The 57,671-nt window shown below is 65.2% G+C and carries 47 protein-coding genes and 3 tRNA genes (1 of these 50 only partly in view); 29 read left to right on the top strand and 21 right to left on the bottom strand.

What is annotated here, in order from left to right; translation table 11 throughout:
- A protein-coding gene (locus tag VRZ08_RS02420; RefSeq protein WP_408018821.1) for a response regulator transcription factor crosses the window boundary here: on the top strand, positions 1-223 show its end. 470 nt of this gene lie to the left of the window's left edge; 223 of the gene's 693 nt are visible here — the last part of the coding sequence; the start codon falls outside the window, past its left edge; it ends in the stop codon at positions 221-223.
- A gap of 10 nt (positions 224-233) precedes the next feature.
- Here VRZ08_RS02420 and VRZ08_RS02415 read toward each other — a convergent pair whose 3' ends face one another.
- Entirely contained in the window at positions 234-2,663 is a 2,430-nt protein-coding gene (locus VRZ08_RS02415) for a YbcC family protein (protein WP_414531462.1), read from the bottom strand.
- Positions 2,664-2,684: 21 nt separating this feature from the next.
- The gene (locus tag VRZ08_RS02410) at positions 2,685-4,256 is read right to left on the bottom strand and encodes a proton-conducting transporter membrane subunit (RefSeq protein WP_414531461.1); all 1,572 of its coding nucleotides are present in this window, start codon (positions 4,254-4,256) and stop codon (positions 2,685-2,687) included.
- A 110-nt stretch (positions 4,257-4,366) separates the two neighbouring features.
- Between VRZ08_RS02410 and VRZ08_RS02405 the strand changes: the two genes are divergently transcribed.
- The 3 genes from VRZ08_RS02405 (at position 4,367) to VRZ08_RS02395 (ending at position 6,698) form a co-directional block, all read left to right on the top strand.
- The gene (locus VRZ08_RS02405) at positions 4,367-5,245 is read left to right on the top strand and encodes a LysR family transcriptional regulator (protein ID WP_264073697.1); all 879 of its coding nucleotides are present in this window, start codon (positions 4,367-4,369) and stop codon (positions 5,243-5,245) included.
- 87 nt (positions 5,246-5,332) lie between these two features.
- Positions 5,333-6,004: a trimeric intracellular cation channel family protein gene (locus VRZ08_RS02400; protein ID WP_414531460.1), complete on the top strand. Its 672-nt coding sequence runs from the start codon at positions 5,333-5,335 to the stop codon at positions 6,002-6,004.
- Between the two features lie 130 nt (positions 6,005-6,134).
- Complete coding sequence (locus VRZ08_RS02395; protein ID WP_414531459.1) at positions 6,135-6,698, top strand: DUF4142 domain-containing protein; 564 nt, start codon at positions 6,135-6,137, stop codon at positions 6,696-6,698.
- Positions 6,699-6,965: 267 nt separating this feature from the next.
- On the opposite strand, the gene VRZ08_RS02390 is transcribed toward VRZ08_RS02395, so the two are convergent.
- Together VRZ08_RS02390 and VRZ08_RS02385 are read right to left on the bottom strand one after the other, a co-directional pair.
- Positions 6,966-7,946: an NADPH:quinone oxidoreductase family protein gene (locus VRZ08_RS02390; protein ID WP_414531458.1), complete on the bottom strand. Its 981-nt coding sequence runs from the start codon at positions 7,944-7,946 to the stop codon at positions 6,966-6,968.
- A 63-nt stretch (positions 7,947-8,009) separates the two neighbouring features.
- Entirely contained in the window at positions 8,010-8,555 is a 546-nt protein-coding gene (locus tag VRZ08_RS02385; protein WP_414531457.1) for a GNAT family N-acetyltransferase, read from the bottom strand.
- Positions 8,556-8,777: 222 nt separating this feature from the next.
- On the opposite strand from VRZ08_RS02385, the gene VRZ08_RS02380 reads away from it, so the two are divergent.
- Positions 8,778-9,125 (top strand): 5-carboxymethyl-2-hydroxymuconate Delta-isomerase, encoded by a 348-nt coding sequence (locus tag VRZ08_RS02380; RefSeq protein ID WP_414531518.1) that lies wholly within the window; start codon positions 8,778-8,780, stop codon positions 9,123-9,125.
- A gap of 18 nt (positions 9,126-9,143) precedes the next feature.
- On the opposite strand, the gene VRZ08_RS02375 is transcribed toward VRZ08_RS02380, so the two are convergent.
- Positions 9,144-9,830 (bottom strand): oxidoreductase, encoded by a 687-nt coding sequence (locus VRZ08_RS02375; protein WP_414531456.1) that lies wholly within the window; start codon positions 9,828-9,830, stop codon positions 9,144-9,146.
- 241 nt (positions 9,831-10,071) lie between these two features.
- Between VRZ08_RS02375 and VRZ08_RS02370 the strand changes: the two genes are divergently transcribed.
- The 4 genes from VRZ08_RS02370 to VRZ08_RS02355 all read left to right on the top strand — a co-directional run bounded on the left by VRZ08_RS02370 (position 10,072) and on the right by VRZ08_RS02355 (position 13,014).
- Positions 10,072-11,223, top strand: coding sequence for a diguanylate cyclase (locus VRZ08_RS02370; RefSeq protein WP_414531455.1), 1,152 nt, complete (start codon positions 10,072-10,074; stop codon positions 11,221-11,223).
- Between the two features lie 327 nt (positions 11,224-11,550).
- The gene (gene catB / locus VRZ08_RS02365) at positions 11,551-12,192 is read left to right on the top strand and encodes a type B chloramphenicol O-acetyltransferase (protein WP_414531454.1); all 642 of its coding nucleotides are present in this window, start codon (positions 11,551-11,553) and stop codon (positions 12,190-12,192) included.
- A 210-nt stretch (positions 12,193-12,402) separates the two neighbouring features.
- Positions 12,403-12,672, top strand: coding sequence for a hypothetical protein (locus tag VRZ08_RS02360; RefSeq protein WP_414531453.1), 270 nt, complete (start codon positions 12,403-12,405; stop codon positions 12,670-12,672).
- A 45-nt stretch (positions 12,673-12,717) separates the two neighbouring features.
- Positions 12,718-13,014: a type II toxin-antitoxin system HicB family antitoxin gene (locus VRZ08_RS02355; protein WP_264073689.1), complete on the top strand. Its 297-nt coding sequence runs from the start codon at positions 12,718-12,720 to the stop codon at positions 13,012-13,014.
- Between the two features lie 106 nt (positions 13,015-13,120).
- Here the strand turns inward: VRZ08_RS02355 and VRZ08_RS02350 are convergent, their stop codons facing one another.
- The 4 genes from VRZ08_RS02350 to VRZ08_RS02335 all read right to left on the bottom strand — a co-directional run bounded on the left by VRZ08_RS02350 (position 13,121) and on the right by VRZ08_RS02335 (position 20,595).
- Entirely contained in the window at positions 13,121-13,600 is a 480-nt protein-coding gene (locus VRZ08_RS02350; protein ID WP_414531452.1) for a hypothetical protein, read from the bottom strand.
- A 665-nt stretch (positions 13,601-14,265) separates the two neighbouring features.
- Complete coding sequence (locus VRZ08_RS02345) at positions 14,266-14,514, bottom strand: DUF2442 domain-containing protein (protein ID WP_414531451.1); 249 nt, start codon at positions 14,512-14,514, stop codon at positions 14,266-14,268.
- Between the two features lie 223 nt (positions 14,515-14,737).
- Positions 14,738-15,982: a reverse transcriptase domain-containing protein gene (locus VRZ08_RS02340; RefSeq protein ID WP_414531450.1), complete on the bottom strand. Its 1,245-nt coding sequence runs from the start codon at positions 15,980-15,982 to the stop codon at positions 14,738-14,740.
- An 839-nt stretch (positions 15,983-16,821) separates the two neighbouring features.
- The gene (locus tag VRZ08_RS02335; protein ID WP_414531449.1) at positions 16,822-20,595 is read right to left on the bottom strand and encodes a vitamin B12-dependent ribonucleotide reductase; all 3,774 of its coding nucleotides are present in this window, start codon (positions 20,593-20,595) and stop codon (positions 16,822-16,824) included.
- A gap of 665 nt (positions 20,596-21,260) precedes the next feature.
- Between VRZ08_RS02335 and VRZ08_RS02330 the strand changes: the two genes are divergently transcribed.
- From VRZ08_RS02330 to VRZ08_RS02300, 7 genes are all read left to right on the top strand, one after another.
- Complete coding sequence (locus tag VRZ08_RS02330) at positions 21,261-22,160, top strand: DMT family transporter (RefSeq protein ID WP_414531448.1); 900 nt, start codon at positions 21,261-21,263, stop codon at positions 22,158-22,160.
- 107 nt (positions 22,161-22,267) lie between these two features.
- On the top strand, positions 22,268-23,257 hold the full coding sequence (locus tag VRZ08_RS02325) for a hydroxyacid dehydrogenase (RefSeq protein ID WP_414531447.1): 990 nt from the start codon (positions 22,268-22,270) through the stop codon (positions 23,255-23,257).
- A 199-nt stretch (positions 23,258-23,456) separates the two neighbouring features.
- On the top strand, positions 23,457-24,887 hold the full coding sequence (locus VRZ08_RS02320; protein WP_414531446.1) for an amidase: 1,431 nt from the start codon (positions 23,457-23,459) through the stop codon (positions 24,885-24,887).
- Positions 24,888-24,974: 87 nt separating this feature from the next.
- On the top strand, positions 24,975-25,532 hold the full coding sequence (locus VRZ08_RS02315; RefSeq protein ID WP_414531445.1) for a hypothetical protein: 558 nt from the start codon (positions 24,975-24,977) through the stop codon (positions 25,530-25,532).
- A 135-nt stretch (positions 25,533-25,667) separates the two neighbouring features.
- Complete coding sequence (locus tag VRZ08_RS02310; RefSeq protein WP_414531444.1) at positions 25,668-26,798, top strand: 8-amino-7-oxononanoate synthase; 1,131 nt, start codon at positions 25,668-25,670, stop codon at positions 26,796-26,798.
- A complete protein-coding gene (gene bioD, locus VRZ08_RS02305; RefSeq protein ID WP_414531443.1) occupies positions 26,795-27,433 on the top strand; it encodes a dethiobiotin synthase in 639 nt (212 codons plus the stop codon). Before VRZ08_RS02310 ends, bioD begins: the two co-directional genes overlap by 4 nt.
- A complete protein-coding gene (locus tag VRZ08_RS02300) occupies positions 27,430-28,692 on the top strand; it encodes an adenosylmethionine--8-amino-7-oxononanoate transaminase (protein ID WP_414531442.1) in 1,263 nt (420 codons plus the stop codon). Before bioD ends, VRZ08_RS02300 begins: the two co-directional genes overlap by 4 nt.
- A 212-nt stretch (positions 28,693-28,904) precedes the next feature.
- On the opposite strand, the gene VRZ08_RS02295 is transcribed toward VRZ08_RS02300, so the two are convergent.
- The 4 genes from VRZ08_RS02295 to VRZ08_RS02280 form a co-directional block, all read right to left on the bottom strand.
- Positions 28,905-29,516, bottom strand: a complete 612-nt coding sequence (locus VRZ08_RS02295) for a hypothetical protein (RefSeq protein WP_414531441.1) — start codon at positions 29,514-29,516, stop codon at positions 28,905-28,907.
- An 18-nt stretch (positions 29,517-29,534) separates the two neighbouring features.
- The gene (locus VRZ08_RS02290) at positions 29,535-30,272 is read right to left on the bottom strand and encodes a CerR family C-terminal domain-containing protein (protein WP_414531440.1); all 738 of its coding nucleotides are present in this window, start codon (positions 30,270-30,272) and stop codon (positions 29,535-29,537) included.
- 308 nt (positions 30,273-30,580) lie between these two features.
- Entirely contained in the window at positions 30,581-31,990 is a 1,410-nt protein-coding gene (glnA, locus tag VRZ08_RS02285; protein ID WP_107344859.1) for a type I glutamate--ammonia ligase, read from the bottom strand.
- An 89-nt stretch (positions 31,991-32,079) separates the two neighbouring features.
- Positions 32,080-32,418 (bottom strand): P-II family nitrogen regulator, encoded by a 339-nt coding sequence (locus tag VRZ08_RS02280; protein WP_011158515.1) that lies wholly within the window; start codon positions 32,416-32,418, stop codon positions 32,080-32,082.
- A 412-nt stretch (positions 32,419-32,830) separates the two neighbouring features.
- Here VRZ08_RS02280 and VRZ08_RS02275 point away from each other — a divergent pair, with 412 nt between their 5' ends.
- Positions 32,831-34,330 (top strand): NAD(P)H-hydrate dehydratase, encoded by a 1,500-nt coding sequence (locus VRZ08_RS02275; protein WP_414531439.1) that lies wholly within the window; start codon positions 32,831-32,833, stop codon positions 34,328-34,330.
- A 48-nt stretch (positions 34,331-34,378) separates the two neighbouring features.
- Here VRZ08_RS02275 and VRZ08_RS02270 read toward each other — a convergent pair whose 3' ends face one another.
- A complete protein-coding gene (locus VRZ08_RS02270; protein ID WP_414531438.1) occupies positions 34,379-35,698 on the bottom strand; it encodes a multicopper oxidase family protein in 1,320 nt (439 codons plus the stop codon).
- A gap of 5 nt (positions 35,699-35,703) precedes the next feature.
- On the opposite strand from VRZ08_RS02270, the gene VRZ08_RS02265 reads away from it, so the two are divergent.
- From VRZ08_RS02265 to lon, 6 genes are all read left to right on the top strand, one after another.
- Positions 35,704-36,177, top strand: coding sequence for a MarR family transcriptional regulator (locus tag VRZ08_RS02265; RefSeq protein ID WP_414531437.1), 474 nt, complete (start codon positions 35,704-35,706; stop codon positions 36,175-36,177).
- A gap of 168 nt (positions 36,178-36,345) precedes the next feature.
- Positions 36,346-36,430 (top strand) — tRNA-Leu (locus VRZ08_RS02260).
- A gap of 148 nt (positions 36,431-36,578) precedes the next feature.
- The gene (gene tig / locus VRZ08_RS02255) at positions 36,579-37,937 is read left to right on the top strand and encodes a trigger factor (RefSeq protein WP_414531436.1); all 1,359 of its coding nucleotides are present in this window, start codon (positions 36,579-36,581) and stop codon (positions 37,935-37,937) included.
- A 314-nt stretch (positions 37,938-38,251) separates the two neighbouring features.
- A complete protein-coding gene (locus VRZ08_RS02250; protein WP_107344854.1) occupies positions 38,252-38,890 on the top strand; it encodes an ATP-dependent Clp protease proteolytic subunit in 639 nt (212 codons plus the stop codon).
- Between the two features lie 392 nt (positions 38,891-39,282).
- The gene (clpX, locus tag VRZ08_RS02245; RefSeq protein WP_011158509.1) at positions 39,283-40,557 is read left to right on the top strand and encodes an ATP-dependent Clp protease ATP-binding subunit ClpX; all 1,275 of its coding nucleotides are present in this window, start codon (positions 39,283-39,285) and stop codon (positions 40,555-40,557) included.
- A gap of 320 nt (positions 40,558-40,877) precedes the next feature.
- Positions 40,878-43,313, top strand: coding sequence for an endopeptidase La (gene lon / locus VRZ08_RS02240; protein WP_107355927.1), 2,436 nt, complete (start codon positions 40,878-40,880; stop codon positions 43,311-43,313).
- A 13-nt stretch (positions 43,314-43,326) separates the two neighbouring features.
- Here lon and VRZ08_RS02235 read toward each other — a convergent pair whose 3' ends face one another.
- The 6 genes from VRZ08_RS02235 to VRZ08_RS02210 form a co-directional block, all read right to left on the bottom strand.
- Positions 43,327-45,921, bottom strand: coding sequence for an EAL domain-containing protein (locus VRZ08_RS02235; RefSeq protein ID WP_414531435.1), 2,595 nt, complete (start codon positions 45,919-45,921; stop codon positions 43,327-43,329).
- A gap of 395 nt (positions 45,922-46,316) precedes the next feature.
- Positions 46,317-46,393 (bottom strand) — tRNA-Val (locus VRZ08_RS02230).
- A 91-nt stretch (positions 46,394-46,484) separates the two neighbouring features.
- Complete coding sequence (locus tag VRZ08_RS02225; protein ID WP_414531434.1) at positions 46,485-49,625, bottom strand: efflux RND transporter permease subunit; 3,141 nt, start codon at positions 49,623-49,625, stop codon at positions 46,485-46,487.
- Positions 49,626-49,653: 28 nt separating this feature from the next.
- Positions 49,654-50,898, bottom strand: a complete 1,245-nt coding sequence (locus tag VRZ08_RS02220; protein WP_414531433.1) for an efflux RND transporter periplasmic adaptor subunit — start codon at positions 50,896-50,898, stop codon at positions 49,654-49,656.
- Between the two features lie 142 nt (positions 50,899-51,040).
- A complete protein-coding gene (pepT, locus tag VRZ08_RS02215; protein WP_414531432.1) occupies positions 51,041-52,339 on the bottom strand; it encodes a peptidase T in 1,299 nt (432 codons plus the stop codon).
- Between the two features lie 253 nt (positions 52,340-52,592).
- Positions 52,593-52,904 (bottom strand): HU family DNA-binding protein, encoded by a 312-nt coding sequence (locus tag VRZ08_RS02210; protein WP_011158502.1) that lies wholly within the window; start codon positions 52,902-52,904, stop codon positions 52,593-52,595.
- A 252-nt stretch (positions 52,905-53,156) separates the two neighbouring features.
- On the opposite strand from VRZ08_RS02210, the gene VRZ08_RS02205 reads away from it, so the two are divergent.
- Positions 53,157-53,233, top strand: a tRNA-Asp gene (locus tag VRZ08_RS02205).
- Between the two features lie 479 nt (positions 53,234-53,712).
- On the opposite strand, the gene VRZ08_RS02200 is transcribed toward VRZ08_RS02205, so the two are convergent.
- A complete protein-coding gene (locus VRZ08_RS02200; RefSeq protein ID WP_107355922.1) occupies positions 53,713-53,907 on the bottom strand; it encodes a hypothetical protein in 195 nt (64 codons plus the stop codon).
- Between the two features lie 311 nt (positions 53,908-54,218).
- On the opposite strand from VRZ08_RS02200, the gene VRZ08_RS02195 reads away from it, so the two are divergent.
- From VRZ08_RS02195 to VRZ08_RS02175, 5 genes are all read left to right on the top strand, one after another.
- On the top strand, positions 54,219-54,584 hold the full coding sequence (locus tag VRZ08_RS02195) for an NADH-quinone oxidoreductase subunit A (protein WP_011158501.1): 366 nt from the start codon (positions 54,219-54,221) through the stop codon (positions 54,582-54,584).
- Complete coding sequence (locus tag VRZ08_RS02190) at positions 54,575-55,192, top strand: NuoB/complex I 20 kDa subunit family protein (RefSeq protein ID WP_408018706.1); 618 nt, start codon at positions 54,575-54,577, stop codon at positions 55,190-55,192. Before VRZ08_RS02195 ends, VRZ08_RS02190 begins: the two co-directional genes overlap by 10 nt.
- A 13-nt stretch (positions 55,193-55,205) precedes the next feature.
- Positions 55,206-55,820: an NADH-quinone oxidoreductase subunit C gene (locus VRZ08_RS02185; RefSeq protein ID WP_107344846.1), complete on the top strand. Its 615-nt coding sequence runs from the start codon at positions 55,206-55,208 to the stop codon at positions 55,818-55,820.
- A 51-nt stretch (positions 55,821-55,871) separates the two neighbouring features.
- A complete protein-coding gene (locus tag VRZ08_RS02180; RefSeq protein WP_107344845.1) occupies positions 55,872-57,080 on the top strand; it encodes an NADH-quinone oxidoreductase subunit D in 1,209 nt (402 codons plus the stop codon).
- A partial coding sequence (locus VRZ08_RS02175) for an FkbM family methyltransferase (RefSeq protein WP_414531431.1) occupies positions 57,077-57,671 on the top strand: 595 nt, incomplete at its 3' end. The genes VRZ08_RS02180 and VRZ08_RS02175, both read left to right, overlap by 4 nt.

Genomic DNA, 57,671 nt, shown 5'->3' with positions numbered 1-57,671 from the left:
GTCGCCGAAGGAATACGATCTGCTGCGCGTTCTGGTGCAACACGCCGGCAAGGTGTTGACGCATAAGTTTCTCCTGCACGAATTGTGGGACGAACTCACCGACGCGCAGTATCTGCGAGTCTATGTTCGCCAGCTTCGGCAGAAGATTGAGCCGGATCCCGAGCGTCCGCAGTACCTGCTGACGGAGACTGGGATCGGCTACCGCCTGAAGGCACCGAACTAAGCTCGCCGGTTCACGCGAGCTCTGCGATCGACTGTTCCTGTGCCCCAGGCGTCACGACCACGTTCCAGCGGCCATCGCCGACGTAGCGCCAGTGCATCCGACCACTATCGTCGAGCGCGAGCAGATGCATCCAGCCGTTGTCGAATAGCGCACGCATCTCCGGGTAGCGATCGAGGATGGTGCTGATCGCCTCATGCGGGGCCTCGATCAACACCGACAGGCGCAGCGGCTGGTGGACCAAGCGTTCGCCATCGTGCACCGACTGCCACGGCAAGCCGGCCCGTAGCAGGCCGCCATTGCCTTCAACCACCCCGATCCCGCCGGTGACGTTGTGCAGCAGCTTGTTTCCGGCGCCGAATGTTTCCGGCGCGACGGTGGAGCCGTAGTACTGCAGGCTGATCCAGCTCGCGACCACCACTGGTGCGGTGAGGATCAGCTCGAGCACCGAGAAATCGGTATCCTTGCGCCAGTCATAGTCGTGCAGGAAGGCTTGCCCCTGAAGGTCACGACCGCTGGTGTGGGACCGCGGCGCGGCGATGAAGGCCCGGCAGCCGGCGAGCGCCCATTCGGGGCGGACCTCGGCCCAATCGCGCGCCCGCCGCGCAATCGCGCCGCCCGTCGCCGCCCGCGGCAGCCGCAATGCTCGCTCACTCCGCGTCAACGCGCCGGCGGTGGCGAGCCACGCCCGCGTCTGCGCGAGGTCCGCAGCGTGGGCCGGCGAGGGATGGTCGGCATCATACAGTGTCACTGCGTCCGTGGTGGTGTCATGCAGCGCGCCGACGAATAGCGTATCGGCTGGGATCGCGATGTCGCGACCGGCCAGTGCCGTACGGACCTCCGGATCGTTGAGCAGTCCGGCGAGCAGCCGCGCATTGACGTCCCCGGGGAAGCCGCCGCAGGCGCCACAATGCAGCGCACTGGCGTGCGGATTGTTGACGACGCTGGCACCATGCCCGGCGATCAGAACCAGCGGCGCGAACGGACCCGTCAGCGACATGGCTCTCAGAACGGCCTCGGCCGTATCGACCCGAGCGCCGAGAGCGAGAGGCGGATCAAACTGCGGCGCCGGATCAGCGTTGGTCTTGCGCGTACCGGACCTCAGGCCGTCGCTGAGCAGCTTGGCGACATAGACCGGCCCCATCGACTCGACAAAGGCAAAGGACGAGATCGCTGCCAGCTTGAAGCGGCCCCAGGCGCGCTTGGCGCGCGCGGCGACACGCTTCGCGCGGTCGTTCGCCTCGTGCGCGTGCGTTTGTCCGCTGCAGCTGGTGGTGACACGCGGCGGCAACAGCACCGGCAGGCGGGCTTCGACGACGTCGGATGCGAACCGCCGATGCGCAATCGGAAGGCCGAAGAAGCCGCCGAATCCGAGCGTGTGGATCCGCGGATCGAGGCTTTCCAGTGCGCGCCGGAACGGCTCGGAGCGAACGTCGATGCAGAACGCCATTTGCAGCGTCGGACGATCATCCGGCCTCGGCTGTATTGAGGTCGACAACACGGTTTGAAGCTTCCGCTGCGCGGCGTGTTCGACCGCATCCTGCAGGATGGCGTTGATGTGATCGTCTTCGGTCGGCTGCAGCGGCTCTGCGTAGGCGTCGATCGCGTTGGCCCAATCTGCCGCGATCTGGGGTTGATACTTGCGCAGCAGGGCCGACTGCCAAACTGCGCAGATGGCGATGAGATCGGTCACCGCGGTATCGGTGCTTCCCGATAGCTCTGCCTGCCATAGCCGGTAGCGCGCGAGCTGAGCCCAGCCGCCCAGGCCGACCAGCAGGCGATGGAAGTAGCTTTCCGACGCAGCCTCGCTCAGGCCAAGCTGCTCAACGGCGCGGATCAGCGCCGCATCCGCCGATTCCGGAGCAGCGGCAACATTCGCCGCAAAGCCGGTGAGGCCGAAGATCTCCGGCGTCAGATCGTGGATCGCGGTCAGCCGCCAGGCCGCATAGGCGTTCGGTCCCTTCGGAGCGGCCCACAGCGCTTGGCCGCGATCGAAGTAACCGCTCGCCCAGGCGCTGAAGCGCTCGGCGACGAAGCCGGTCCAATCGAAGCCCGAGACAGCGCTCGCAAGCTCGGCGACGGTCGGCAGCGCCTGCGGCGGCGCGATGTCCGTCTGCGCGGCCCGCTTCAGATCGGCGATCGTCGGCGGACGTGAGGTCGGCGGTGCGGCGTCAAGCGCAGCGGCAAGGTCGACGTCGCTGATCTCGCCGGAGGCGATCCGCTCGGCGTACCAGGGGCGCGGCATCGTCACGGCGGCACCGGCGACGCGGTGGAGCCGGGCGGCCGCCATGGCCAGCGGCTCACCGGTCTGGCCGAGGAATGGGTTGACCGCGACGCTCGACACCAGTGGCCACAGCGGCGGGATGGCTCGGGCGGCGCGTCCGGCCGCCTCGTGCACGGCGGTGAGGTTGAGCTGCGGGACGGGGGGCTTGGTCATCAGCATGGTTGGGCTCCCTTGGCCGGATCACGAGGTGGTGCGGGCGGACCAGCCGCTCAGCAGGCGATCGAGGGCGGCGTTGATGTAGAGGCCGTTCGACAGATGGACGCGCAGACCCGCGGTTGCCGGGTGCGAGGTCCACAGCGGGAACAGCGCCTGGGCGACGGCGATGCCGCCGAAGCTCAGCACCGCCAGCGATATCAGCGTCCATTCCAGCCGGCCGGGCGCGAGCGGCGGCGGCAGCGTGCCGCTGGTCAGCCATTCGGCGGCCGTCTGGAGTGCGAAGTAACCGGCGGCGGTTGCGGCGGAGTAGATTGCGGTGCGGCGGGTCAGCAACCGCGGCGCGGCGTCAGCCAGGCCCTGGGCGAGCAGATAGGCGACGCCGAACACCAGGATGGCGCCGAGCGCGAGCGACTGTGGCGGCTTGTGATCGAACCCGAAGACCAAGCCGAAGCCGGCGCCGATCGACACGTAGATCGCCAGCGCCGCCAGGAAGGCCCGCGCCACGGCCGCGCCGCTCGGCACCGCGATCGGGCCGGGTCGCCGGATCGCGACGATCTGTTCGACCGCGCCGCCGGAGGCGAGGAAGGCGTGCGCCTTGTACAGCGAGTGGGCGACGATGTGCAGCAGTGCCAGCGGAAACAGCGCCAGTCCGCATTCCAGCATCATGAAGCCCATCTGCGCCACGGTGGACCACGCCAGCGATGTCTTCACCGCCGGCTGGGTCAGCATCACCAGTGCGCCGAACAGCGCGGTGAAGCCGCCGACCATCGCCAGCACCGCAAGCACGCCGGGCACTGTCATCATCAGATCGCCGAAGCGGATCAGCAGGAAGCCGCCGGCATTGATCACCCCGGCATGCAGCAGTGCCGACACCGGCGTCGGCGCTTCCATCACTTCGGTGAGCCAGCCATGGGTGGGGAATTGCGCCGACTTCAGCAGTGCTGCGACAGCCAGTAAGCCGGCTGCGATCATCGCGGCGGCGGGCGCATCGCCGGTGCGTGCGGCGGCGTTGATGGTGGCAATGTCCGTGGAGTGATATGCGGTCGCCAGCAGCGCCACGCCACCGAGCATCGCGGCTGCACCGACGCTGGCAAACATCCGCTTCTTGCGCGCGGCCCGCTGCGCGGTGGCGCGGTTTGGATAGAACAGCAGCAGCCGGTGCAGACACTCGCTGGTGGCGATCCAGCATGCCGCGAGCTGCACCAAGTTGCCTGATTGCACCAGCAGCAGCACCGCGGCGATCGCCGTGCACAGCCAGAAGAGAAACGTACCCTGCCGTGCCTCGCCGTCGAGATAGGTCCGCGCGTAGCGCACCACGATCCAGCCGACGAACCCGACCAGGAGCAGCATGGTGGCACTGACCGCATCAAGCCGTGCCGACAGGCCGACGCCGGCCAAGCCGATTAGCGGGCTCGTCGCGGGGCCGACCATGATCAGCACCGCGAGCGCACCGGCGGTGATGACGAAAGCCAGCAGTGCCGCGGCCTCGGCCATCGCCGGCACCAGCGGCGGACGCCGCCCTGGACGCGCGAAGGCGAACGCGGCGGCGATCAGCAGGGGCAGCGGTGCGGCGAGTGGCAGCAGATCGAGGGGCACGGGGCTGTTCTCCGGATGCGGGCGATGAAGAGTTTCGCCGCCGGGATAGACCCGCGACTGGATCAAAGAAAATTCATTGTTTTCGGGCTGACGTTCGCTAAAATCGAACGATGAATGGGCTCAACTACAACCATCTGCGCTATTTCTGGGCGGTCGCGCATGACGGCAATCTGACCCGCACGGCGCAGCGGCTGAACCTGACGCAATCGGCGCTATCGGTGCAGATCCGCAAGCTCGAGGAGCGGATCGGCCACGCGCTGTTCGAGCGCCGCGGCCGGCAATTGCATCTCACCGAAGCCGGCCGCATCACCCTTGATCATGCCGATGCGATTTTCGCGACCGGCGAGGAACTGATCGATACGCTGCGCAACACCGGGGTGGCGCGACAGGCGCTGCGGGTGGGCGCACTGGCGACACTGTCGCGCAATTTCCAGATGGCGTTTCTGCGCCCGGTGCTCGGCCGGCCCGACGTCGAATTAATCCTGCGCTCGGGTAGTGCGGCGGAGCTGTTGCAGCTGCTCGGGGCGCTGAGCCTCGACGTGGTGCTGATCAACCACGCCCCGGCGCGCGACAGCGTCAACCGGCTGGTGGTGCACCGGCTTGCCGAGCGCTCGGTCAGCCTGATCGGCACCCGCGCCCGGCTGCGGCGGAAGGGCAGTCTCGAAGACCGGCTGCGCAGCCATCCGGTGATCGTGCCGACCGCGGGCAGCAGCATCCGGATGGGCTTCGACGCGCTGGTGGCGCGGCTCGGCATCCGGCCGCAGATCGCCGCCGAGGTCGAGGACATGGCGATGATGCGGCTGTTGGCGCGGGAAGATCTCGGCCTCGCGGTGCTGCCGCCGATCGTGGTCAAGGACGAACTCGACGACGGCCGGCTGATCGAAGCCGAGCAGCTGTCCGGCATCGTCGAGACTTTCTACGCGGTGACGATCGAGCGGCGCTTTCCCAATCCGGTGCTGACCAAGCTGCTGCGGGCGAAGAAGATCTAACGGTGGGAAGCGGGGCGGACCAATGCACTCGGCGCGTGCGGCGGAGTAGCTTGGGCGGAATCGGCGCGGCTTAGCGTGCGCGGTCTGATGAAGGCGGCAGGTCTCGACATCATGGACAAGTTTCCGGTTCTGCTCGATCTGGCTGGGACCTTCGTGTTCGCGCTCAGCGGCGCGGTGGCCGGGGCGCGGCGGCGGCTCGATCTGTTCGGTGTGCTGGTGCTGGCGTTCGCGGCCGGCAATGCCGGCGGCATCACCCGCGACGTGCTGATCGGCGCGGTGCCGCCGGTCGCGGTGCAGGACTGGCGCTATCTCGGGGTGTCGCTGCTCGCCGGCCTCGTCACCTTCTATCTGGTGCCGGTGATCGTGCGGATCAGCAGCGCGATCCTGATGTTCGACGCCGCAGGGCTGGCGCTGTTCGCCGTCACCGGCGCCACCAAGGCGCTGGCGCACGGGCTCAGCCCGGTGACGGCGATCGCGCTCGGCGTGGTCACCGGGATCGGCGGCGGCATGGTGCGCGACATGCTGCTGGCCGAAATCCCCACCGTTCTGCGCGCCGAGCTGTATGCGGTGGCGGCGGCGATCGCCGCGGCGATCATCGTGCTCGGCCAGATGCTGCACTGGCCCGACGGGCCGGTCACCACCGCGGCGCTGCTGGCGTGCTTTGCGCTACGCGTCGCCGCGATCCGCCGCGGCTGGCGGTTGCCGGTGGCGAAGATCGAGGAGCCGGCGCCAAGCGACAAACCGGGGCAGGGCGATTAGCGGGCGGTGATCCCGCGCCGGTGTCGCAGCCAGGAACGGAGCCTTCGCGGTCGAGTTGCATCGATCAACAGGCCCGCGCCGGTGAGTTCCGGGCGCGGCTTCCGACACGCGGACATCAGGAGACACCGATATGAAGGGCGCCATCGTTCTGTTGAGCGGCATGCTGCTCGCCACCCCCGCCGCCGCGCAATCGGCCGCGCAGGCGCCCGGCGCGCCGCCGTCTGCGATCAGCTCGACCACGGCGGGCTTCATCCAGCAGGTTGCGATCTCGGATCTGTTCGAGACCGCCTCGGCGCGGCTTGCGCTCGCCCGCGGCACCGACGCGCAGAAGCAGTTCGCCAATCAGATGCTGCAGGACCACGGCAAGACCTCGGCCGACGTCCGCCGCCTGATCGCCCAGCGCGGGCTCAAGGTCGACGTCCCGAGCCAGCTCGATCCGCCGCATCAGGCGCTGCTCGACAAGCTCAACGCCACCGAGGGCGCCGCCTTCGCCGCGACCTATGCCGAGCAGCAGGTGCAGGCGCATCAGCAGGCGGTGACGCTGTTCCGCGGCTATGCCGGCAATGGCGATTTCCCCGAGCTGAAGCAATGGGCCGCGCAGACGCTGCCGGTGCTCGAACATCATCTGCAGATGGCGCAGCAGCTCGGCAGCGGCAACGCCGGGACAGTCGGCACCTCGCAGGCGGCGAAGTAAGCGCTGCGACGTGCGATCATGCGTGGTACCACGTCATTGCCGGGCTCGACCCGGCAATCCATCTTCTTACTCGATGCGTGCTGACGCACGGGATGGATGCGCGGGTCGAGCCCGCGCATGACGTTGGTCCGCGTGGAGAGGCTTTACGACGGCGCATGCTCGAAAGTTCGTCATTGCGAGGAGCGCGGCGACGAAGCAATCCATCTTCTGCAAGAAGCTGGATTGCTTCGTTTCGCTCGCAATGACGGTGCGGCGATTCCTCCCGCGCTACGGCGCGATCCGGATGACCACTTTGCCGAGCGCGTCGCGGCCGGCGAGGGTGGTGAAGGCGGCGCGGAAGTCCTCGAGTGCGAAGGCCGAGACGATCGCGGGCTTCAGCGCGCCGCTGGCGAGCAGCCGCGACAGCTCCGTGGTGCAGCGCGCCAGCACCTCCGGCTCGCGCCGCGGCAATTGAGCGAGGTCGACGCCGAGCAGGCTGCCGCCTTTCAGCAGCGGCAGGTTGAACGGCAGCGCCGGGATGCTCCCGGCCGCGAACCCGACGACGATGTGCCGGCCGTTCCAGGCGATCGAGCGAAACGCCTCGACCGCGACCGGCCCGCCGATCGGATCGAAGATCACGTCGGCGCCGTGGTCGCCGGTCAGCGTCTTGAAGGTGTCGCGCCAGTCCGGCTGGGTGTAGTCGATCACGGCGTCGGCGCCGAGTTTCAGCGCGAAGTCGCGCTTCTGCGCGGTGGACGCTCCGGCGATGACACGGGCGCCGAGCAGCTTGCCGATCTGGATCGCGGCGGTGCCGACGCCGCCGGCGGCGCCGAGCACCAGCAGGATCTCGTCCCGCTGCAGCCGGGCGCGCTCGGCCAGCGCGTAGTAGGCGGTGAGGTAGTTGGCCCGGAACGAGGCGCCTTCTTCCGGCGAGACGCCGTCCGGCAGCGGCGCGACCGCCTCGGCCGGCACCACGATGTATTCGGCGAGCGCACCGGAGCGCGCCATCCCCATCACCATCTGGCCGGGCGCGAGGTTGGCGACGCCGTCGCCGACCGCGTCGATCACGCCGGCGAATTCCGTGCCGGGAATGAACGGCAGCGGATCCTTGGTCTGATAGCGGCCCTGCACTTTGAGGCCGTCGACGAAGCCGATGCCGACCGCCTGCACCCGGACCCGCACCGATCCCGGTGTCACCGCCGGCCGCGCGATCTGTTTCAACGCGACCTGGTCGATCGCGGCATAGTCTTCGACGACGACGGCTTTCATCAGGGGCTCGGGCGTTGGCAAGGGCGATGGTCCTTTTTCGTGTGAGGAAAAACAGGCGGGCTTTCAGCAGATCTTTTCGAACCGGAAGAAGCCGCCGTCCGGCGGCAGGCCGTCCGGTTCGGCTTGATGTTCGAGCTCGTGCTCGTGCGGATCGGGGTGACGGTCGTTGTAGTATTCGACGATCTTGAAGCCGCATTTGTTGACGTAGAAGTGGATATTGCGGCGTTCGAAATACGGCGTGTGGGTCTGCCACACCTTGGTCTGCGGATAGCGCTGTTCGATCGCCCGCCACGCGGCGGTGCCGAGGCCGCGGCCGTGCGCCGATGTGGCGATGAAGAACAGGTCGAGCGAATTGTGCTGGGTCGCGGCGTCGATCCGCACCACCACGCCGCCAACGCGTTCGCCGTCCGCGATGATGTGCAGCACCTCGGCGCCCGGCGCATCGAACGATCGCTGGATGTCGCTGTCGGCTGGAATGCGCTCGCCCGGAATCGAGCCGAACTCTTCGACCACGGCCACCGCGAACGCGTCCTGCAGCTCGCGCATGAAGACGGGGAGATCCTGTTTCGCCGCGGGGTGAAGCGTGACGTGCTGGTCGGGGCGGTTCAAGCTCGAGAGCTCCAGTTGGGCTCGGTCGGCAGAGAGGCCGAGCTGGCTGCGTTGACTCGCAGCCTTCGTCCGCGATGGTGGCGCCGAGATGGCGCGGGCTCGATGGCATTTGCGCATACAGCGATCGGCGGCGCGGCGCTTGCGTTGATCCGCCGTGGGCTTGACCGCGCCGGCGCCAGCGCCAATGAAGGCGCGGTGGTCACGGCGCATGAGGGAAGGGCGATGCCGCATCTGGTGATGGACTATTCCGGCGACGATCTCGGCCGCGACCGGATCGCGCCGCTGCTGGCGCAGCTCGCGGTCGCCGCGGCGGCAACCGGCGTGATGCAGGCGGCCGACATCAAGGTGCGGGCGCGCGGCTTCGACGACTATCTGGTGGCCGGCACGCGCGACAGCTTCGTGCATCTTGCCGTGTTCATGCTGGCGGGCCGTACGCCGGAGCAGAAGGTGGCGCTCAGCGTCGCGCTGCGTCAGACCCTGGTCGAGCACTGCCCCGACATTCATAGCCTCAGCGTCGACATCCGCGACATGGACCCCGAGGCCTACAAGAAGCGGCTGAAGCAGGCGTAGGGCGCTCGTTCGCGCCCTCTAGCGGCGAAGCAGCGCCATCATCTCGCGCCAATGATAGATCTGCAGCTTCGGCGCATCGGACCGCGCCGCCGCGATCATCGACAGCGCGACGTCGCCGGCGTCGATGCCGCGAAACCGATCGGCCCTGCCGCGCAGCAACGGGTTGACGATGTGCGCAAGCGCAATGAACAGCCGCTCCACCGGGCGGTGCTCGCTGCGCTCGCCCATCAGCATCGACGGGCGGAAGATCGCGGTGCGCGGAAAGCCGAGCGCGATGATGTCGCGTTCGGTCTCGCCCTTGGTGCGCAGATAGAACGAGCGTGAGGCGGCGTCGGCACCGACCGCGGTGACCAGAAACACCGCCTGCGCGCCGGCCTCGCGCGCGATCCGCGCGGCCGCCACCGGATAGTCGTGGTCGATCTTGTAGTACGCGGTCTCGTCGGGCGTCTGCTTGCGCGTGGTGCCGAGCGCGATGAACACCTCGTCGGCTTTCAGTTGTGCGGCCAGCGCCGGCAGGCGGTCGAGGTCGCCGATCAGCGCCGTCAGCTTCGGATTGTTGAAGGTCAGCGGTCGCCGCACCACCGCGATCACCCGCGCATAGTCGGCGCTGTCCAGCAGCCCGCGCAAAAGCTGCGAACCGATCAACCCGGTCGCGCCGAACACGAGCGCGGTTTTCGAAGCGGAGCTGTCGCCGGATGTGGTCATGTGCGGCAGGATGGCACAGGCGCGTGGCGGACCGCAACGCCAAGCCGCACAGCATCGGCGGCGACCGAAGGTGTCTCAGAAACCTCCACCAGCAGCTTGCCGGACGCGTGGCGAAGCACGCTGCGCTGATCGGCCGGAAGCGATGTCACTTGGCTAAAATTGAATCGAGTGCGTGGTGGATTTAGACAGCCGATGGAGGCACAACACGCGGGCTTGAGCTGGTGAGGTCGCGACGTTCGAAATGCCGGGTTCCGTTGTCAGAGTCACGCTGTCCCTGATCGGGCCAGGCATCATCGGCGTATTCGGCCTCGCGTTTCTCGCGGCCTGGAGCTACGACCGGCGGCGGCCTTATCTCGCTCTTCTGGCGGCTGCGTGTGCGCTGTTCGCTCTCGGGGCGACGAGCCAGATTCTGTATTGGCCACGTGATACGGGCCTCAACGCGATGGTGTCGGGCGCGCTCTACACCTGCGCCGTGATCGCGGCGGTCGAAGGGGTGCTGATCCGCTCGGGCAGGGCGTTGGGCTGGTGGATCGATGTCGTGATCTTCGCCGCGTTTTCGCTGGCGCTGTACTACTTCTTCTACGTCGATCGCAATCTCTTGGCGCGCATCTACGTGCAGAATTTCGGCTACGGACTGCTGCTCTGTGTCGCCGCGCTGCGGCTTGCGCAGCTCAGACACGGCCGCGTGGTCGACCGCATCCTGTTCTGGACGCTGCTCCTGTTCGGGCTGCACTTCTTTCCCCGCACCGTGTTCACGGTCGGCGCCTCGCCGCCGTCGGGTGGACCACTCGCCTTCGCCGACTCGGTGTTCTGGCAGACGCTGCAATTGTCGCTCGCGGTGCTGGGCGCAGCGCTAGCGATGGCCATCCTGGCTGCGGCGGTGTCCGACCTGATCGATGATCTGCGCCGCGAGCGCGATCTCGACCATCTCACCGGGCTGCTCAACCGCCGCGGCTTCGAGGCGGAGATCGCGGCGCCGATGCGCCGCGCGCCCGAAGGAGCGTCGCTGATTTTGTGCGACGTCGACCATTTCAAATCGATCAACGACACCTTCGGTCATGACGTCGGCGACGTCGTGCTGCAGGAGATTGGGACGATCCTGCGCAGAACCGCGCGCAAGGGCGATCTGGTCGGCCGCTGGGGCGGCGAGGAGTTCGCGGTGTTCCTGCCGGACGCTTCGCTCGCCGACGCCGCCGAATGCGCCGAACGGCTTCGCCAGACCATCGCCAACAGCCGCATTCCCGGTCTGGACACGCGGCCGGTGACGGCGAGCTTTGGGGTGGCGACGATCCGCGAAGCCGGCGACTGGGCGGCGCTGTACAAACTGGCGGACAGTCGGCTGTATTTGGCGAAGGCAGCGGGCCGGGATCGCACCGTCGATTGCGGGATGTAGTCGTCGCGTAGCCCGGATGAGCGAAGCGACATCCGGGATCAGCGTCTCTGCGGAACGAAGAGTCCCGGGTCTCGCTGCGCTCACCCGGGCTGCGCTTTCGCGATCCACAGTATGGCGACGGGCAGGGGGACAGCCTTGGCATCGGCTGACGCATGCGCCATCATGCGAGAATGAAGGCCACACACAGTACCACCGGCATCGCGCTTCCGCGGATCTGACGCTGGAAGCTGCAGCAGGCGATCGCCCTGATCGCTCGCTGTCGGTCACCCGAGAAGGTTCGGGTGAGCTATCGCCGCATGCGCGGCTTGCGAACCATTGGTCCTCACCATGCATAACGTTTTCGAAAGCCCGTTCAAGGGCATCACGCTCGATCGCCTGGTCACCAACCCGAATATCCGGGTCGGCCGCTACAGCTACTATTCGGGCTATTATCACGGTCACGGCTTCGACGACTGCGCCCGCTTCCTGCTGCCGGACGACGGTGTCGACAAGCTCGTGATCGGTTCGTTCTGCTCGATCGGCTCGGGTGCGGCTTTCATCATGGCCGGAAACCAGGGGCATCGCAGCGACTGGATCAGCACCTTCCCGTTCTTCTGGATGCCCGAAATGCCAGCCTTCGCCGGCGCGGCAAACGGATTCCAACCCGCCGGCGACACGGTCATCGGCAACGATGTTTGGATCGGCACCGAAGCCATCATCATGCCCGGCGTCACAATCGGGGACGGCGCGGTGATCGGCGCGCGGGCTGTGGTGACGAATGACGTCGAGCCTTATGCCATCCTCGGCGGCAACCCCGCGAAGCTGATCCGGAAGCGGTTTGGCGACCCCGACATCGCGCGGCTGCTCGAGCTTCGCTGGTGGGACTGGAGCGACGACGACCTGAGAGCCGCGATGCCGATCCTGACCAGCGGCGACGTGGCGGCCCTTCACCGGCATTGGCAGACGGCGGTCCAATCGCCGTGTAGCTAGTCCCGTAGCCCGGATGAGCGAAGCGACATCCGGGGGGCAGCATTTCGGCGGGCCGAAGAGCCCCGGGTGTCGCTGCGCTCACCCGGGCTACGCTGATCCACTCTGCGGGCTCCGGGCTTTGCTTGCCTGTCCCACCTCGTGACGGATTGGGCTGGCGCCAATCCGTCGGTGGTCGCAGTATGATGCATGTAACGCCCCGGGGATGGCGCCATGGCGACAATCGATGAATTTCGGAATGAGTTGTTTCAGCAGATCGCGAGGGCGGCCCAGCAGGGCCGTCCTCACGTAGAGATTAACGCAGGAGAATTGCATCGTGTTGTCGGCGGCTATCCTCCAAAGCCCGGCGGCAATCATTCTATGCCGCTGTGCTGCGATGCTATGCGTGCCGAGTCGAAGAAGGGGGCTGCCGAGATCGTTTACGAGACGGAAAGCGGTAAGTCGGCGTCGCTGACGATTCGATACTACCTGCCAAGGCCCTGAATTTCACGGTGCCGCATTTCGAAAGCGACGTCTGAAGGAGGTCCGATGAGCGCATCATCCGGCTATCTGGCGCTGGTTTACAAGGACAGCGACACCTCCTATGGCGTCGCCTTTCCCGATGTGCCCGGCTGCATCTCGGCCGGCGACACCTTCGAGCACGCGATCGACAACGCCGCCGAAGCGCTCGGTGGTCATCTTGCATTGCTGCGTGCCGACGGCGATCCGATCCCGCAGCCACGCAGCATCGAGCAGCTGCGCGACGACCCGGAGTTTGTCGCGGATGCCGCCGATGCGGTCGTGGCCTTCGTCCGCCCGCAGGCGGAGCGAGCGGCGGCGGAGTGACGAGCCGCATAGTCCGTAGCCCGGATGAGCGAAGCGATATCCGGGGCCAGCATCTCGGCGCACGAAGACTCCCGGGTGTCACTGCGCTCACCCGGGCTACGTTTGGTTAGTTCCTGACGCAGGCCGCGCTGAACCGCTCCACGATCGGCTTCAGTCCCTTGACCGACCATTTGTCCTTCAGACCGCCCGAGACGCGGATTGCCTGTCCCGCCGTCAGGACGCCGATCAAGGGCTGGGTTTCGCCGGGAGCAAGATCCGCTCTCAGCTCGAAGGCTCCCGTCATCTCAAAATTCTTGCTGCGCACCGACTTGCCGTTAAGCGTGACGGATTGCGCGCCGCTTGTCAGCGTGACGCTCAGCGGCTCGCTTTTGCCTTTGCCGAGGCTCGTGTATCCGCCCAGTCCGATCTGCACCGCGCCGCTCTTCAGGCACGTCAGGCGCAGCACATCGTCGGCTTCTTCCTCACCGGCCGGCATGCCGAGCACTTCGGCGGGCTGCTTGGTGGACGTCCACCGCACCTCCGTTGCCTGCGCTGCCGAACCGAACGACAGAGCCAGCACCAGCGCGCCGGTGAATGCGATACGCATGACCTATCTCCCAAGCTGCGACGGCTAGTCCGCTACGCCGGAGCGGGCGCAGGCGCCACAGCGTCCGGCCGGACGCCAGCCGCACCGGCGCGGACCATTGCTCATGGTGAGACGCGTTGTCGGGGAAGATGGTTCACGGCCGTAGGCCGGAGGGCGCTAGAGCCGAGCGTCTAGCGCTGTCGAGGAGGATCGGCGGATTATGCTGCGCTAAACCGCCCTACGGGCTCATCCGCCCGCGGGGCTATGCTCATTTGAATTATGCGCTCTACGAGCCGCCGTCGCTCATCTGAGCTCGGCCTTGCTCGTTCCATGTTCCTCGAATAAGGCGGCAACCTTCGACCAAGAAAGCTTGAATCCGTAAGAATTTCCATTCGGAAACCAGACGGCTGACCCATGCGAGATCTTTAACTCGCCCAGCTTGCTATCATTCTTCTTGATCTCAATACAAACGTCTGCTCGTCCTACTTCTAAGGGAGGTGTCGTGAGGAAAACACGATGAGTTGCCACGCTAAATTCTCCGAATTGCTAATGCATCACTGTATTTCTAAAGTCAGAAAGCGCAAGGTCGCCGAAAGTTGGTAACAGTGCGTAGGGCGCAATAGCGAAGCGTGTTGAGCCGTCGCATGATCAGCAGCGGATTACGCTTTGCTAATCCGCCCTACGAGCTAAGCCGCAGTTTCCGATGTTTGCGTCACGTCGCCACGGCCAGCCAGCAGGCCGGCCACCGAAATGTCCTCGTCGAGCGCTTCCCAATGCATTCCGACGCGGCTCAATTCCACCTGGGCTCGCTCGGCCGGCGTTGCCCGCATCAGCCGCGGAAACCAAGCCAGCGGCACGCCGAGGGTGCGACCGTCCGACAACTCGACCCACATCGTATGGTCGTCAAAGCGGACGCTGATGGCCGAAATGCTCATGCCAGGCTCTCAAGATCAGGTCGCGGCTGACTGCGATAACGACCATTGTAGTCCTGTACCCCGGATAAGCGAAGCGCCATCCGGGGGGCGTATCGGCGGACGCGGCGCGAAGAGTCCCGGGTATCGCTGCGCTCACCCGGGCTACGCTTGCTGGAGTCCCGGGTATCGCTGCGCTCACCCGGGCTACGCTTGATACGGGTTAAGCTCATGCGAGCGACGGTCGCTAGGCCAAGTCTTCGATGTCGTTCACTGGATCTGGAAGCTCAAGCTTTCCGAACCCAAGATATGTCCGCGCCCGATCATTGACGTTTTCCAGAACCGACTCGCCAAAGATATCCTGGAATATCGATTCTAGAATGTCCCGCATCGAGCCTCTGAGTGCAGAGTCCAGTAGAGTAAAATTGTACGCGTCTTTGTAGATCCCCAAGTAAGAGCAGATGGATCGCGTCAAAGTGACGACTGAATCCTGGAAGGTCATTCCTCTGTCAGATTGGGTGCTGAAATTGAATTCGCTTTCTAGCCTCTGCTTGATCTTGGCAATCTGTTTGTGAGAAACGGCTGAGACGTATCCGAAGCCACCGGGTGCCACTCTCAATTCCCTGCCTAAGAACTCCACGGATTCCGTTGGAGCGACGAGCTTCGTTTTTGAATGATCGTCAAGGTCGGGGATAGTGAAACCTAGCGCGAGAAGGTCATCCCTGACAAATTGGAGCCCGGCTTGCGCTTCGGCTTTGCTCTCGAAGAAGAGTATGATGTCATCGGCGTATCGGACCATTTTCAGCCGCCGGCGCTCGACGTGGAAATCAAAGGGTGCGAGAACAAAATTAGAGAGCAGGGGAGATAGTGGCATCCCCTGTCGGAGGCCGACACCGCGCTTGATTCCTCGGGCGGCTAGTTCTGCCCTTAAGCGACGGTCTTCTTTAACTTCGCAATCCACAAATCGCTTGAGGAGCGGCGTGACGCTATTTCGCGGCAAAGCTCTCTCGATACGATCCTTCAATTGATCGCGCGGAATCGAATCGAAGAATGATTCAATATCGGTCTTTACGCACCATCTAAGGTTGGTTCTCAGTTCCAGTGCGTCGCTTATCGCATTCCTGACACCTCTTCCCGGAAGAAAGCCGTAGGAAGATGCCCGAGAAATTCTCAGCCTTGAGCCCGAGGCCAGATATCCCATCAACGCGCGTTGAACTATCCGATCTTGTATAGTGGGGATGCAGATTAGGCGGTCATTCTTGCTGTTGGGCTTCGGGATAAGAACCGCACGCAATGGAGACGGGCCATATTGCCCGTTTCGTATAGCCTTCGCCAAATTAGCGATGTTGGAGTCAAGGCGTGCTGCGAACTGCTGAGCGGTTATGCCGTCTATTCCGGGCTTCCCCGCGTTAAGCGTGCTGTCCTTCGAATGAAGCCAAGTCTTTACGAGGTTGGCTTTTGTGAAAGCCCGGCACTGGGTTCGTAAACTCATCGTTCTCTCAGGCCTAGGATCGAGCCGATTGGTGCACCTAAGCCTGTTTGAACGGGTGCCAACGCAGCGTGCTTGACGCATTTGCTGGCTGTTGGAGCTTCGCGGGAGCCACGCTTTCGCGGTCCCCGCTCGGCACCTGACAGATCACCGTCTGGAGGTCAATTACTGACTGACCCAGGACGATGTGGATGGCGGCCACGAAAAGAACAAATCGTGAACGCGCGCTGCTGGTGCTCCGCTTCCGGCCTTGCCTCGCCTCGTCGTAAAAGTCCTTAGCCCCGCTCTTACCATTATGCACCTTGGGCATCGGCACCCCCGTTGATCTTTTGTGCCAACGCAGCGTGCTTGACGCATTTGCTGGCTGTTGGAGCTTCGCGGGAGCCACGCTTTCGCGGTCCCCGCTCGGCAACGGACAGATCACCGTCTGGAGGTCGTTTCAGGCGAGAAACGGTTACCAACGATTGAAATTTATCATGCTTGATAGTGCCGATCAACCGATTGGAACGAACTATCAACGGGTCTTGCGAGAAGAATAAGTGCGACGCTGGTAGCGTAAATGCAAAAGGCCCCCCGATGGGGAGGCCTTTCACACTTCACTGTGGGAAACCTATCGTTCAATTCCGCCGTGCCAAGAGCAGGTACCTTTACCTAAGCTCCGGCTCAGCCAGCCATCGCGACATATACTTCCCTCTTGCCCATCGCATCTAATCACACGCAGTGCGCCAACTCCGAGGATCAATAGGCCAGCAGTAGCAATCGCGATTGTCATAGCGAGTCCCTTTCTCTGGTTTCTGAGTTCTCAGGAGAAGCTGTCTTGACGTACGCGCGCAAGACGTCTCTTACGAGCACCCCGTCGTGGACCCGCACGTATCGCACTTCATGCAGGTGCCATTCCGCACCAGCGTGAAGTTGCCGCACTCCGAGCACATCTCGCCTTCGTAGCCCTTGGCTTTGGCTTCGGCGCGGCGTTCGGCTTTGGTCGGGGCGGCCTGGGTCGCGGCGGTGGTGGCTTTGCTCCACTGCAGCGCTTCCAGCTTTTCGGTCGGCGACAGATCCGTCTGCACTTCCTGCTTCAGCGCGGTGGCGCCTTCGAGGGCGTCGCCGACGCGGGAGGAGGCGAGCGCGGTGACGGTCGGCGCGGCGCCGGCCGGGGCGTTGCGCGGCGTCGTCTCCGCCGGGTGGGCGGGGGTGCTGCGCATCACCACCAGATTGTCGGTGCGCGACCGGGTCAGGCCCTTGGACAGATACTTGGTCGCCGCCGCGGGGCCCGCGATCACGCCGCCATCCGGTACCTTGCCTTCGTCGACGCCCTTGCCGATGGCGTCGAAGCCGGTCTCGGTCGGATCGACATGGGCGAGGTCGAACCGGCCCATGTAGCTCACCGCCAGCTCGCGGAACACGTAGTCGAGGATCGAGGTGGCGTACTTGATCGAGTCGTTGCCCTGCACCGGGCCGGCCGGCTCGAACCGGGTGAAGGTGAAGGCGTCGACATATTCTTCGAGCGGCACGCCGTATTGCAGGCCGAGCGAGACCGCGATGGCGAAGTTGTTGATGAAGGAGCGCAGCGCCGCGCCTTCCTTGTGCATGTCGATGAAGATCTCGCCGAGGCGGCCGTCATCATATTCGCCGGTGCGCAGGTAGACCTTGTGGCCGCCGACCACCGCCTTCTGGGTGTAGCCCTTGCGGCGATCCGGCATCTTCTCGCGCTCGCGCATCACCACGATGCGCTCGACCAGGCGCTCCACCACCTTCTCGGAGACGTGCGCGGCGCGGGCGGCCATCGGCTTGTCGAGGAAGGTGTCGATGTCCTCGTCCTCGTCGTCGTCCGCGATCAGCTGCGCGTTCAGCGGCTGCGACAGCTTGGAGCCGTCGCGGTACAGCGCGTTGGCCTTCAGCGCCAGCTTCCACGACAGCATGTAGGCGGACTTGCAGTCCTCCACCGTGGCGTCGTTCGGCATGTTGATGGTCTTGCTGATCGCACCGGAGATGAACGGCTGCGCCGCGGCCATCATCCGGATGTGGCTCTCGACCGACAGATAGCGCTTGCCGATCTTGCCGCACGGATTGGCGCAATCGAACACCGCGTAGTGCTCGGGCTTCAGGTGCGGCGCACCTTCGACCGTCATCGCGCCGCAGATGTGGATGTTGGCGGCCTCGATCTCGCGCTTGGTGAAGCCGAGCGCGGTGAGGAGGTCGAAGTTCGGCTGCGCGATCTGCTCGGCTTCGATCTTGAGGACGTCCTTGAGGAAGTCCTCGCCGAAGGTCCACTTGTTGAAGGCGAACTTGATGTCGAACGCGGTCGGCAGCGCCTTTTCGACCTTGGCGAGTGCTTCATCGGTGAAGCCCTTGGCCTTCAGGGTCGAGGCGTTGATCGCCGGCGCATTCGACAGCGAGCCGTGGCCGACGGCGTAGGCCGAGATCTCTTCGATCTGGTGCTCCGGATAGCCGAGCACGCGCAAGGCGGCGGGCACGGCGCGGTTGATGATCTTGAAGTAGCCGCCGCCGGCCAGCTTCTTGAACTTCACCAGCGCGAAGTCGGGCTCGATGCCGGTAGTGTCGCAGTCCATCACCAGACCGATGGTGCCGGTCGGCGCGATCACGGTGACCTGCGCGTTGCGGTAGCCGTGCTGCTCGCCGAGTTCGAGCGCCTTGTCCCAGGCAGCCTTGGCGTGGGCGACGGCGTCCGGGATCGGGCAGCCGGCGTGGTCGAGCGGCACCGGGTTGACCGACAGCGCCTCATAGACCCGGGTCTCGCCATGCGCGGCGCGGCGGTGATTGCGGATCACGCGCAGCATATGGTCGGCGTTCTTCTTGTAGCCGGGGAAGGCGCCGAGCTTGGCGGCCATCTCGGCCGAGGTCGCATACGCGGTGCCGGTCATGATGGCGGAGAGGGCGCCGCACAGCGCGCGGCCTTCCTTGGAGTCATACGACAGACCCATGGTCATCAGCAGGCCGCCGATATTGGCGAAGCCGAGGCCGAGGGTGCGGAATTCGTAGGACAGCTCGGCGATCTGCTTGGACGGGAACTGCGCCATCAGCACCGAGATTTCCAGCACCACGGTCCACAGCCGGCACAGATGCTCGTAGGCGTCGAGGTCGAAGCGGTTGGCGCCGACATCGTAGAACGCCAGCAGGTTCGCCGAGGCGAGATTGCAGGCGGTGTCGTCGAGGAACATGTATTCCGAGCACGGGTTCGATGCGCGGATGTCGCCGGACGCCTTGCAGGTGTGCCAGTCGTTCATGGTGGTGTTGAAGTGCAGGCCGGGATCGGCGCTGGCCCAGGCCGCGGTGCCGATCTTCTCCCACAGGTCGCGGGCCTTCAGCGTCTTCACCACCTTCTTGTTGGTGCGGGCGGTGAGGTGCCAGTCGCCGTCGGTCTCGACCGCGCGCAGGAAGTCGTCCTTCAGCGACACCGAGTTGTTGGAGTTCTGGCCGGCGACGGTGAGGTAGGCCTCGCTATCCCAGTCGGTGTCGTAGATCGGGAAGTCGATCTCCTTGTAGCCCTGCTTGGCGAACTGGATGACACGCTTGATCATCGCGTCGGTCACCAGCGCGCGGCGCGCCAGCTTGACCTCGCGGCGCAGCGCAGGGTTCTTCTCCGGATCGAAGCAGTCGTCGCCCGAGCCCTGGCAGTTGACGCAGGCCTTCAGGATCGCCTTGAGGTGCTTCTGGTTGACCTTGGAGCCGGTGACCAGAGCGGCGACCTTCTGCTCCTCCTTCACCTTCCAGTCGATGTAGGCCTCGATGTCCGGGTGATCGACGTCGACCACCACCATCTTGGCGGCGCGGCGGGTGGTGCCGCCGCTCTTGATGGCGCCGGCGGCGCGGTCGCCGATCTTCAGGAAGCTCATCAGGCCGGAGGACTTGCCGCCGCCCGAGAGGCGTTCGCCTTCACCGCGCAGCCGCGAGAAGTTCGAGCCGGTACCGGAGCCATACTTGAACAGCCGCGCCTCGCGGACCCACAGGTCCATGATGCCGCCGTCGTTGACGAGGTCGTCCTCGATGCCCTGGATGAAGCAGGCGTGCGGCTGCGGGTGCTCGTAGGCCGACTTCGACTTGGTCAGCTTGCCGGTCTTGTAGTCGACGTAATAGTGGCCCTGGCCGGGGCCGTCGACGCCGTAGGCCCAGTGCAGGCCGGTGTTGAACCACTGCGGGCTATTCGGCGCCACCATCTGCATCGACAGCATGTAGCGCAGCTCGTCGAAGAACGCGCGGGCATCGTCTTCGCTCGAGAAGTAGCTGCCCTTCCAACCCCAATAGGTCCAGCAGCCGGCGAGGCGGTCGAACACCTGCTTGGCGGAATGTTCGGAGGTGTAACGCTCGCTCTCGGGCAAAGCGGTGAGGGCGTCGGTGTCGGCGACCGAGCGCCACAGCCACGACGGCACGCTCTCTTCTTCGACCTTCTTCAGGCGCGCGGCGACGCCGGCTTTACGGAAATACTTCTGCGCCAGCACGTCGGAGGCGACCTGCGACCAGAACTCCGGCACCTCGACATTCTCGAGGCGGAACACCACCGATCCGTCCGGATTGCGAATCTCGCTGGTCGTCAGCCTGAACGCGATGTCCGCGTAAGGAGACTGGCCGTCCTTGGTGTAGCGCCGTTCGATCTTCATCTCGTGCCCCGTTCAAGTCGCCCGAACCCCCGCCTTGGGTGGCCCAGGAAGTTGCTAGATGGACGAACCTTGTTCGCCCGGCGAGCCGTGACCCGGCTCCATCTGTTTTCGCGGGCAGAGGCGACGGCCGCATTTTTGCAGCCGGACACTCCACCCAACATAACGCCCCATGTCGCTTTGCGAGCCGTTTTGCCGGCCCGTCGGAATGCGCCCCAACGGTCGATTTAGGAGCAGACGACGCCTCGCCCCGCTGCCGCTGTGGCCGTCGGAGGTGGTCGGTCTGGACCCTTCTGGGAAACGTCCGGCGGGACAAAAACACTCCCTCGCTGGACGGCCCTGAAGCTAGGCCGACTCCGTCCGACCCGTCAAGCAATAGTGCGGGTTCCTGAATCAAATACTAAATGTGGTGGATTAGGGTGGAAAACAGGGGCCGTGGCTCGCCCTGACCCGGTCAAGTATCGGTGAGTCCTCAGAGATTCCAAAGATCAAAAACGCGGCGCGGCGCCGCCGATCGCGGCTGCACCCGCTGTTCACAGGACAGGTATTTTTTCGCTCCAGGGGCTTGCCAAACCCGACTCAGGAGAGACGGCCAAAAGGTGTCTGATTACGGGTGGCGCCGGGGGCCCAACACCGGCATTCTGCGCGCTCCTCCTGCCGGGTTTTCCATGTCCGATCCTTCTCCGATTCCCGCGCGCGGCCGCATCGCGTCCGGCGGCCTGGTGTTCCTGACCGTGACCACGGTGGCCTGGGGCCTGAGCTGGCCGGTCACCAAATATCTGATCGCGCAGTGGCCGCCGCTGCCGCTGCGCGGCCTGACCGGCATCGCCGGCTCACTGGCGCTGTTCGGCTATGCGGCGCTGCGCGGCGACAGCCTCTCCGTGCCGCGCGACCAGCGGCTGCGGCTGGTGGTGTCGGCATTCTTCAACGTCACGCTGTGGATGGCGGTGATGGGGCTGGCGCTGCTGTGGCTGCCGGCCGGAGAGACCGCGGTGATCGCTTACACAATGCCGGTGTGGACCGCGCTGCTCGCCTGGCCGCTGCTCGGCGAGCGGCTGACGCTGCGGCGGGTCGCGGCACTGGCACTGGCGTTCGGCGGCATCGCGGCGTTGATGGGCGCGGCGGGCTTCGCCGCCAGCATGACGAAGCTGCCCGGCATCCTGCTGGCGCTCACCGGCGCGCTCGGCTTCGCGCTCGGCACCATCTTCCTGAAGCGGTTTCCGATCGCGCTGCCCGGCGCCACGTCGGCGGCGTGGCAGATCGGGCTCGGCTGCATTCCGGTGGCGGTGATCGGGCTCGCCTTCGAGATCCCGCACGCTTCGGTGCTGACGCCGCTCGGCTGGGTCGGGCTGGTGTATCTCGTCGTGATCCAGTTCTGCGTTGCTTACGTCTGCTGGTTCGCCGCGTTGCAGCGGCTGCCGGCATCGGTCGCGGCGATCGGCACCATGGCGACGCCGGTGATCGGCGTCATCGCCTCGGCGGTCGCGCTGCACGAGCCGCTCGGCGTCGGCCAGATCGCCGCGCTGGTGATGACGCTGACCGGCGTGGCGCTGGCGACGCGGTCCTGATCCACGGCAATTGCCGGTGGACCGCGCCGCGCGCGGCCTGATACAAAATGCCGTCGCCGCCATCTCACGAGCGGCGCGGACAACGAACAAGACCCCAGGGGCATGACATGACGTCCAACACGAAGAAGCTGCTGGTGACGGAATCGTTGTCGCAGCGGGGCAGGGCGCTGATCGCCGAACGCGGCGATATCGAGATGATCGAATTTCCCAACATGATTTCGGCGGAGGATTTCGACGCGCTGTTGCGCGCCGAGGCGCCGGTGCACGGCGTCGCGCTCGGCGCCACAAGGTTCGGCGAGCGCGAACTCGACGCGGCGCAGGAGATGCGCGTGGTGGCGCGGATCGGCGTCGGCTTTGATGCGATCGACGTGCCGGCGCTGAACAAGCGCAAGGTGCCGCTGATGACTGCCGGCACGACGAATTCGCCGTCGGTCGCCGAGCAGGCGCTGTTCATGATGCTGACGCTGGCCAAGCGCGGCGCCGAGCTGCACGCGCTGGTGAAGACCGGCGCCTGGGCGACGCGGCTCGGGCTGCTGCCGTTCGATCTGTTCGGCAAGACGGTGCTGATCGTCGGCTTCGGCCGGATCGGCACCCGCACCGCCAAGCGCTGCCTGGCGATGGAAATGACCGTGCTGGTGTACGACCCTTACGTGGCCGCGGCAGCGATCGAAGCGGCCGGCTGCAAGGTAGTGGACGATCTCGCCGCGGCGCTGCCGGAGGCCGATTTCGTCAGCCTGCACTGCCCGAAGACGGCGGAGACCACCGGGCTGTTCGACGCGGCGCTTCTGTCGAAGATGAAGCCGACCGCGTATCTTATCAACACAGCGCGCGGCGGCATTGCGGTCGAGCAGGCGCTGTACGAGGCGCTGCTCGCCGGCAAGCTCGCCGGCGCCGGGTTAGACGTGTTCGAGCAGGAGCCGCCGCCGCACGGCCACAAGCTGTTCGATCTGCCCAACGTGATCATCGCGCCGCACGTCGCCGGCGTCACCCGCGAAGCGCTCGACCGGATGGGCGAGCAGACCGCCCGCAACATGCTGAGCGTGCTCGACGGCGATCCGATCCGCGTCAACGTCGTCAATCAGGACGTGCTCGGTTAGTTGGCCCCTCAGCGCTCATCACCTTAGCGCGCGTCACTGCGAGCACCCGGATCGGCGTTCCGCGCCGTCCGAGCACAGGCTCCGCGAAGCAATCCAGGGCCGCAAGTCCCGAGATTGGATTGCTTCGTCGCTTCGCTCGCAATGACGCCTCAAACATCATTGCATCATCACCAAAACAAGATTCGGGGAGAGGTCCATCATGGCGTTCAAGGAGTACGGCGATTACGACGGCGTCGGGCTCGCCGAACTGGTCCGCAGCAAACAGGTTACCCCTGCCGAATTGCTCGACGAAGCCATCGCGCGGACCGATGCGCTCGATCCCACGCTGAATGCGGTGGTGGTCCGGCACGACGATTACGCGCGCAAGCAGATCGAAGCCGGTCTGCCGCAGGGGCCGTTCAGCGGGGTGCCGTTTGTCTTGAAGGATCTCGACCTGCTCGCCGGCACCCGCACGACCTTCGGTGCCAGCCTCTACAAGGATTTCGTCGCGCCCCACACCGGCACGCTGGCGGGACGGTTTCTCGCGGCCGGCGTGACGATCTTCGGCAAGAGCGCCAGCCCGGAATTCGGCCTGATGCCGACCACGGAGTCGCGGCTGCACGGCCCGACCCGCAATCCGTGGAACACGGATCATTCCTCCGGCGGCTCGTCGGGCGGTGCTGCGGCGGCCGTCGCCGCGCGCATCTTGCCGGTGGCGCATGCCAGCGACGGTGGCGGCTCGATCCGGATTCCGGCCTCCGCCTGCGGCGTGTTCGGGCTGAAGCCGACGCGGGCACGCAATCCGATCGGCCCGGATCGCGGCGAGGGCTGGGGCGGCTTCGCCTGCGGTCACGTCGTAAGTATCAGCGTCCGTGATAGTGCGGCGATGCTCGATGCGCTGCACGGCCCGGAGCCATCGAGCCCTTACGTTGCGCCGCCGCCCGAGCGTCCGTTCGCGGAGGAAGTCGGCCGCGAACCGGGGCGGCTGCGGATCGCGTTCACCGACTGCTCGACCTATGGCGATGCGATCGATCCGGAAGTCGCGGCGGCGGTGCGTGATACCGCAAGGCTGCTCGAAGGCCTCGGTCACCACGTCGAAGAACGCGCGCCGGTACTACCTGCCGATCCGGCGCAAGTGATCGCCACCATCGTTGCCTGCAACACCGGCCTTGCGGTGCAGCTCGCCGAACAGACAGTCGGCCGCGCCATGACCGAGCGCGATTTCGAAGTGCTGACGCTGGCGTCGGCCGCTAATGCACGCAAAGCGAGCGGTGTCGATTATTGCGCGGCGCAGCTCGCCGCGTTCCAGATCTCACGCGCGATGGCTGATTTCTTCGCGAACGTCGACGTGTTCTTGTCGCCGACACTCTGCACGCTGCCGCTGCGGATCGGCGAGATCGATACCATGGCGCACGACCTCTCCGGGATCAGCCCGACGCTTCGTCGGTATATTCCGGGCACGAGCCTGTCTAATATGTCCGGACAACCGTCGATGTCAGTGCCGCTGGCCTGGAGTGCGAGCGGCCTGCCGATCGGCATGATGTTCGCAGGCCGGTTCGGTGACGAAGCCACGCTGTTGCGTCTTGCTGCGCAGCTCGAGCGTGAACGGCCGTGGAAAACTCGGCGCCCACCGGTCTGTGCCTCGACATAGCCACACAAAATAGAAACCAGCGACCATTGTCTGCGTTGACGTGTTCGGCCTTGGTGTTGTCTTCAGGCCGACTGGAGGAGCTTTGTATTGACTGCCAACGACCCGACCGATGAAGCGCTCGCGGCGATCGCGAGCATCTTCGAAAAGCCCGACGCCAAGGCGGCGGCGCGAGACGAAGTGGTGCCGGAGGAGGGCTCGCCCTCTGTCCCGCCGTCGTCCGATGCCGACGCGCAGGGCGACGAGCCTGTTGCGGCCGAGGCAATGTCCGACAGCGATGTCTCCGAGTCCGCCGCTGAACCGGTGAAGACGACCGACGAGCCCGCGTCGGGAGCGGTGCCGGAGCCCGACGACAGCGACGACGATCTCGAACGCTATACGCGCGAGGGCCCGGGACCGCTGGATGCGCTGCGCTTCAAATGGCGCATGCGCCGCGACGACCGTGGTTATTTCGTCGACGAGACCATCGGGGCCAGCGTGCATCCGATTTCCAGCGGGCCGATGTCGCGTGTCGATGCCATCGCCTTGATTGAGGCCCGCGACCAGGAGACCCGGCGCCGGTTCGAGGCGCTGCGCCACGAGATCGTGATGGGCCCGTCTGAGCGGGGCTATGACGAGGACAGTGACGAACTCGACGACGCGCGCTAAGCAAGGGCCGCGCTGAGCCGGCCTGTGGTTCCCACCGCCCGCGGCCGCCCGTGCGCCGCATAACACCACCTGCGGCGGTCAAACGACGGCAGCGCCCGCTCTGCGGCAAGCTGCCGCACCACCAGGACTAGATCAATGTACCAGAGCCTTGAAGCCGACCTGCGTTCACTTGCGGATGCGGGGCGACGACGCACGCTCCAGCCGCGCGCCGGCGTCGACTTCACGTCCAACGATTACCTCGGCCTCGCCGAGTCCGACGAACTGCGCCAGGCCGCCGCCGATTCAATCGCGCGCGGCGTCCCGGTTGGAGCCGGCGGTTCGCGCTTGCTGCGTGGTAATCACGAAGAGCACGAAGCGCTCGAAGCGGAAGCGGCCGATTACTTCGGTGCGGAGAGTGCGCTGTATCTCGGCGGCGGCTTCAGCGCCAACCATGCGATCTTCGCGACGCTGCCGCAGCGTGGCGATCTCGTGCTGTACGACGAACTGATCCACGCCAGCGTGCACGAAGGCATGCGCCGTGGCCGCGCGACCTGTGAAAGCATCCCACATAGCGACATCGATGCCTTCGATACACGGCTGCGGCAATGGCGAGCCGGCGGTGGCCGCGGCCGCGCCTGGATCGCGGTCGAAAGCGTGTACAGCATGGACGGCGACAGCCCGCAGCTCGACGAGCTGGTCGCGGTGGCGGATCGGCACGACGCCATTCTGGTGATCGACGAGGCGCATGCCACCGGCGTCTGCGGACCGGAGGGGCGGGGGCTGGCCGCCTCATTCGAGGGCCGCGCCAACGTGATCACGCTGCACACCTGCGGCAAGGCGCTCGGCACCATGGGCGGCTTCGTGCTCGGCCCGAAGATCGTGCGCGACTTCCTGGTCAACCGGGCGCGGCCGTTCATCTTCGCCACTGCGCCGTCGCCGCTGATCGCTGCGGTGACGCGGGCGGCGCTCGGCATCAGCCGTACCCGGCCGGAGCGGCGGGAGCGGCTCGCATCGCTGGTCGCGTTCGCGGACCGCGAATTGAAGCAGCGCTGCGGCATCACCTCGTCCGGCTCGCACATCCTGCCGATCATTGTCGGCGCCAATGCCACCGCGGTGGCGCTGGCGGCATCGCTGCAGCGGCGCGGCTTTGACGTCCGCGCGATCCGGCCCCCGACGGTGCCGGAAGGCACCGCGCGGCTGCGCATCGCGCTCAGCGCCAATCTGTCGGAGGACGTGATCGCCTCGCTGTTCGCGGCACTCGCCGAAGACATGAGGGCGGCGGCATGAGCGCGCGGATCGTCGTCACCGGCACCGACACCGGCATCGGCAAGACCGTGTTTGCTGCTGCGCTCGCCGGCGCGCTGGATGCCAGCTATTGGAAGCCGGTGCAGTCCGGCCTCGAAGACGAGACCGACGCCTGCGCGGTGCAGCGGCTGTCGGGACTTGCCGCCGATCGCATCCTGCCGGAGCGCTACCGGGTGAAGACGCCGGCGTCGCCGCATCTCGCCGCGGCGATCGACGGCGTCAGCATCGACTGCAACGCGCTCGAATTGCCCGCGGTACCGCGTCCGCTGGTGGTCGAGGGCGCCGGCGGACTGATGGTGCCGCTGACGCGCGAGGTGACTTACATCGACGTATTCGCGCGCTGGAAAGCACCGCTGGTGCTGTGTGCCCGCACCTCGCTCGGCACGATCAACCACACGCTGCTGTCGATCGAGGCGATTCGGGCGCGCGACATTCCGCTGCTCGGCGTCGCCTTCCTCGGCGACGAAAACGCCGACTCCGAACAGATCATCACCGAGCTCGGCCGCACCCGCCGGCTTGGCCGATTGCCGCGGCTGGCTTCGCTCGAGGCGGCCGCGCTGCGTGCTGCATTCGCGGCGGCGTTCGATCCGCGGGACTTTGTTGGAGACGCGCCATGAGCCACACCTCGCCGGTCTGGCATCCGTTCACCCAGCATGCGGTGCAGGGTGAAACCCCGACGATCGTGCACAGCGAGGGCGCCTGGCTTCAAGCCGATGACGGACGGCGGATCTTCGATGCGATCAGTTCATGGTGGGTGGTGACGCATGGCCATCGCCATCCGACCATCATCTCGGCGATCAAGCAGCAGGCCGATCAGCTCGATCAGATCATCTTCGCCGGCTTCACCCATCCGCCGGCCGAACAGCTTGCGCAGCGCCTGGTCGAGATCACGCCGCCCGAGCTGACGCACGTGTTCTACTCCGACAGCGGCTCGACCTCGGTCGAGGTCGGCTTGAAGATGGCGCTCGGCTATTGGCTGCATTCCGGTGAAAACCGGCGGCGCATTCTGGCGCTGGAGGGCGCGTATCACGGCGACACCATCGGCGGCATGTCGGTCGGCGAACGCGGCGTGTTCAACGCGCCCTACGATCCGCTGCTGTTCGACGTCAGCCGGCTGCCGTTTCCGCGCGCGGGAGCCGAGCAGGCGACGCTCGACGCGCTGGAGCAGGCGTGCCGCGCCGAGGCGGTGGCGGCGCTGATCGTCGAGCCGCTGGTGCTCGGGGCCGGCGGGATGCTGATCTATCCGCCGTGGGTGCTGGCCGAGATGGCGCGGATCTGCAAGGCGCGTGGCGTGCTGCTGATCGCCGACGAAGTCATGACCGGCTGGGGCCGCACCGGCACGCTGTTCGCGTGCGAACAGGCGAACGTCGTGCCCGACATTGCCTGCTACTCCAAAGGACTGACCGGCGGCTCGGTGCCGCTTGCGGTGACGATGTGCCGGCGCGAGATCTTCGACGCGCATTTCTCGACCGACCGGCGCAAGACGTTCTTTCACTCCAGCTCCTACACCGCCAATCCGATCGCCTGCGCCGCGGCGCTGGCTAATCTTCAGGTGTGGGCAAGCGAGCCGGTGCGGCAGCGGATCGGCGATCTCGCCGCGGTTCACGCCCGCGCGCTCGATCGTTTTCGCGACGACACGCGCTTCGCCAACGTCCGCCAGATCGGCACCATCGCGGCGGTCGATCTCGAGGTCGGCGACAGCGGTTATCTCGCCGACGTCGGGCCACGGCTGTACGCGTACTTCATCGCCCGCGGCCTGTTGGTCCGTCCGCTCGGCAACACTATCTACCTGATGCCGCCCTATTGCAGCACGGCGGCAGAGATCGAGACGGTGTACGAGGCGATCGCCGCGGCACCCGAGGTGCTGGGCGCGTAGCGGCGACGTAAGCTCGCTTTAAGACCTCATGGTGAGGAGGCGCGAAGCGCCGTCTCGAACCATGGGCCGCGAGCCCGTGCGGTGCCTTCATCCTTCGAGACGCCCGGCTCCGCCGGGCTCCTCAGGATGAGGAGCCCGTGCTTCGTTGGCGCTATCGCTTCAGCTGATCGATGAAGCATTCGAGGCGAGGGGGAAGAGCAGATTGTCTGCTGTTACTTCTTCGGGGTGAACGCCTGCGAGATCCGGGCCCAGGTCTTCTCGTACACCGCGGCGGTCTCGTCGAGGCCGGCCTTGAGCGCGTTCCAGGTCTCGTCGCCGGCGGCCGACAGTTGCGTCAGCTTCGGGCCGAGCGTCTTTTCGGTTTCTTCGGTCCAGCGGCGGAGCTGGGATTCCATTTCCTTGCGGCCCTGTTCGAGCGCTGCGGCGGTGCCGGTCTGGATCGTCTCCAGCGACGACAGGAACGATTGCCGTTGCGCTTCAGCGCGGGCGGCGAGCGCATCCTTGACCAGCCCGGCCTGATCGCCGGCGGTGCCGAGGAATTTCTGGAACGCCAGTTCGACCTCGTTCCACTGCGCCGAGACCGCCGACAGCGCGGCGTCGGTCACCTGCTTGGAGGCGCCGAGATCGGCCTGCAGTGCGTTGACTTGGGCCTGGAAAGCGTCACGCGCGGTGCGGAGCTGCGCAAGGGCTTCCTGCGCCTTGGCGCTCGAGGCGTCGCCGAGCTTGGCGGCCGCTTCCTCGATCTTGGCGATCGTCGCGGCGGACTCGTCGAGTTTCTGCTTGGTCCATTCCAGATAGGCTTGAGTGAGATCGGGCTTGGTCATGGCAGCTTCCTTTTGAAGTCAGGCCGTGGGTGATGGTTGGGCTCCGAACGCGGAGCCGAGCGGGGGATGGACGTCGGACGGGGCGCCTGCGCCGATGCCGAGCAGTTCGGCCAGCGCCAGCCGCCGGACGGCCGTCTCGACGGTCCGCTTTCGCTCGGCGTCGAATGTGTCCCAGCCGAGTGAACTCAGCATGACGTTGCGCATGGTGCGGAAGTTGGAGATCGCGCCGAGCACGATCGCGACACGGACCTTCAGGTCCTCGTCGTCCGGCGAACGTCCGGTGGCGGCGGCCACTTCGGCGATCAGGGCGGCCTGAAACCGCGCGACCGACTGGTAATAGATGATGCGGAAGGCATCGTCGGCGTCGCGCTCGCAGCGGACGAAGAACACCGTCCAGGCCTCGGGCTCTTCGTCGCCGGCGATGAACTGGAAGAAGCGCATCACCACCGCGTCGATGTGACGGGCGGGATCGGCGCTGGCCGTGCGGAGCTGGTCGATCAGCGGCTCGATCCGGGATCGCATGTAGTCGGCGATCGCTTGCGCGGCGGCGAGGTACAGCTCGCGCTTGCCGCCGAAGTGATAGGGGATCGCCGCCTGATTGACTTTGGCCCGCTCGGCGAGCTGGCGGGTGGTGGCGCCGTGGTAGCCGACCGAGCCGAACACCTCGATCGCCGCCTCGATCATCCGGGCGCGCGTGTCGTGGCTTTGCGAGCCGAGCGCGGGCCGGAGCAGGGCGGTGTGGCCGTTGGACTTCATCGTCGACGCCTCATTGGCGTCTGTTTAATTCATTCGAATGAATGAGACTTTGCGCTGGATCAATCGTGCTCGCCCGCACGCGATGGCCGCTGTCGCAGGCATAGGGGGGCCTTCATGTTTTCACGCGGACGCACCACCTGTGCGCCTGGTTCGAGATGGTCGCCCCGAGTCCTGACGACGAGGTCGTCCAGAGTGCCTGCCGCGGCACGGCGTTGTGAGAGCGGTTCTATTTTTGATGAAGCGCATCATCCAAAAGAAAAAGGCGCCCCGCGAGGAGCGCCTTTCCCTAACTGGTATCGCGGAAGCGACTAGTACGAGTAGTACATCTCGAACTCGACCGGGTGCGGGGTCATTTCGAACCGCGCGACTTCGGTCATCTTCAGCTCGATGAAGGCGTCGATGAAGTCGTCATCGAACACGCCGCCGGCCTTGAGGAAGGCGCGATCCTTGTCGAGGTTCTCGAGCGCTTCACGCAGGCTGCCGCAAACGGTCGGGATCTGCTTCAGCTCTTCCTTCGGCAGGTCGTACAGATCCTTGTCCATCGCCGGACCCGGATCGATCTTGTTCTTGATGCCGTCGAGGCCGGCCATCAGCATCGCCGCGAAGGCGAGATACGGGTTGGCCATCGGGTCCGGGAAGCGGACTTCGACGCGCTTGGCCTTCGGCGAGGTGGTGTAGGGGATGCGGCACGAGGCCGAGCGGTTGCGGGCCGAGTAGGCCAGCAGCACCGGCGCTTCATAGCCCGGGACCAGACGCTTGTAGGAGTTGGTCGACGGGTTGGTGAAGGCGTTGATCGCCTTGGCGTGCTTGATGATGCCGCCGATGTAGTGGAGGCAGGTTTCCGACAGGTCGGCGTACTTGTTGCCGGCGAAGGTCGGCTTGCCGTCCTTCCAGATCGACTGGTGCACGTGCATGCCCGAGCCGTTGTCGCCGTAAACCGGCTTCGGCATGAAGGTCGCGGTCTTGCCGTAGATGTGGGCGACCTGATGGATGCAGTACTTGTAGATCTGCATCTGGTCGGCCATGTGGGTCAGGGTGTCGAACTTCATGCCGAGCTCGTGCTGGGCCGAAGCGACTTCGTGGTGATGCTTCTCGACCTTGACGCCCATCTTGGCCATCGCGCCGAGCATCTCCGAGCGCATGTCCTGCACGGAATCCTGCGGCGGAACCGGGAAGTAACCGGCCTTGGTGCGGATGCGGTGGCCGAGGTTGCCGCCTTCGTACTCGGTGTCCGAGTTGGTCGGCAGTTCCGACGAGTCGAGCTTGAAGCCGGTGTTGTACGGGGTCGCCGAATAGCGCACGTCGTCGAACACGAAGAACTCGGCTTCGGGGCCGACGAACACGGAGTCGCCGATGCCGAGCGCCTTGACCTGGGCTTCCGCCTTCTTGGCGATGCCGCGCGGATCGCGGTTGTAGGGCTCGCCGGTCGACGGCTCGAGAATGTCGCAGGTGATCACCATGGTGGTCTCTGCGAAGAACGGGTCGATCGTCGCGGTCGACGGATCCGGCATCAGGGTCATGTCGGACTCATTGATCGCCTTCCAACCTGCGATCGAAGAACCGTCGAACATGGTGCCTTCGGAGAAGATGTCCTCGTCGATCATCGACACGTCGAAAGTGACATGCTGCCACTTGCCGCGCGGATCGGTGAAACGCAGATCGACGTATTTCACGTCGTTGTCCTTGATGGATTTCAGGACTTCTTTAGCGGTCGTCATGAGTACCCCTTTGCTACGGGTCGTCGTGAAATGGCGGCCGGATCGGCCGCCAGGTGATGCGATCAGGCGAGGGTTGATAGGCCGGGTGCTTAGATGGCGTCCAGTCCGGATTCGCCCGTCCTGATGCGGATGGCTTCTTCAATGTTGGAAACGAAAATCTTGCCGTCGCCGATGCGGCCGGTCTGGGCGGCGCGCCGGATGGCGTCGATCGCTTTCTCGACCAGGTCGTCGGCGATCACGATCTCGATCTTCACCTTGGGCAGGAAGTCGACGATGTATTCCGCGCCGCGATACAATTCGGCGTGGCCCTTCTGCCGGCCGAAGCCCTTGGCTTCCGTGACCGTGATCCCCTGCAATCCGACTTCCTGCAGCGCTTCTTTGACCTCGTCGAGCTTGAACGGCTTGATGATGGCTTCGATCTTCTTCACTTACACTCTCCCCGGACTTCCCACGTCGTGAGTCGGCATGTGTATGCCAGATTGCGCGACGCTGCGCAGTTGATCGATAACACCGCGGCCGACTGGGTGAGCAACACCATCCCCAAATCCCGCCAGGCCGGAACTCGGAAAACGGTCGCGCAGACCCCGCCTCAAAGAGGCGAGCGCGAGGGATCGAAACTGGCTTCCGTAAAAGCAGGGTCCGTGCCAATTTGCGCACCGGCCGATTGTGAAGCTTTATCAGGATATTAATCGCCCGCAGCGTTCACTCAGCGGATGCAAAATGGGCTTTGCCTGATCAATTGTTCAGCAATCGGCCTATGAATTGTGCATTTGAAGGTTTTGTCCGGTCTCGCACCGTTGATGCTGCCTTCGCTGCAGGCGACTGTACCGGGAATTGGGCATGGAACTGTTGACGCCCGCTGAAATGGACCGCGCCGACCTTTTGACGATCGCAGGCGGATCGTCAGGCTTCGCGCTGATGCTGCATGCCGGCCGCCACGTCGCCCAGGCGGCGATCGATCTGGCCGAAGAAGGTCCGATCCTGGTGATCGCCGGTCCCGGCAACAACGGCGGCGACGGGCTGATTGCCGCGACCGAATTGGTTGCACTCGGCCGCACCGTGCACGTGATGCTGCTCGGCGAACGCGAGGCATTGAGGGGCGATGCGGCACTGGCGGCGCGGGAGTGGAAGGGGCCGCTGCTGCCATTCCTCACCCAGTCGATCGGCTCGCCGGCGCTGATCATCGACGCGCTGTTCGGCTCCGGCCTCAACCGGCCGGTGAAGGATCAGGCGCTCGAGGTGATCGAGGCGGTGAACCACAGCGGCGTGCCGGTGCTGGCGGTCGACCTGCCGAGCGGCATCAATGGCGCCACCGGCGCCGTGATGGGCGCGGCGATCCGGGCGCGCGAGACCGTCACCTTCTTCCGCCGCAAGATCGGCCACCTGCTGCTGCCCGGCCGGCTGCATTGCGGTCAGGTCCGGCTGGTCGACATCGGCATCGAGCCCGGGGTGCTGGGCGAAATCCGGCCGCAGGCGTTCGAAAACGATCCCGATTTGTGGCTTCCCAACTTTCCGGTGCCGCGTGCCGACGGCCACAAATACGGCCGCGGCCACGCGGTGGTGGTGTCGGGTGAGCTGTCGCAGACGGGGGCGGCGCGGCTGGCGGCGCGGGGCGCGCTCCGTGCCGGCGCGGGTCTGGTGACCGTGGCGTCGCCGCGCGACGCGCTGGCCGTGAATGCGGCGGCGCTGACTGCGGTGATGGTGCGGCCGGTTGATACGCCGGAGGAGCTCGGCACCATGTTGGCCGACCGCCGTTTCAACGCCATCGGGATCGGGCCAGGCGCCGGGATTGGCGATGAGACCCGCGGCAAGGTGCTGGCGGCGCTGGCTGCCGGCGCCGCGGTGGTGCTCGACGCCGACGCGCTGACCAGCTTCGCCGGGCATCCGGAGGAATTGTTCGAGGCGATCAAATCGTCCAGCAACCCGCAGGTCGTGCTGACGCCCCACGAAGGCGAATTTCCGCGCCTGTTCAGCGATATGAGCAACAAAAATCCACTTCGCTCGAAGCTTGAACGAGTTCGCGTAGCGGCGCAGCGCTCCGGGGCCGTGGTGCTGCTCAAGGGCGCCGATACGGTGGTGGCGTCGCCGGACGGCCGGGCGGCGATCGCCGCCAATGCGCCGCCGTGGCTGGCGACCGCCGGCTCAGGCGACGTGCTGACCGGGATCATCACCGGCCTGCTGGCGCAGCGCGTCCCGGCGTTCGAGGCTGCCTGTATCGGCGTGTGGATGCACGGCGAGGCGGCGTGCGAGGCCGGTCCGGGCCTGATCGCCGAGGATCTGACCGAGACCCTGCCGGCGGTGCACCGCCGGGTCTATGACGCGCTCGGCATCGAGTACTGACGGTTCCGAAAAAGAGTCTCGATTCCCCCGGGGCTTGGAGCCGGACTCTCAGGTGACGAGATAGCTCCGCACCAGCCGCGGCTCCGACCATTTCGCTGCGTAGGACTCGATCAGCCAGAGCCCGGGATACTCCGCCGCAAAGGCGATGCGCTGGGTCTGGCCGGCGTCGATCGCCAGCGTATCCAGCCAGAATGGTTTCCAGCCGTCATCGAGCCGGTCGAGCAGCCGGAAGTGATGGCCGTGCAGGTGAAACACCATCGGCATGGTGGCGTGGTTGGTCAGCGCCAGCACCACGGTGCGGCCGCGCTTGACCTGAAATGCTGGGCCGGCCGCCGGGTTGAACTTGTCCGGCGCGAACCAATCGAGCTGCGCATTGACCAGGGCGCCGAGCAGCAGCTCGGTTCGGAGCGCTCCGCCGAGCGGCAGCTGGGTTGGAAGGCCTGCGGCCGGCAGCGGCGCCGGCTGCGGCAGCGGCGCCGGGCGGAGCGGATCGCCGGCATAGACCAGCTTGCCGAGCTCGGTCGGCTTGCCGCCATCGTGCAGAGTGATCGCCGCCCGCGATCCGGCAGCCTTTGGGGTGTCGATCAGCGTATCGACTCGGCCGCCCGGCGCGATCACCAGCGCACCGCCGCGCGCCAGGAACGGCTCCGCCGGCTGGCTGTCGAGGGCCATCACCCAGACGTTGTGATCCTCGATTTTGAGCGCGATCACATTGCGTTGGCAGGCGTTGATGAAGCGGAATCTAAATCGGCCGTTGGTCCGCACGGCAAACTCCGCCGACGGTTTGCCATTGACCGTGTAGAGCCACGGCGTCGCGCCGGCATCGACACCGGCGGGGCGCGGCTTGCCGTCGTCGCCGAGGCGGTAGTCTTCGATCAGCACCACCTGATCGCCGTCGGCCTGCGGCGGCTCCGGCTCGGTGACGATCAGCGGCAGCGCCGGCATCGGTGCCGGTCCGGCGTCGGCGGCCAGCCGGAGGTCGGCGAGCAGGGTGCCGGCCGACCGTAAGGTGAGCAGGAAGCTGTCGCTGCCGCCGGGCGGGACCGGCTGCATCTTCACCAGCGGCTCGGCCGCCCCGGCGCCGCCGAGGCCGCGCAGCGTCAGCAGCGCCGGCTCGGCGAGCTTGTTGTCGAACTGTACCGTGACCTCGTCGCCGCGCAGCAGCGGCGGGCCTTCGAGGCTCAAGATCGGCCGCGCCACCGCAGCCGCCCCCGGCTTCAGCACGACCGAGCCCATGGCGGCGCGGAGCAGCAGCGTCTTGCGTGCCGGCGCAGCCGCGGCCTGGATCGGCAGCGTTGGCGCGACCGTTACGGCGCCGAGGCCGGCGAGCACGGTGCGGCGGGACAGGGCAGGCGGCTGATCGAACATGTGTGATGCGGACCACGTTCGCCGCGCGCTGTCCAGCGGTCTGCGACAACGTGATGCTTGAGGTGTCCGAGATTCGGCTCCTAAGACTGAGTTCCCATTTGCTGCATGACGAGGCTGCCTTCTCCATCATGACGACGACCGAAGATGCCGGTTGGCTCGAACGACTCTCTCTTATTCTCGACGCGTTTCGGGAGATTCACCCCGAAATCACTGCCAACCAGATCCTCGTGTTGCTGCAGATCGGGGGCAAACCCGGCATCACCCAGCGCGAGCTTTCGGAGCGCACGGGCCTCAAGGACGGCACGATTTCGCGAATCTGCGCACTGATGTCCGAGCGCGGCCATCAGGATCGCGCCGGCCTGTCGATCGTCGATATCCGCGGCGTACCGGGCGATTACCGCCTGAAAGGCCAGTATCTGGTCGGTCGCGGCACCGATCTCTACGCCCGCGTACAGTCATTGATGACCGCCGGCAGCTGAGCGAGGAGGCGGTTTGGGGCGGTAACCCGTGTCGGCTCGCAGCAAGCGTCGCCGATCTGCGACGGCCCGCCGCGGTTGGTAAAAGCTGCGGGTTTCTCTTGATGCGGGCCCTATATGTCATGCTATAAGCCGCCGCCCGCGGCATCGCGGCCGGACATGATGCTCTTCGCGGGCGTGGCGGAATTGGTAGACGCGCTGGATTTAGGTTCCAGTGACGAAAGTTGTGGGGGTTCGAGTCCCTCCGCCCGCACCACGCAAGTGCTTTTGCTCATGACGATTTTCGGAGGGCCGTCCGCCAGGACGGATGTCCGCCAACCCGATGGTGCAGGCCGCGAGGCCGCATCGTACAGTTCGACCATTTCCGGTCCTTCGGCCGGAGCCAAGAGAAGAAGATTGACGCCATGCAGGTCAAGGAAACCGTTGCCGACGGATTGAAGCGCGAATTCCAGGTCAATGTCCCGGCTGCGGACATCGACGCCAAGATCGACGAGAAGCTCGCCGATCTGAAGGACAAGGTGCGCCTCAACGGCTTTCGTCCGGGCAAGGTGCCGACCGCTCACCTGAAGCGCGTCTACGGCCGTTCGGTCGCCGCCGAGACCATCGACAAGCTGGTCCGCGACACCAATGACGGCATCTTCTCCGAGCGTGGCTTCCGGCTCGCGACCGAGCCGAAGATCACCATGCCGCAGGACCAGAAGGAGATCGAGGACATCCTCGAGGGCAAGTCCGATCTCAACTACACCGTCGCGATCGAAGTCGTTCCGGCGATCGAACTGGCCGACTTCAAGAGCTTCTCGGTCGAGAAGCCGGTGGTCGAGGTTGCCGATTCCGACGTCGATGAAGCGATCAAGCGTATCGCCGACGCCAACCGCGCCTATGCCGACAAGGCGGAAGGCGCCAAGGCCGACACCGGCGACCGCGTCACCGTGTCGTTCAAGGGCACCATCGACGGCGTCGCGTTCGACGGCGGCACCGGCGAGGACATCCCGGTGGTGATCGGCTCGGCGTCCTTCATTCCGGGCTTCGAGGATCAGCTCGTCGGCATCGCGGTCGGCGAGACCCGCACCATCAAGGTGACGTTCCCGACCAACTACGCCAGCGAGACGCTCGCCGGTAAGCCGGCCGAGTTCGAGACCACCGCGACCAAGCTCGAGGCTCCGCAGGAGACCACGATCGACGACGAGTTCGCCAAGACCCTCGGCCTGGAGTCGCTCGACAAGCTGAAGGACGCCGCCAAGGCCCGTCTCGCCGCCGAATATGCCGGCGCTTCGCGGCTCAAGGTCAAGCGCCAGCTGCTCGACCGCCTCGACGAAGCCCACAAGTTCGATGCTCCGCCGTCGCTGATCGAGCAGGAGTTCGAGGTGATGTGGCGGTCGATCAATGCCGAGATGCAGTCGACCGGCAAGACCTTCGCCGACGAGAACACCACTGAAGACGCCGCGAAGGAAGAGTACCGCAAGATCGCCGACCGCCGCGTCCGCCTGGGCCTGGTGCTGTCGGAGATCGGCGAGAAGAACAAGATCCAGGTCACTGACGACGAAGTCAGCCGCGCGGTGATCGAGCGCGCCCGTCAGATGCCGGGCCGCGAGAAGGAAGTCTGGGACTTCTACCGCTCCAATCCGGAAGCGCTGGCCCAGCTCCGCGCCCCGATTTACGAAGACAAGGTGGTCGACTTCATCCTGGAGCTCGCCAACGTGACCGAGAAGCCGGTCACTCGCGAGGAGCTCTACAAGGACGAGGACGACAAGACCGCGGCCTGATCCGCATCGTCTCAAGAATCATCGCTGCGGCCGCCGTGATACCGTCACGGCGGCCGTTTTGCGTCGTCAGGCACCGTTAACGATGCGGCGTGAAAGCCGGCTCGCGGGCGGCGAAAAGCCGTTCGTCGGTTTTGCCGGGATTGGCCGAATCGGTATCAACTCACAGGTGGAAACGGGGCCCACCCTTGTCGCCGCGCAATCGGCTCATATCTGTGACCTCGCTTCACGTCCTGCATCACGGGGCGAACGCCTGCGGCGGAGCCGTTTTTTGTCGCTCCCGCGAGCTGTCGCCTACGACAACCCTCAGGTGATTTATGCGCGATCCGGTGGAAACCTACATGAACCTCGTGCCGATGGTGGTCGAGCAGACCAACCGCGGCGAACGAGCCTACGACATCTTCTCGCGCCTCCTGAAAGAGCGGATCATCTTCGTCACCGGCCCGGTCGAAGACGGCATGTCGACGCTGATCGTCGCGCAGCTTCTTTTCCTCGAAGCGGAAAATCCGAAGAAGGAAATTTCGATGTACATCAACTCGCCGGGCGGGGTGGTGACATCGGGTCTGGCGATCTACGACACCATGCAGTTCATCCGTCCGCCGGTCTCGACGCTGTGCACCGGTCAGGCCGCGTCGATGGGCTCGCTGCTGCTCGCCGCCGGCCACAAGGACATGCGGTTCTCGCTGCCGAACGCGCGGATCATGGTGCATCAGCCGTCCGGCGGCTTCCAGGGCCAGGCGACGGACATCATGCTGCACGCCCAGGAAATTCTGAACCTGAAGAAGCGGCTCAACGAGATCTACGTGCATCACACCGGTCAGACCTACAAGGCGATCGAGGATGCGCTGGAGCGCGACAAGTTCCTGACCGCCGAAATGGCCCGGGAGTTCGGTATCGTCGACAAGGTGATCGACAAGCGCCCCGAAGATCCCGCGCCGGCCCCGAAGGCTGGCTGAGCCGCGAGTGTCCCGAGGTCGGGGATTCTGCCCTCGGGATTCTCACAGGAAAGCCCCAATGTTCCGCTTTCGTGCCGAGCTCCCGCGTGACAATGGCGCAACGCTGCGTTGATTTCAGCGACCAAGGGTCGCGCAGACGCAACAAATCACGCTATTGTCACGTCGGCCGGCGTCCGGCCGATTAGCGAATTCTTGATAGACGGGTGACAGTCTGATTGGCTGAACCTGATCGACGAAAGTGCTTGGGGGATTCGAACTCGGTCGCGGTTCGCGGCCAGACTGATGCGGGGGTCTTTTCTGGTACGGAAATTGCTAACTTTAAACTCGACTGCCGGGCATCGGCTCGGATCAGGCGATGACCGGAAAAGACCGAACGGCGGACGGAGATAGAAATGAGTAAGGTCGGTACGAGCGACTCCAAGAACACCCTGTACTGCTCGTTCTGCGGAAAGAGCCAGCACGAGGTCCGCAAGCTGATCGCCGGCCCCACGGTATTCATCTGCGATGAATGTGTGGAACTGTGCATGGACATCATTCGCGAGGAGAACAAGTCCTCGCTGGTGAAGTCGCGTGACGGAATCCCGACGCCGAAGGAGATCTGCAAGGTTCTCGATGACTACGTCATCGGTCAGAACCATGCGAAGAAGGTTCTCTCGGTCGCGGTCCACAATCACTACAAGCGGTTGAACCACCAGACCAAGCACAACGACGTCGAACTGGCGAAGTCGAACATCCTGCTGATCGGTCCGACGGGCTCGGGCAAGACGCTGCTGGCGCAGACGCTGGCGCGGATCCTCGACGTGCCGTTCACGATGGCGGATGCGACGACGCTGACCGAAGCCGGCTACGTCGGTGAGGATGTCGAGAACATCATCCTGAAGCTGCTGCAGGCGGCCGACTACAATGTCGAGCGGGCGCAGCGCGGCATCGTGTACATCGACGAAATCGACAAGATCAGCCGCAAGTCGGACAATCCCTCGATCACCCGCGATGTTTCGGGTGAGGGCGTCCAGCAGGCGCTGCTGAAGATCATGGAAGGGACGGTGGCGTCGGTCCCGCCGCAGGGCGGCCGCAAGCATCCGCAGCAGGAGTTCCTGCAGGTGGACACCACCAACATCCTGTTCATCTGCGGCGGTGCGTTCGCCGGCCTCGAGAAGATCATCTCGTCGCGCGGTCGGACCACCTCGATCGGCTTCGCGGCGCAGGTACTCGCGCCGGAAGATCGCCGCACCGGTGAGATCTTCCGCCACGTCGAGCCCGAGGATCTGCTCAAGTACGGCCTGATCCCGGAATTCGTCGGCCGTCTGCCGGTGGTCGCCACCCTGGAAGACCTCGACGAGAACTCGCTGAAGAAGATCCTGACCGATCCGAAGAACGCGCTGGTCAAGCAGTACCAGCGGCTGTTCGAGATGGAGAACGTCGAGCTCACCTTCGCCGACGAAGCGCTCGGTGCGGTCGCCCGCAAGGCGATCGAGCGCAAGACCGGTGCCCGCGGCCTGCGGTCGATCCTGGAGAGCATCCTGCTCGAGACCATGTTCGACCTCCCGGGCCTGGAAGGCGTCGAGGAAGTGGTGATCTCGCGCGAAGTGGTCGATGGCACCGCTCGGCCGCTTTACATCTATGCCGACCGCACCGATCGTGCGGCCGAGACCAGCGCCAGCGCCTGACGCGCAGCGCCGACGCGGCGGCCCTCCGGGCCGCTGCCGCAACGATCAGAACGGGCTGCCGCCGCGTGTGGCGGCTCGTTTCTGTGCATCAGCATTCCGCGCCAAAGCCGGACAAAACGTTGCGTTTTCCACGACTTGACACCCCACCGCCGGATAGCCACCTAATTGGTCGGCGATGACAAGCGTTTTCAGGATTCGCCTCAATCATTCCGGAGACCGAGGCCCTGACCGGCCGGAGAAGACCGGACACCTCCGCACCTCGTGACGGCAGCGCCGATGGCGGGCCGAGGGCGAGGGGGCAAAACGAAAGGAACGGGGCCATGACCGCCACCAAACCCAGGCCATCGATCACCTACGGCGAAAGCCACTCCTATCCGGTTCTTCCGCTGCGCGACATCGTCGTGTTTCCGCACATGATCGTGCCGCTGTTCGTCGGCCGCGAGAAGTCGATCCGCGCCCTCGAAGAGGTGATGAAGAACGACGCGCTGATCATGCTGGCGACGCAGAAGAACGCGTCCGATGACGATCCGGCTCCCGATGCGATCTACGAGATCGGCACGCTGGCCAGCGTTCTGCAGCTGCTGAAATTGCCCGACGGCACCGTCAAGGTGCTGGTCGAAGGCCTCGCGCGCGCCAAGGTCGACAAGTACACCGATCGCGCCGATTACTACGAGGCCGACGCCGTCGCGCTCGAAGACAGCGATGCCAGCTCGGTGGAAGCCGAAGCGCTGGGCCGCTCGGTCGTGTCCGACTTCGAGAGCTACGTGAAGCTCAACAAGAAGATCTCGGCCGAAGTCGTCGGCGTGGTGCAGTCGATCACCGACTTCGCCAAGCTTGCCGACACCGTCGCCTCGCATCTCGCTGTCAAGATCGCCGACCGCCAGGGCATCCTGGAGACGCTGTCGGTGACGCAGCGGCTTGAGAAGGTGCTCGGCCTGATGGAGAGCGAAATCTCGGTCTTGCAGGTCGAGAAGCGCATCCGCTCGCGCGTCAAGCGCCAGATGGAGAAGACCCAGCGCGAGTACTATCTCAACGAGCAGATGAAGGCGATCCAGAAGGAGCTCGGCGACGAAGACGGCCGGGACGAACTCGCCGAACTCGAAGAGAAGATCGCCAAGACCAAGCTCTCCAAGGAAGCGCGGGAGAAGGCGCAGCACGAGCTGAAGAAGCTGCGCCAGATGTCGCCGATGTCCGCGGAAGCGACCGTCGTGCGCAACTATCTCGACTGGCTGCTGTCGATCCCGTGGAACAAGAAGTCCAAGGTGAAGAAGGATCTGGAAGCGGCGCAGGCCGTGCTGGATTCCGATCACTACGGACTGGAGAAGGTCAAGGAGCGGATCGTCGAGTATCTCGCGGTGCAGTCGCGCGCCAACAAGCTGTCGGGCCCCATCCTGTGCCTCGTCGGCCCGCCCGGCGTCGGCAAGACCTCGCTCGGCAAGTCGATTGCCAAGGCGACGGGACGCGAGTTCGTCCGCGTGTCGCTCGGCGGCGTGCGTGACGAAGCCGAGATCCGCGGTCACCGCCGCACCTACATCGGCTCGATGCCCGGCAAGATCATCCAGTCGATGCGGAAGGCGAAGACGTCGAACCCGCTGTTCCTGCTCGATGAGATCGACAAGATGGGCGCCGATTTCCGCGGCGATCCGTCCTCGGCTCTGCTTGAGGTGCTCGACCCCGAGCAGAACGGCACCTTCAACGACCACTATCTCGAGGTGGACTACGATCTGTCCAACGTGATGTTCATCACCACGGCGAACACCCTGAACATTCCGGGGCCGCTGATGGATCGTATGGAGATCATCCGGATCGCCGGCTACACCGAGACCGAGAAGGTCGAGATCGCACGCAAGCACCTGATCCCGCTGGCGCTGACCAAGCACGGTCTGGAGCCGAAGGAGTGGTCGATCGACGACGACGCGTTGTTGCTCGTCATCCGCCGCTACACCCGCGAGGCCGGCGTCCGCAACCTCGAGCGCGAGATCTCTACGCTCGCGCGGAAGGTGGTGAAGGACTTGATGCTGTCGAAGAAGAAGTCGGTCCACATCGACGAGAAGCAGATCGAGGAATATCTCGGCGTGCCGAAGTTCCGCTTCGGCGAGATCGAGAAGGACGATCAGGTCGGCGTGGTGACGGGTCTGGCGTGGACGGATGTCGGCGGCGAGCTGCTGACGATCGAAAGCGTGATGATGCCGGGCAAGGGCCGGATGACCGTCACCGGCAACCTGCGCGACGTCATGAAGGAATCGATCCAGGCGGCGGCGTCCTACGTCCGCAGCCGCGCGATCACCTTCGGGATCGAGCCGCCGTTCTTCGAGAAGCGCGACATCCACGTCCACGTGCCGGAGGGGGCGACCCCGAAGGACGGCCCGTCGGCCGGCGTGGCGATGGCGACCACCATCGTGTCGGTGCTGACCGGCATCCCGATCCGCCGCGATATCGCCATGACCGGCGAGATCACGCTGCGTGGCCGGGTGCTGCCGATCGGCGGCCTCAAGGAGAAGCTGCTCGCCGCTGCCCGCGGCGGCATCAAGACGGTGCTGATCCCGGAAGACAACGCCAAGGACCTCACCGAGATTCCGGACGCCATCAAGGGTGGTCTCAACATCATCCCGGTGGCGCGGATGGACGAGGTGATCGCCAACGCGCTGACCCGCGCGCCGGTGCCGATCGTCTGGGAAGAGGACACCAAGCTGCCCGGCACCCCGGACAGCGCGGAAGCCTCCGACGAAGCCGGCGGTGGCCTGACCGCCCACTAAGGCGGCGACAGCCTCACACCGACATCAACGGCGCCCGAAAGGGCGCCGTTTGCGTTTCGGCGTTGGGGAGGCCGATCAGGCGGGCCAGGGCGTCTTCGGGCAGCGCGGGGCTGAACAGGTAGCCTTGCATCTGATGGCAGCCGAGGCGGCGCAGCAGGTCGCGCTGGGCGGCGGTCTCGACGCCTTCGGCGAGCGTGATCTTGTTGCCGGCAGCGGCGATCTGCACGATCGCGCGGACGATGGTGGCCGATCCGGCTTCCTCGGTGAGGGTGTCGACGAAGCTCTTGTCGATCTTGATCTTGTCGATCGGGAAGCGGTGCAGATAGCTCAGCGACGAATAGCCGGTGCCGAAATCGTCGAGCGCGATCTTGACCCCGAGGTCGCGGAGCTGATTGAGGATCGCCAGCGTCGACTCGTTGTCCTGCAGCAGCAGCGCCTCGGTAATCTCGAGCTCCAGCCGGTGGGCGGCGAGCCCGGTGCGGGCCAGCGCCGCGGCGACCTTGAGCGGGAAGGTGGCGCGCCGGAACTGGATCGGCGACACGTTGACCGCCACCGTCATCGACGCCGGCCAGCCGACCGCGACACGGCAGGCGTGGTCCAACACCCATTCGCCGAGGTCTTCGATCAGGCCGATGTCTTCGGCGAGCGGAATGAACTCGGCGGGCGAGACGAAGCCGCGCAGCGGATGCTGCCAGCGCAGCAGCGCCTCGCATCCGGCGATGGCGCCGGAATTCAGATCGACCAGCGGCTGGAAGTGCAGCTGGAAGTCGTGCTCGGCCACCGCGCGCTTCAGCTCGGTCGCAAGCTCGTGCCGGGCTTTGGCCTTGGTATCCATCTCCGGCATGAAGAACCGATAGGTGCGGCGGCCTTCGGCCTTGGCCGCGTACAGCGCCAGGTCCGCCTTGGCGATCAGATCGTCGACCTCGCAGCCGTGCTCGGGCGCCAGCGCGATGCCGATACTGGCGTCGGGCGAAATCACCTGGCCGGCGCAGTCGATGCCGTCGCGCAGCGTCGACTGCAGCTTCTCCACCAGCTCGCGGACGTCGGTGGCATCGGCCATCACCACGGCGAATTCGTCGCCGCCGAGCCGGGCGACGTAGTCGGCCGGTGTCAGGCAGCGCCGCAGCCGCTCGGCGATGACCTGCAGCAGCTGATCCCCGACCGGATGACCGAGGGTGTCGTTGACGATCTTGAACTCGTCGATGTCGATGTAGAGCAGCGCGAGCTGATCGCCGGGCTCGATCGCGCCGAGCGCGTCGCCGAGATGCTTGCGGAACGAGGAGCGGTTCGGCAGGCCGGTGAGGTCGTCGTAGTGCGCGAGGTGATGAATGCGGGAGTCGGCGCGCTTGCGCTCGGTGATCTCCTCATGGGTCATGACCCAGCCGCCGCCCTGGATCGGCTCGCGGGTAATCAGGATGGTCCGGCCGTCGGGTAATTCGACCTCGAACGCACTGTGGGTGCCGGCGTTCTTGAGGGCGAATGCCTGGTAGGATTCGAGCAGATGCGGATCGTGGCCGGCCTGCTGCAACTGGTGCACGATTTCGAAGGTGCGCATGCCCGGCTTCAGCGCGTCGGCGGGCAGGCCGTACAAATCGAGATAGCGCTGATTGAACAGCAAAAGCCGTCCCGCGGAGTCGAACAGCGACAGGCCCTGCGCCATGTTGTCGACCGCGATGCTGTAACGCTTTCGCAAATCGGTTTCCTGCCGGATGATCTGGCGGCCGAGGTGGAACAGCACCACGGCGACCGCGAGCGCCGAGGCGCATGCGACCGCCACCATCACCCACAGCTCGCGCCACCAGCTCGACAGCACGCCGGTGACCGAGCGCGACACCACCACGAACACCGGCTGCTTGGTCAGCATCCGCGATGCGGCGAGCCGTTCGGCGCCGTCGAACGGGCTGTTCACCCGCTCGGTGACGCTCGGATGCAGGAACAGCGGCTTGAGTTCGGAATCGAGGAAGTTCTGGCCGTTCGCCTGGGTGAAGCGCGGCCAGCGCGTGATCAGCGTGCCGCCGCTGGTGAACACCGCGATCGAGGCGTCTTCGCCGAGTACGATTGAGGAGGCGAGGTTCTCGTACCAGGTGTTCGGAATCGTCCGGGTCAGGATGCCGGCGGTCTCGCGGGTCGGGCCGCGCAGCCGCTTGACCAGGGTCAGCGCCAGGCTGCCACGCACCGGATCACGGATGAACTCGGCTTCGCCCTCGTCACGCTCGTAGTCGGCGATCCAACGTTTGAAGCCGGGGTGCTGGCCGATCTCCACATTCGGCAGCGGCCAGCCGCGCGAGGAGTTGATCAGCGCGCCGCCGACGTCGAACAGGTCGAAGTCGCCAAGCTCACCGGCTTTCAGCGCCAGCAGCGTGTGGGTCGACACCGCCTTGGCCAGCGGGAAGGTTTGCTCGAGCGAGGAAGCGGTGTCGCTCTGATCGGCGTTGAGGGTCTCGAAGGTGCGGTCGAACTGGCGGGCGAGCAGGAGCGCGGTGTTGCCGAGCTCGCGTTCGGCGTTGCGCAGCACGCGTTCACGGCCGTCGGCGATCATCCAGGCGGTGACGATCGAGATCGCGGCGATCAGCAGCACGCCGATCCCGACGATCCATCGCACGGACACGTTCCCCGGTCCTCGCAACAGGCTGCGCGCCCGTGCGTTCCACCCAACCCTTGCCATTGACCACCCCAGCCGGCGTCTTGATGTCCTCTTCACTACCGGGGGTAGATGGATATCTCGTTAGTACATTTACCGGCACTTTCGCCGCTCAAGAGCGCACGGACAGCCGATAAGGCTGCTGTCGGTACTATGCTGGGTAGTAGATGGTGCGTTGCGGTACCGAAGTCCGCATCGGCTGTTGGCCGATCCCTAACGGCATCTCGGGACGTTCGGAGATCGTTCACCAGTGGAGAACAATTTTCTCTGGGTCGGCGCGCAGAAGTCGGATGGCGTGACCGCGTCGAACGCTGGTGGTGGGTGGCAGACGCCAGGAGCCTCGGGCAGCGGTGCGAGAACCATGGTGGGCGGCGAGAGATTCGAACTCCCGACCCTCTCGGTGTAAACGAGATGCTCTAACCAGCTGAGCTAGCCGCCCGCCGCGCCTATCTACCGCGGGGGCCATGGTCTGCGCAAGGCAAGCTGGACCGGCTTAGGGCCGATCCAGCTTTGCGCAGTCTCGGCGGCCCTTAGCCCTCGGCCGGAGAGGCCGCAGGCTCGCGCCGCGTCCCCATCCGCTGCAGCACCGCGAAGAACGCCGGGACGAACAGCACGGCGAGGCCGGTCGAGGCCAGCATGCCGGCCACCACTGCGATGCCGAGCGAGACGCGGGCGCCGGCACCGGCGCCGGTGGCGAGCGCCAGCGGCAGCATGCCGAAGATGAAGGCGAACGAGGTCATCAGGATCGGCCGGAACCGCAGCCGCGCCGCTTCCACCGCAGCCTCGGCGACCGGCATGCCCTCCATACATTTCTCGCGCGCGTATTCGACGATCAGAATCGCGTTCTTTGCCGCGAGCGCGATCAGCAGCACGATGCCGATCTGGGTGTAGAGATCGTTCGGCAGACCCGACCATTCCAGCGCCGCGACGGTGCCGAGCAGGGTCAGCGGCACAGCCAGGATCACCGCCAGCGGCTGCAGCCAGCTTTCGTATTGTCCGGCGAGCACGAAATACACCAGCAGCAGCGCGACCGCGAACACGTAGTAGATCTGATCCCCGACCACCTGCTCCTGATACGACATCCCGGTCCAGGCCGTGCCCATCGACGCGGGCAGCGACTTGGCGGCGACTTCGCTCATCAGCGACATCGCTTCGCCGGAGCTGAAGCCGGGCGCCGGGCTGCCGACCAGCGTTGCGGCCGGGTACAGATTGTATAGCGTGATCAGCGGCGGGCCGACTTCGTCGGTCAGGTACGCGACCGCGCCGACCGGCACCATCTGGCCATTGCTACCCTTCACCTTCAGCTTCAACACGTCGTCGGGCCGCAGCCGGAACGGCGCGTCGGCCTGGACGTAGACCTGGAACACGTTGTTGAACTTGGTGAACTGGTTGACGTAGGTCGAGCCGAGATAGCTTTCGACGGCCGAGAACACCTGGCCGACGGTGACGCCGAGCGTCTCCGCCTTCATCCGGTCCACCACCAGGCGGAGCTGCTTGACGTTGCCCTTGAAGGTCGAGGCCGCGTGGGTGATGCCGCTCTGGGTCGAGGCGTTGGCGGCGAGCTGTTCGGTGGCGTTCTGCAGCGCCAGGAAGTCCGAACTGCCGTTCTTCATCTCCACCATCATGGTGAAGCCGCCGGTGTTGCCGATGCCCTGGATCGGCGGCGGCAACAGCACCAGCGCAGTTGCGGTGTCGAGCTGGCCGAGCGCGGCGCGCACCTTGGCGGCGATCGCGTCGATGCTGAGATCCTTGGTCTTGCGCTGATCCCAGTCGTGCAGCACCACGTACAGCATGCCGGCGTTGTACATCGTGGCGTTATTGTCGAGCGGCGAGACGCCGGAGACGCCGATCACGCTTTCCACGCCCGGAGTCTTGCGCACCAGCTCGACCGCCTTGGCGACCGCGGCGTCGCTGCGCCCGGCGGAAGCCGCATCCGGCAGCTTCAGGCTGATGATGAAATAGCCTTGATCTTCGGAGGGCAGGAAGGCGGTCGGCACCCGCGACACGCCATAGAACGCGACCCCGACCAGCACCAGGCCGACGATCGTGGTCAGGATGCTGAACGCGACCAGGCGGCGGATCAGCGCCGCATACACGGCCTCGCAGCGCGCATACACCGCATTGAAGATGCGATAGACGATGCCGCGCTGCTCCGGCGGCACCGGCGCGCGCAGCCATAGCGCGCATTGCGTCGGCTTCAGCGTCACCGCATTCACCGCCGAGATCAGCGCGGTGGCGGCAATCACCAGCGCGAATTGCTGATACATCTTGCCGGTAAGGCCGGGCAGGGCGGCGGCGGGCAGGAACACCGCCATCAGCACCAGCGTGATGCCGATGATCGGGCCGAACAGCTCGGACATCGCCTTCACCGCGGCTTCGCGGCTCGACATGCCGCCGGCGATGTGCCGCGACACGCCTTCGACAATGACGATGGCGTCGTCGACCACGATGCCGATCGCCAGCACCAGCGCGAACAGGCTGGTGGTGTTGACCGTGAAACCCATCGCCGACATCGCCGCGAACGCGCCGATGATCGTCACCGGCACGGTGGTGGCGGGAACCAGCATCGCCCGCCAGTCCTGCAGGAACATCAGGATCACCACCAGCACCAGCACGGCGGCGATGAGGAGCGTTTCGTAGACCTCGTTGACCGAAGCGGTGATGAACTTGGTGCTGTCGAACGACACCTTGTAGTCGAGGCCGGCCGGGAACGAGCCCGCCATCTCCTTCATCTTGGCGTTGACCGCCTGCGCCACCGACAGCGCGTTAGCGCCCGAGAGCAGCGAGATCGCGATCGCAGCCGAGGGCTTGCCGTCGAGCGTGGCGTTCTGGCCGTAGGAGGAGGCGCCGAGTTCGACGCGGCCGATGTCGCCGATCCGCACCAGCTGGCCGCCGCCCTGATCGACCGCTTTGACCACGATCTTCTCAAAATCGGTCGCTTCGTTGAAGCGGCCGACGACGTCGAGCGCGTATTGGAAATTGACGATCGACGGCGCCGGCGGGCCGCCGACCAGGCCGGCGGTGACCTGGTTGCTCTGCTGCTTCACGGCGCTGATCACGTCGCTCGGCGTCAGGCCGTAACTCTGCAGCTTGTCCGGATCGAGCCAGATCCGCATCGCGTAGGAGCCGGAGCCGAGCACCGAGACGTCGCCGACGCCGGGCAGCCGGGCCAGCTCGTTCTGGATGTTGATCTTGGCGTAGTTGGCGAGAAACAGATTGTCGTAGCGGCCGTCCGACGAATACAGGCTGACGAACTGCAGAATTGCCGTCGACTTCTTCTTGATGTTGAGGCCTTGGGTCGAGACCGACGTCGGCAATTGCGCGCTGGCCAGCGACACCCGGTTCTGCACCAGCACCTGCGCCATGTTCGGATCGGTGCCGATGTCGAAGGTCACGATCAGGCTGTAGCTGCCGTCACTGGCGCTGGTCGACTGCATGTAGATCATGCCCTCGACGCCGTTGACCTGCTGCTCGATCGGCAGCGCCACCGAATCCATCACGGTGCGCGCGCTGGCGCCCGGATAGGTCGCGGTGACCGACACCGTCGGTGGCACCACGTCGGGATATTGCGACACCGGCAGCCGCATCAGCGCCAGGGCGCCGAGCAGGACGATCAGGAAGGCGAGGGTGTTGGACAACACCGGCCGTTCGATGAAGAAGCGCGAGAACATGGGCAACGCCTCGTGAGGGCCGGTGGGCTCAGGGTTTCGCGGTACCGGATTCGGCTCCAGGGCTCAGCGCGGCGGGGGCCGGTGTCGGCGCCGTCGGGGCGGCCGCCATCGCTCCGGCCACCGGCGCGACGGTGTTGCCGGCGATCGCGCGCTGGATCGCGCCGATCACCACCCGGTCGTCGGCCTTCAGGCCCTTGGTGATGACCCGGAGCTGCCCTTCCTGCGGGCCGAGCGTGACCTGGCGCTGCTCGACCACGTCGCCGGCGCCGACCACCATCACGTAGCTGCCGGTCTGGTTGGACATCACCGCGGTGTCGTTGATCAACAGCGCGTCGTCGAGCTTGCCGACCGCGACGCGAACCCGCACGAACAGACCGGGCACCAGCGCCACATCCTTGTTCGGCAGTGTGCCACGGAGCTGCAGCGTCCCGGTCGACGGATCGACCTGCGGCGCGATGTAGTCGACCTTGCCGGCATATTGGAACGAGGTGTCGGACGACAGCGCGACCTGGATCGGCATCTCCAGCCGTTCTTCGCGCATGTCCTTCAGCGTCTTACCGCGTTTGGCGAGCGCGTCGCGCAGATTGATCTGCTGCTGCTCGGTGATGTTGAAATACACGTACAGCGGATCGACCTGAAGAATGGTGGCGAGCTTGGTCGGGCCGGCCGATCCGACCAGGGTGCCGACGTTGACCAGGCGCCGGGTCACCACACCGTCGAATGGTGCCGTCACCGTGGTGTAGCCGAGCGAGGTCTTGGCCAGCGCCAGCGATGCCTGGGCGGCTGCGACCTGGGCGTTGGCGGCCGCCAGATTGGTCTGGGCGTCGTCAACGTTGCGCTGCGAGGCGACGTCTCTCTGGCCGAGGATCGACTGCCGGTCGGCTTCGCGTTGGGCGTTGGCCTGCTTGGCTTTGGCGCCGTCGAGCTGGGCCTGCTGCAGGTCGACCTGGGCCTGGTATTGGGCCTTCTCGATCTTGAACAGCTCGCGATCCTTCTTGACCGCTTCACCGTCGAGATAATCGATACTCTCGATAAAGCCCTGCACCCGTGCTTCGAGATCGACCGAGGCGACCGGCGAGGTGTTGCCGGTGAATTCCGCATAGAGCGTCACGGGCGCCTGCGTCGGCTTGGCGACGGTGACCTTGGCCGGTGGCGGCGCTGCGTATTTGTTCTCCTCCTTGCAGCCGGCGAGGAGGAGGGGCGCCCCTGCGATCAGCGCAGCGATCCCGACCCGTCGAGCAGACGCCAAAGATGCGAAGCGGGCGCAAATCATCCGAATGTCTCCGTGTCGCGCGCAGGCAGTTCGTGCGGCACGGGAACTCAGAACTGATTCCAGGGTGGCGGTCCAACGATTGGGACAAAACGGTGGCCGCTCTGCGCTTCACCGGATGCGCGGCTGAGCCGCGCGATCGTTGCTAGGCCTGCTCTTCGAAGATCGTCGCCAGATGCACGATGGTCTCGACCGCCTTCTCCATGTCCTGACGGCTGACCCATTCCAGACGGGAGTGGAAGGCGTGCTCGCCGGCGAACACGTTGGGGCAGGGCAGCCCCATGAACGACAGCCGCGCGCCATCGGTGCCGCCGCGGATCGCGGCGGTGACCGGCGTCAGCCCCGCGCGGCGGATTGCTTCGCGGGCGTTCTCGACCAGCTCTGGATGGCGGTCGAGCACCTGCTTCATGTTGCGATATTGCGGCTGGATCTCGATCCTGGCGCGCGAACGCGGATAATCCAGCATCACCTCTTCGACGATGCTCTGCAGCAGCGTCTCCTTGTCCTTCAGCCCGGCCTCGGTGAAATCGCGGACGATGAAGCTGACGCTGGCCTTCTCCAGCGTGCCGGTGATTCCGATCGGATGCAGGAAGCCTTCGCGTCCTTCGGTCGTTTCCGGCGAGCAGCCGGTCTTGGGCAGCCGCTCGATGATCGCGGCGGCGATCTTGATGGCGTGCTCGATCTTGCCCTTGGCGAATCCCGGATGGGCGCTGACGCCTTCGATGGTGATCAGCGCGCTGTCTGCCGAAAACGTCTCGTCCTCGATATGACCGGCGCTTTCGCCGTCCATGGTGTAGGCGAAATCGGCGCCGAGCTTGGCGAGATCGACCTTGTCGACGCCGCGGCCGATTTCTTCGTCCGGGGTGAACAGGATCTTGAGCGTGCCGTGCTTGATCTCCGGGTGCGCCAGCAGAAAACGCGCCGCATCCATGATCTCGGCGACGCCGGCCTTGTTGTCGGCGCCGAGCAGGGTGGTGCCGTCGCTGGTGACGATGTCGTGGCCGATCTGATTCGACAGCGCCGGATGCTCCGCGCGTCGAATCACCTGTGAGGAATCACCCGGCAGAACGATGTCGCCGCCCTGATAGTCCTTCCACACCTGCGGTTTGACACCGGCGCCTGAACAATCGGGTGAGGTGTCCATGTGGGCGCAGAAGCAGATCACCGGGACGTTCTGCTTCGCGGTGGTCGCGGGAATCGTCGCGTAGACGTAGCCGTGCTGGTCGAGATGCGCGTCGGCGAGTCCGAGTTCGCGCAGCTCCTGCGCCAGCAGCGCGCCGAGGTCTTTCTGCTTTTCTGTGGACGGGCAGGATTCGGAATGCGGGTCCGATTGGGTGTCGATGGTGACGTAGCGGAGAAAACGCTCCAACACGGTGAAGTCGAAGTTAATCGCGGTCACGTCCGAACTCCCTTGCAGGCTCGCAGCACCCGAACGCGGGACCATGCGCTTCGGGCACGCGGCGTTCCTGTTGATATCCGGTCCTGACCTGCGGCGCGACCCAGTGAGCGGCGTGCTGCGCCGCCAAAAAGAAACGGCAGGCGGGGCGGATGCCCGAGCCTGCCGTTCTTCAATCTGAACTGGAGTTCCGATCCCGATCCAAGTCAGGACCCGCACTCCAGCGCATTGCTGCGACGAGCGTTTTTCACGCGACCCGGGACAACCGAGTCGGCCGCTGAAAAACGCTCTGGAAGCAGAATCAGATCGCTTCCTTGAGTTCCTTGGCGGCGCGGAACGCCACCTTCTTGGAGGCCTTGATCTGGATCTGCTCGCCGGTGGCCGGGTTGCGGCCCATGCGGGCGGCGCGCTTGCGAACCTGGAGGATGCCGAGGCCGACGATCCGGATGCGCTCACCCTTCTTCAGGTGCTTGGTGATGCGGGTCACCATGTCGCCCAGAATGGCTTCGGTCTGCTTCTTCGACAGCTCGTGCTCTTCCGCGAGCGCCGCTGCGAGATGCTTCAGGGTCACCGTCGCCGGCGTCGCGGATTTGGCAACTGCTTTCTTCGCCATATAGCCCTCCTGCTGTGTGTGGCGGCTTAGAAACTAAGACGTAGCAGGGCTTAGACGATTCGGGTGGGCGCTGCCTACGTCGTTTGCCCCGTAAACAGCGCATTATTTGCATTCGGGTGTCGAAAAATGCCGACATTAAAGGCGAAATGCAAAGGCTGTGCACGAGAATGGGAATCTCTGCCTCAAGCCGCTTGACTTGGGGGAGCGAGCCCTTTAATTCGACCGCCACTGCGGCGGTTGACGCAAAACCACGCGGGAGTAGCTCAGTTGGTTAGAGCGCCGGCCTGTCACGCCGGAGGTCGCGGGTTCGAGCCCCGTCTCTCGCGCCACTTCGCCACGATGGCGATTGGCGCACTGCAGTCCCCCTCTGAAACCTCCTGAACTTCACAGCGAACTCATCGCGGTCCGACGCTGTCTGCCGTTTGGGCTTCAGAGCCCGACCGGAAATGCGGGCAACACATCCAAAGGCTCTCATAAGCCGTCCCATTGGCGATGAGTTTCGTCATGGGCGGGCTTGTCCCGGCCATCCGCGCTTTTCTCGCTGTTTCGCTGCAAGACGTGGATGCCCGGCACACGGCTGGGCATGACGAAATGCTCGATTTCATTTCCCGCATGTCCAGTCGGGCTCTCAGGCTGAGTCTGCGGGTCGCTGGCTCGATAAGCGGACAGCAGGCGAGGGCACTGGCGCGCGCTGTGGATGATGCACGCGAATGCTTGCTGTTTGCATCTGGCTGCTATGCAAAAGGCCGCCGAGGTGGCGGCCTTCTCAACCCTCTGTTACCGCTGATGCGCGGTCGGGGATGGGTGGCTATCTCACTGTCGAGCGGCCAGAGTCCGTGACGGTCATTTGCTTGGTGGCCTTGATGACCTGGGCCGTCTGGCTGTCGGCTGCGGTGGTGCGGGCTGTAATCCCCAGCGCTGCTACGCTGATACCTGCGATGAGAGCCACCACCACGATCTTCAGGTGGGTCGCACGATCCGCTGAATGCAAAGAGTGGTTCATCGCTGCCTCCCCGCGGCGCTTGTTATTGCCGCGTCGACAAACGGACGATAGCCTTGCGTGTGTTTCAGGAAAGTTTCGCCGGTTCCGAAAATGGTTTCGTCCGCGCTGCGTATGGTTTCTAACGCGTTGACGAGTTCGGTTGTGAATGATGAGTCACGAATTCGTGCAGGTGAGGATCGGATTCACGCCGAGGACCTCGGTCTTGCCACAGCTTGGCTTGCGCCCCCTGTTGCACTGCGCTAAGCGGTAGAACAATTCAAATGCGAACGAGTCTGCGGCAGCGCAACAGCCGCGGGGTTAGGGAACGGGTGATGAGTGGCATTCTGTCTAACTACCTGCCAATCGTCGTTTTTATCATCGTTGCGGCTGGTTTGAGCTTCGTTTTGCTGGTGGCGCCGTTCGCGGTGGCGTATCAGCAACCGGACCCCGAGAAGCTCTCCGCCTATGAATGCGGATTCAATGCTTTCAGCGATGCCCGCATGAAATTCGACGTCAGATTCTACCTCGTCGCCATTCTGTTCATCATCTTCGACCTCGAAGTCGCATTTCTGTTTCCGTGGGCGGTTGCCTTCGGCAAGCTGGGCGCGACCGGCTTCTGGTCGATGATGGTATTCCTTGGCGTCCTGACCGTCGGCTTTGCCTACGAATGGAAGAAGGGCGCGTTGGAATGGGATTGAGGCCTGAAACGATGCAGCCGACGCCGTCGCAATATCCGACCGGCGCGCAGCCGCTGATCGCGCGGCCCGCCACCGGCATCATCGACCCCAACACCGGCAAGCCGGTCGGGGCGGACGATCCGTTCTTCCTCAACGTCAACCGCGAGCTGTCCGACAAGGGCTTCTTCGTCGCCGCGACCGATGACCTGATCACCTGGGCGCGCACCGGCTCGCTGATGTGGATGACGTTCGGTCTCGCCTGCTGCGCCGTCGAGATGATGCAGCTGTCGATGCCGCGTTACGACGCCGAGCGGTTCGGCTTCGCGCCGCGTGCGTCGCCGCGTCAGTCCGACGTGATGATCGTCGCCGGCACGCTGACCAACAAGATGGCCCCGGCGCTGCGCAAGGTTTACGACCAGATGCCGGAGCCGCGCTACGTGATCTCGATGGGATCGTGCGCCAACGGCGGCGGCTACTATCACTATTCGTATTCCGTGGTGCGCGGCTGCGACCGCATCGTCCCGATCGACATCTATGTGCCCGGCTGTCCGCCCACCGCCGAAGCGCTGCTGTACGGCGTGATGCTGCTGCAGAAGAAAATCCGGCGGACCGGCACTATCGAACGCTGAAGAAGGCTGTTTCATGGACGACAACGGGCTCGACACCCTGGGTCAGACGATCGTCGGCGCCTTGCCGGGAATCGCGACCGGTCACTCCGTCGCGTTCGGTCAGCTCACGCTGACCGTCGATGCCGGCAAAATCGTGGAGGTGATGCGGCTGCTGCGCGACGATCCGCGTTTCCGCTTCATCAGCTTCATCGACATGACCGCGGTCGATTATCCGGGTCGCGCGGAGCGGTTCGAGATCGTCTACCACCTGCTGTCGCCGAAGCTGAACGAGCGGGTGCGGGTCAAGGCCGAAGTCGGCGAGACCACGCTGGTGCCGTCGATCATCGACGTCTTCCCCGGCGCCGACTGGTTCGAGCGCGAAGCCTACGACCTCTACGGCATCATCATCACCGGTCATCCCGATATGCGCCGGCTGCTGACTGATTATGGTTTCGAAGGTCATCCGCTGCGCAAGGATTTTCCGCTGACCGGGTTCGTCGAGGTTCGCTACGACGACGACCAGAAGCGGGTGATCTACGAGCCGGTGCGGCTCAATCAGGAGTTCCGTAAGTTCGACTTCCTATCGCCCTGGGAAGGGGCTGACTATCCGGTCCTTCCCGGAGACGAGAAGGCGGGAGTGAAGTCGTGACCTCGTTCGCTGTTCGTAATTCGCTATTCGCTTTGACGCGGAGCCCGCTCCATGGCTGACGCTGCTGCTCCCGACGCTGCCAGCGTCCGCAACTTCACCATCAACTTCGGCCCGCAGCATCCGGCGGCGCACGGCGTGCTGCGTCTGGTGCTGGAGCTCGACGGTGAGGTGGTCGAACGGGTCGATCCGCATATCGGCCTTCTGCATCGCGGCACCGAAAAGCTGATCGAGCAGAAGACCTATCTGCAGGCCATTCCGTATTTCGATCGGCTCGATTACGTAGCGCCGATGAACCAGGAGCATGCGTTCTGCCTCGCGGTGGAGAAGCTGCTGGGGATCGCGGTGCCGCGCCGCGCGCAACTGATCCGCGTGCTGTACGCCGAGATCGGCCGCATCCTGTCGCATCTGCTCAACGTCACCACGCAGGCGATGGACGTCGGCGCGCTGACCCCGCCGCTGTGGGGCTTCGAAGAGCGCGAAAAGCTGATGATGTTCTACGAGCGCGCATCCGGCAGCCGGATGCACGCAGCGTATTTCCGCGTCGGCGGCGTGCATCAGGATCTGCCGCCGAAGCTGGTCGACGATATCGATGCCTGGTGCGACGCATTCCCGGCGGTGGTCGACGATCTCGACCGGCTGCTCAGCGACAACCGCATCTTCAAGCAGCGCAACGTCGATATCGGCGTGGTGACGCTGGATCAGGCCTGGGCCTGGGGCTTCTCCGGCGTGATGGTCCGCGGCTCGGGCGCTGCCTGGGACCTGCGCAAGGCGCAGCCCTACGAGTGCTACGCCGAACTCGATTTCGAAGTGCCGATCGGCAAGAACGGCGACTGCTACGACCGCTACCACATCCGCATGGAAGAGATGCGGCAGGCGGTGCGGATCATGAAGCAGTGCATCGCCAAGCTGCGCGAACCGGCCGGGCAGGGCCCAGTGGTGGTCGACGACCACAAGATCTTCCCGCCGCGCCGCGGTGAGATGAAGCGGTCGATGGAAGCGCTGATCCATCACTTCAAGCTGTACACCGAGGGCTTCCACGTCCCTGCCGGCGAAGTCTATGCCGCGGTCGAAGCGCCGAAGGGCGAGTTCGGCGTGTATCTGGTCTCGGACGGCACCAACAAGCCCTACAAGTGCAAGATCCGCGCGCCGGGCTTTGCGCATCTGCAGGCGATGGACTTCCTCAGCCGCGGCCATCTGCTCGCCGACGTTTCGGCGATCCTCGGTTCGCTCGACATCGTATTCGGAGAGGTCGATCGGTGAACGCACCCGGGCCCATCCAGTTTGACCGCGCCACCGGCGCTCTCGAGGGCGCCGGCGCCCTCGAGCGCGTCGCGGCGTGTGCGCTGGTGATGGGCGCGCGGGTGTCGTCGACCTTCTCGTATCGCGGTTACAACGCCGCGGCGAATTTGATGCGCAAAGCGCTGCCGGAGCGCGATATCGCGATCAAGCTCAATCCCGACGCGACCTTCGTGTTTCCCTACGGCGACGGCTATTGGAGCAAGCTGCTGCAGCGCGATTACTCTTACGAGATCGAGCTGGACCTGTTGTTCCGCGACGCCGCCGACGTCGACTACACGCTGGTCGATTGCGGTGCGAATTACGGCTACTGGTCGGTGCTGGTGTCGAGCGCGCCGTTCGGTGCGCATCGCACCCTGGCGATCGAACCGTCGAGCCAGAACTTCGCGCGCCTGGCGCACAATGCGCAGGTCAACGGCAACCGGTTCTCGGTGATGAAGTGCGCGGTCGGTGGGGGGCGCGGGGCCGCGGCACCGTCGGGCACCAAGCACGACGCGTTCAGCATCGACCCCACCCCCCCCCCCCCCGGCCCGACTGAGCCCGTGATCCGTCTCG

It is taken from the genome of Rhodopseudomonas sp. G2_2311 (genome assembly GCF_047501505.1).
Lineage (GTDB): Bacteria > Pseudomonadota > Alphaproteobacteria > Rhizobiales > Xanthobacteraceae > Rhodopseudomonas > Rhodopseudomonas palustris_H.
The sequence above is the reverse complement of the archived record's forward strand: the minus strand, read 5'-3'. Positions and strand labels throughout refer to the sequence as shown.

Bases quoted from the DNA above. Each gene is read 5' to 3' on its own strand.
- lon (WP_107355927.1), top strand. From the start codon at position 40,878: ATGACCGCCACCAAACCCAGGCCATCGATCACCTACGGCGAAAGCCAC.
- VRZ08_RS02335 (WP_414531449.1), bottom strand. From the start codon at position 20,595: ATGAAGATCGAACGGCGCTACACCAAGGACGGCCAGTCTCCTTACGCG.
- VRZ08_RS02320 (WP_414531446.1), top strand. From the start codon at position 23,457: ATGGCGTTCAAGGAGTACGGCGATTACGACGGCGTCGGGCTCGCCGAA.
- VRZ08_RS02360 (WP_414531453.1), top strand. From the start codon at position 12,403: ATGGCGACAATCGATGAATTTCGGAATGAGTTGTTTCAGCAGATCGCG.
- VRZ08_RS02375 (WP_414531456.1), bottom strand. From the start codon at position 9,830: ATGACCACATCCGGCGACAGCTCCGCTTCGAAAACCGCGCTCGTGTTC.
- VRZ08_RS02415 (WP_414531462.1), bottom strand. From the start codon at position 2,663: ATGCTGATGACCAAGCCCCCCGTCCCGCAGCTCAACCTCACCGCCGTG.
- VRZ08_RS02345 (WP_414531451.1), bottom strand. From the start codon at position 14,514: ATGAGCATTTCGGCCATCAGCGTCCGCTTTGACGACCATACGATGTGG.
- VRZ08_RS02295 (WP_414531441.1), bottom strand. From the start codon at position 29,516: ATGACCAAGCCCGATCTCACTCAAGCCTATCTGGAATGGACCAAGCAG.
- catB (WP_414531454.1), top strand. From the start codon at position 11,551: ATGCATAACGTTTTCGAAAGCCCGTTCAAGGGCATCACGCTCGATCGC.
- pepT (WP_414531432.1), bottom strand. From the start codon at position 52,339: ATGGTCCCGCGTTCGGGTGCTGCGAGCCTGCAAGGGAGTTCGGACGTG.
- VRZ08_RS02330 (WP_414531448.1), top strand. From the start codon at position 21,261: ATGTCCGATCCTTCTCCGATTCCCGCGCGCGGCCGCATCGCGTCCGGC.
- glnA (WP_107344859.1), bottom strand. From the start codon at position 31,990: ATGACGACCGCTAAAGAAGTCCTGAAATCCATCAAGGACAACGACGTG.
- VRZ08_RS02200 (WP_107355922.1), bottom strand. From the start codon at position 53,907: ATGAACCACTCTTTGCATTCAGCGGATCGTGCGACCCACCTGAAGATC.
- VRZ08_RS02370 (WP_414531455.1), top strand. From the start codon at position 10,072: ATGCCGGGTTCCGTTGTCAGAGTCACGCTGTCCCTGATCGGGCCAGGC.
- bioD (WP_414531443.1), top strand. From the start codon at position 26,795: ATGAGCGCGCGGATCGTCGTCACCGGCACCGACACCGGCATCGGCAAG.
- VRZ08_RS02190 (WP_408018706.1), top strand. From the start codon at position 54,575: ATGGGATTGAGGCCTGAAACGATGCAGCCGACGCCGTCGCAATATCCG.
- VRZ08_RS02300 (WP_414531442.1), top strand. From the start codon at position 27,430: ATGAGCCACACCTCGCCGGTCTGGCATCCGTTCACCCAGCATGCGGTG.
- VRZ08_RS02225 (WP_414531434.1), bottom strand. From the start codon at position 49,625: ATGTTCTCGCGCTTCTTCATCGAACGGCCGGTGTTGTCCAACACCCTC.
- VRZ08_RS02180 (WP_107344845.1), top strand. From the start codon at position 55,872: ATGGCTGACGCTGCTGCTCCCGACGCTGCCAGCGTCCGCAACTTCACC.
- VRZ08_RS02275 (WP_414531439.1), top strand. From the start codon at position 32,831: ATGGAACTGTTGACGCCCGCTGAAATGGACCGCGCCGACCTTTTGACG.
- VRZ08_RS02265 (WP_414531437.1), top strand. From the start codon at position 35,704: ATGCGGACCACGTTCGCCGCGCGCTGTCCAGCGGTCTGCGACAACGTG.
- VRZ08_RS02380 (WP_414531518.1), top strand. From the start codon at position 8,778: ATGCCGCATCTGGTGATGGACTATTCCGGCGACGATCTCGGCCGCGAC.
- VRZ08_RS02390 (WP_414531458.1), bottom strand. From the start codon at position 7,946: ATGAAAGCCGTCGTCGTCGAAGACTATGCCGCGATCGACCAGGTCGCG.
- VRZ08_RS02400 (WP_414531460.1), top strand. From the start codon at position 5,333: ATGAAGGCGGCAGGTCTCGACATCATGGACAAGTTTCCGGTTCTGCTC.
- VRZ08_RS02395 (WP_414531459.1), top strand. From the start codon at position 6,135: ATGAAGGGCGCCATCGTTCTGTTGAGCGGCATGCTGCTCGCCACCCCC.
- VRZ08_RS02185 (WP_107344846.1), top strand. From the start codon at position 55,206: ATGGACGACAACGGGCTCGACACCCTGGGTCAGACGATCGTCGGCGCC.
- clpX (WP_011158509.1), top strand. From the start codon at position 39,283: ATGAGTAAGGTCGGTACGAGCGACTCCAAGAACACCCTGTACTGCTCG.
- VRZ08_RS02210 (WP_011158502.1), bottom strand. From the start codon at position 52,904: ATGGCGAAGAAAGCAGTTGCCAAATCCGCGACGCCGGCGACGGTGACC.
- VRZ08_RS02340 (WP_414531450.1), bottom strand. From the start codon at position 15,982: ATGAGTTTACGAACCCAGTGCCGGGCTTTCACAAAAGCCAACCTCGTA.
- VRZ08_RS02355 (WP_264073689.1), top strand. From the start codon at position 12,718: ATGAGCGCATCATCCGGCTATCTGGCGCTGGTTTACAAGGACAGCGAC.
- VRZ08_RS02350 (WP_414531452.1), bottom strand. From the start codon at position 13,600: ATGCGTATCGCATTCACCGGCGCGCTGGTGCTGGCTCTGTCGTTCGGT.
- VRZ08_RS02310 (WP_414531444.1), top strand. From the start codon at position 25,668: ATGTACCAGAGCCTTGAAGCCGACCTGCGTTCACTTGCGGATGCGGGG.
- VRZ08_RS02270 (WP_414531438.1), bottom strand. From the start codon at position 35,698: ATGTTCGATCAGCCGCCTGCCCTGTCCCGCCGCACCGTGCTCGCCGGC.
- VRZ08_RS02195 (WP_011158501.1), top strand. From the start codon at position 54,219: ATGAGTGGCATTCTGTCTAACTACCTGCCAATCGTCGTTTTTATCATC.
- VRZ08_RS02325 (WP_414531447.1), top strand. From the start codon at position 22,268: ATGACGTCCAACACGAAGAAGCTGCTGGTGACGGAATCGTTGTCGCAG.
- VRZ08_RS02220 (WP_414531433.1), bottom strand. From the start codon at position 50,898: ATGATTTGCGCCCGCTTCGCATCTTTGGCGTCTGCTCGACGGGTCGGG.
- VRZ08_RS02250 (WP_107344854.1), top strand. From the start codon at position 38,252: ATGCGCGATCCGGTGGAAACCTACATGAACCTCGTGCCGATGGTGGTC.
- tig (WP_414531436.1), top strand. From the start codon at position 36,579: ATGCAGGTCAAGGAAACCGTTGCCGACGGATTGAAGCGCGAATTCCAG.
- VRZ08_RS02405 (WP_264073697.1), top strand. From the start codon at position 4,367: ATGAATGGGCTCAACTACAACCATCTGCGCTATTTCTGGGCGGTCGCG.
- VRZ08_RS02290 (WP_414531440.1), bottom strand. From the start codon at position 30,272: ATGAAGTCCAACGGCCACACCGCCCTGCTCCGGCCCGCGCTCGGCTCG.